Source organism: Curtobacterium sp. VKM Ac-1395, assembly GCF_015350975.1.
Classification (GTDB): Bacteria; Actinomycetota; Actinomycetes; order Actinomycetales; family Microbacteriaceae; genus Curtobacterium.
Genome location: NZ_JADKRX010000007.1, coordinates 1 through 57,129, shown reverse-complemented (window position 1 = coordinate 57,129; position 57,129 = coordinate 1). Strand labels below are relative to the sequence as shown.

The window sequence follows — 57,129 nt, the reverse complement described above, 5'->3', positions numbered from 1 at the left end:
CGCTCTCGTGGTGATCGTCGTCCTGCTCGCCATTGTCCTCGGCGTGTTCGCTCCAGTGAAGAACGGCGGAGCGGCTGCACCCACGGCAGCGAACAACGCACCGACCGCTGCACCTACTGGAGCGTGCGACGTCCCAACGACGGGTGCGGCCGCTTCCGCGGTGCCTTCCGATCTCCGGTGGCACGCCGGCCGTGGCGGCATCACATGGCCGGTATCGGGCGCGGTCGGTCCGACCAAGAAGGTCGACGGCTTCCCCACATGCTTCGCGCGCACCGAGTCCGGGGCTGCTCTCGCGGCAACCACGGCGTACCTGGGGCAGTACGACACGGGTCACAGCGTGAAGGAGCTCTTGAACTTCTACATCGAGGACGGGCCCGGCAAGGCGGATGCTGTCGACAGCACGGTGAAGGCGCAGACGGCGCCTGAGGACCTGCGGTCGCAGGGCAACAGCGTCGCCGGGTACTCGGTGGAGTCGTTCGCGAAGAACCGCGCGGTGGTGGACGTCGTCTTGACACAGCCGTCGAGCTCGACGGGGTACTTCGCGGTCCCGCTGACGATGACCTGGACCCACGACGACTGGAAGATGACCGTTCTCGATAACGGCGCGCTCTACTCCGGCAACCCACTCACCCCCTCCGAAGGGGACTTCACCGCCTGGGGAGGCTCAGATGGCTAACGGCGTCGGTGACACGGTCTGTCACCTCGTAATCGGGTGCGATGCGGCCAAGAGCGCGGTCGGAGACGCCGTGGGGGCCGCGGCCTCCAGTGGCTTCAAGCAGGCTGCGGACACGATGTTCTCGGCCTACGACGACATCATGAAGCAGTTCCTGACGAGCTGGACCGGCTCCGGGTTCCTGGTGTCGCTCGACAACAAGGCGACTCAGTGGTTCCAGGACACGTCCCTGCCGATCACGATCGCGCTGCTCACCCTCGGCCTCATCGTCGCCGGTGCCCGGGTGATGTACTCGCGGCGCGGGGAGCCATTCCAGGAGGTCATGGGCGCACTCGGTCGCGCAGTCGCGGTCATCACACTTGGAACCGCGGCGATCCAGATTTTCGTGTGGGGCGGTGACGCCTACGCGCAGTGGATCCTCAAGGCATCCGGGATCAGCGCGACCGGCGGGTACACGGCCGCAGGCTTCGCCGCAGCTTCCCCCGGGCTGGCGCTGATCTTCGGCCTACTCGGCGTGATCGCCGTCGGCCTGCAGTGGGTCATCATGTTCGTCCGACAGGCGTTGATGCTGCTACTCAACGCGTTCTGGCAGATCTCGGCCTCCTACGCCCTCCTCAAGCGGGGTGAGCAGGCGTTCGAGAAGATCACCGCCTGGATCATCGCGTTCATCATCTACACGCCGCTTGCGGCGTCGATCTACGCGTTCGCGTGGCGGCTCAAGGACGGGCAGGACGGCGTCGGCGGTGTCCTCTACGGGCTGATGCTCATCGTCCTCGCCGTTGTGGCGCTGCCGGCGATCATGCGACTCCTCATCCCCGCATCCGGGACCCTCGGGGGCGCGATCGGCGGGGCGATGGCGCTGGGTGTCGGCGCTGCAGCGCTGCAGGCCGGTGTCGCGGTCGGCGCGGCGGTCGCCACCGGTGGGGCCTCTGCCGGCGCGGGAGCTGGCGCAGGCACCGCGGCGACGACATCGACGACGAGCACCAGCGTTGCCGAGGGCGGCGAAATGGCCTCCGCGGGTGGACAGGCCGGCGGTTTCGGATCGGACAGCACACCGACCGCCGGTGGCAGTAACGGCGACGCGTCCAGCTCCGGCAGCTCGGGCAGCGATGGCGCCGCAGGCATGGTCGGCGGGGAATCAGCGTCGGGTGCTGGCGGCAGTGACGGGTCGAGCGACGGCGGTAGCGGTAGCGGTAGCGGGACGCCTGCCGCGGGCGGGGCATCGGATTCCGGCTCTGGACCGGCGTCGGGCAGCCGCGCGGGATGGGCTGCGGCCGGAGCTGCGGCGGACAGCTCTGAGGGTGCAGCGAACACAGCGGAAGGAATGATCGGTGAGTGACGCAACAGCAGGAAAGCGGGTCCGGTTCGGCAACTGGTTGCCGACCACGAAGGGCACCCTCGGCGGGCTGACGCTCATCGGTTGGGCGATGCTCCTGACCGGCGTGATGGTCATGGTCGTCTGCCTCGTCGTCGGCTGGTGGCTCGCGGGCATCCTCGCCGTCCTCGCCGGCGTCGTCGGCAACGCCCTGTTCATCGTCCGGTGGGGCGACCCGACAGCCGGTCGCACGGTCGCGGCCCGCGTCTGGGACCGGTCCGTGGACCGCAAGCGCCAGCGCGCGGGAACGAATCACTACCGCACCGGGCTCTTCACCGAGCTGCCGGACGACGCGCTGACGGCGCTACCCGGGATGCTCTCCGACCTCGAGGAGATCACGGGCGTTGACGGTGAGGGTGAGGAGTACGTGCTCCTGCACCACCGGAAGGACTCCCGGAACCCGCTGCTTGCCGCGACGTTCACCTGCCACCCCGACGGCACCGCACTGCTGCCGCAGGACCGCATCAACGCGCAGGTGTCCGAGTTCGGCGGGTGGATCGCGTCCCTGTCACGGGACACCGCGATCGAGGGCGCCGTGATCGTGGTCGACTCCGCCCAGGAATCCGTCGACCCCCTGATCGCAAAGATTGACGGCGAAGTCTCGCCGCATGCCCCCGCGGCCGCGCAGCGTCAGCTCCGCGAGGGCGCACGGGCCCTGCCGCCGGCCTACGCCGACGTCGAGGTGTTCACCTCCGTGGTGTGGAGCGTCCACGAGCTCGCCGAGAACGTCAACGAGGCCGCAGCTGACATCGCAGCGAAACTGCCGAACCACCGGGCGCTCCTCGCGGGCGCCGGCGCCGGGAGTCCCGCGGTGGCCACCAGCCAGGACCTCGCCCGTGCCGTACGCGTCGCGTACCAGCCGGAGCGATCGCGCGAGTTCGGCTCCGACGACCTCGCGGGGCTGCCGTTCCGGATGAAGGTCACCCAGGCGGGCCCCGACGAGTTCCACGACGACCAGCGGCGGATCTGCTACCACGACGGGGTCGCGTCGATGACGGCGATGATGGTCGCCCCTCCGCAGATGCACATCACCGAGGACTTCCTCGAGGTGCTGTTCCGGCCCAACGGGAAGTTCCTCCGCAAGCGCACCGCCGTGTTCTACCGGCCGCTCAGCCCGGGGGCTGCGATCAAGGCAGCGAAGAAGCTCGGTGCGAACGCCCGCCGCAACTCCACCACCGCCACCGGCCAGGACGACGAGATGGCGAAGTACCGGCGGCAGCTCGCGAAGAAGACGGAGCTGGACCTGATGACCGGTGCGTCGATGACGGCGTTCGCGATCGAGGTCAGCGTCACGTTCGAGCCGTCCAAGCGCGGCATCCGGAACGCGACCACGGAACTGAAGAACATCCTCGACGGCACCGGCATCGCGTACCGGTTCGTGGAGACCGACGCCGCCGCCGGCTTCCACTCCACACTCCCGCTCGGTGTCCTGCCGTGGGCGTACGCGACAGCGATCCAGGGCGTCACGGATCGGACCGACTGATGCGGCTGCAGGACGTCGGCACCGTGGAGACCGTCGTGCCGAAGCGCGACGACCTCGCGGACGCTCGGAAGGGCAAGCTCGCCGACCGGCTCCACGAGCTCGAGGCCGCCACGAGCCAGGGCTTCGTCCTGGTCCACACCGTCGTCCTCGAGGGCGAGCAGTACGCCACCTTCGTCGACACCCTCATCCAAGACAGGAGCGCTCTCTGATGGCGCAAAGCATGACGAAGCGGCTCACCCGGACCCCGTCGGGGTTCTTCGCCCCGAACGGCGGCGGGTGGGAGCAGATGCCGCAGCCGCCGCGGTGGTACGCCACCAGCGTGCAGGTGTGCGGGATCTACCCGTTCGGCGCCGGCACCGGGCGTCCCATCGACGGCTCCCCGCTCGGCGAGGACATGATGACCCACACCGCCGTGTGCACCGACCACGACGCCCTCTACCGGGCTAACATCATCTCCTCGCCCTCGGCGTTCCTGTTCGGCCTGAACGGCAACGGGAAGTCCAGCACCGCGCAGACGCTCATCGGCGGGCAGGTCGGCCGCGGGCTCACGCCGGCGATCTTCGACCCGATCAAGGGCGAGCACGTCCCGTGGATCGAGGAGCTCGGTGGGACCGTGTTCTCGATCGGCCCGCAGGCCCGCCACCAACTGAATCTGCTCTCGCCCGGTCCCCTCGGCTACGCCGCCCGCCGCATCGGCGGGAAGGTCGGCGCCGAGCTGCTGCAGCTCGCACGGGCGAAGTCGATCGACCTGGTGAAGCTGTGCGTGAAGATCAGCCGCGGCAGCCGCGAACCACTCAGCGATATCGAGGAAACCGCCGTCGAGGCGATCGTCGACACGATCCTGAACCGCGTCGGCCCGAACGAGACCGCGGTTACCGCGGACCTGGTGCGCGCGTTCGCGGAAGTGTCTCCCCTCATGCTCGAGCGGACCGGCCTGTCCACGCCGGAGGCGTTTCACACGCGATTTGCCCGGCTCGGGGAGTCGCTGCGATCGCTGATGACCGGGCAGATGGGGCAGATGCTTTCCGGCACGAACTCGATCGAGTTCGAACCGGGCAACCCGGGCGGGTTCTGCTTCGACACGTCCTCGATTGGGCAGGGGAACACGAAGCTGCTCTCCGCGGCGATGCTGTCGACCTGGTCGCTCGGCATGGACGCGATCGACGCGCACTGGGAGCTCGCGCAGTACGAACTCGCGAAGGAAGCCGAGGCGTACGCCAACGGCGACCGCTACCAAGCGCAGGTCACGTGGGGCGGCTACACGTCCCTGATGGATGAGTTCTGGTACCCGATCCGCGCCTGCGAGGGCATGGTCGACCTCGTCGACGGCCTGTCCCGCACCAACCGCAGCGTGGGAGCTGCGGAGTTGAAGGTGTCGCACTCCCCGAAGGACCTGCTGTCGCTGCCGAACGCGGACGACCGGGAGAAGGCCAAGGGGTTCATCGAACGCTCCGGGCTGCTGATGCTGATGGCGCTCAGCCGGGACGACCTCAACGAGCTCAGCAAGGTCCGGTCGCTGACGCCGAAGGAGATCGACCTCGTCGCGAAGTTCAACTCGTCCAAGACGTGGCGGTCTCCGCGGCGGCAGAAGGGCACCAAGGGTGCCCCTCCCGGCGCGGGGAAGGTGCTGCTGAAGATCTCCGAGCGCGTCGGGATCCCCGTGCAGATGCTCCGCACCCAGACGCAGATGGCCCTCCACGACACCGACGAGCGCTACCAGTGACGACGAACCCTGAGACGACAAGCCGAGAGACAGGACGAACGATCATGCCGAACAGCACTGTGCACGTCGATTACGACCTGGTCGCGAACGGCGACCACATCACCATCGGGGACGCCACGTTCACCGGCGACAGCGCCTACCCCGACGCCATCGGGTGGCTCACCGCTCGCGCGGCGAGCACCGGCGCGGCCGTCGTGGTCCGCAGCTACGACGCCGGCACGGGCGCCGACACGCTGTTCAGCATCGACGGGGCCGGCACCATTGAGGCCGTCACTGGTGCCGTCTCCGACAATGCCGCCGGATCCCCGTGGGAAGCACAGCCCGCAGCGCCGGCAATCCCGCCAGCCCCTCGAGGTGAGTACGCCGACGTAGCGCGTGAACTCCGTGGGGAGCCGGTCAGCCTCGCCCCCGCCGGCGCTCCTGCCCTCGACCCGCTCCGCGCCGCGCCGGCAGCGCCGACCTCACCGGCAGCGTCGGAGGCCGACGCTGGTCCGTCGACGCGTCGCGAGGCTCGGCAGTCGTTCCTCACCCGCGAAGAGGTCGAGGAACCCGCCACGCAGGGCCTCCGCGGGATCCTCGCCCGGATGGGTCTGCGGGTCTCACCGTCGGCCGCGGAGCGCGCAGAACGCGACTGGACGCGGCTGGTGAGCCAGCACTGGCCCGGCCCGCGGACGATCGCGATCGTCAACGGGAAAGGCGGCGTCGGGAAGACGATGACGACCATCAGCCTGTCGAGCGTGTTCGCTCGCCACGGCGGCGCCGGCGTCCTCGCGTGGGACAATAACCAGACCCGCGGGACCCTCGGCTGGTCCACCGAGCAGGGCCCGCACGATGCGAGCATCCTGGACCTGCTTCCGCAGGTTTCACGGCTCCTCGGCACCGGCGCGCAGTCCGCGGACCTCGCGCACTACGTGCACCACCAGACCCGAGACCGGTACGACGTCCTCCGCTCCAAGCCCGAGGTCCTCGCCACCGAGCAGCGCTTCGACGCGACGACCGTGGACTCCATCCACAACGTCGCCGCGAAGTTCTACCGGCTCGTGTTCATCGACTCCGGCAACGACGAGACGGACCCGATGTGGCTCCGCGCGATCGAGCGGGCGGACCAGATCGTCGTCCCGACGATCGGGGAAGCGAAAGCGGCCGAGTCCGCAGCGCTCCTGCTTGAAGGGCTCCACGCCCGCGGCGGTCACTTCGCTGACCTCGCGGACAAGGCCGTCGTCGTGGTCAGCAAGCACAAGCACGACCTGCCCGACGCGGAGCTGACGAAGATGGCGTCCGGGTTCTCCGGCCTCGCCCGCGACGTCGTCACGATCCCGTACGACAAGGGGCTCGGCGCAGACGTCATCAACTACGGCGGCCTCCGACCGGAGACGCAGCGCGCCTGGCTCGCCGCCGGCGCTGCCGTCGCGAAGGGGCTCTGACCTGCCCATGACGAAGAAGAACCTCGCGATCGCGATTGCACTGCTGGGCGTCATTGCGATCGCGCTCATTCTTCTCGCGGTCAGGGCACACCTTCCGCACCGCGGCGAGGACGCCAGCTCGACGTCGTCACCCATTCCCTCGGCTTCCGCAGCGCCGACCTCGGGAGACGTCGCTCACGCGGTCGCTGAGCGGTTCTGCGAGCCCGATGCGACGAAGAACACCTGGCAGCGGTCACTCACCCCGTACCTGACCCCCGATGCGTGGCAGCTCTACTCGGCGGTGCGGCCGGCGAACGTCCCGTGCGCCGACGTCCACGACGACGGGAAGCCCGTAGGGGACCAGCAGACGTCGACGGACCGGGCGTACCAGTTCACCGCCTCCACGGGCGGTCCCGTGACGGTGACGCTGCACCGCGACACCAAGCGGGACCCGTGGCTGGCGTCCTACATCAACGCCGGACAGGAGTAGCTCATGGGCGGCAAGGGGAGCATGATCGCGATCGTCGCGCTCGCGCCGATCCTCGGCGTGGTCCTGGTCGTCGTGGTGCTGTTCACGATCATCACCGGCGCCGGCGACGACGACGCCGCGGCCGCGACCTGCGGGGCGACGGGCACCGTGTCCGGTACCGCCGTAGCGGTGCAGGAGGGGAACCTCCCCGCGAAGATCGGCCCCTACTCCGGTGACCAGGTGAAGAACGCCGCGGCGATCATCTCGATCGCCAAGCAGCGCGGGCTCACCCAGCACGCCCAGCAGACCGCGCTCATGGCCGCGATGACCGAGTCCACGCTCAACAACCTCTCTGGCGGGGACCGCGACTCCGCCGGCCTGTTCCAGATGCGCCCCTCCCAGGGGTGGGGAACACACGCGCAGATCACCGACATCAGCTACGCGACAACTGAGTTCTACGAACGCCTGGTGAAGGTGCCCGGCTGGGACACCATGAGCCCGGGCGAAGCAGCTCAGGCCGTCGAGGGATCGGCGTTCCCCGACGCGTACGCGACGAAGTCGGCGTACGCGGTCGAGATGATGAACGCCCTGTCCGCGGTGACGGTGTCGACGGTGTCGCAGACCACCGAGGGCGCTACCTGCACCGCAGGAGCGGCCTCAGGTGCCGCCGCTGGCGGCACGAACAACGCTCTGGTCGGTGGCGAGCAGCCCGCGACGGGGCCGCACGCGGCGCAGATCAACCAGGTCATCGGGTTCGCGAAGCAGCAGCTTGGCGAGAACTACGTCCTCGGCGGCGCCGGCCCAAACGTCTGGGACTGCTCCGGACTGACCAAGGTCGCCTACGCGCAGATCGGTATCCACATCGACGCCGGCCACTCCGCGACCACGCAGTGGCGCAACGGCGTCGCCCGCAGGCAGATGCACCCCCTGTCGGAAGCGCAACCCGGGGACCTCATCTTCTGGGGCGGCAACGACGCCTGGCACGTCGGGATCAGCCTCGGCGGCGACATGATGATCGCCGCTCCCAAGCCCGGTGACGTCGTGAAGATCCAGAAGGTGTGGGGCACCCCCAACGGCCAGGTCTGGCGACCCGTCGACGGCCTCTGAGCGCCGGCCTCTGAGCGTCATCGACGCCGGTACACGAACGAAGCAAGGAGCACACCATGACAGCACTCACGCACCGCGTCGACGCGGCCACGGTGACACTCGAGGACCTCGCCGCGCTCGAGGGGACGACGCTCGTGTGGCGAGGGCGGACCGCGTCGGTCGGCGCGTTGTTCTCCCCGCTCGAGGGGGAGATGCCACCGGACCTGCTCGCGCTCACCGCTCCCGAGCACATGGTCGACCTGCTGGAGTACCAGCCCGACCACCGGTACCGACGCGTGGATGCACTCACCGATGATCTCGGCAGCGTTGCCGCGGTCCTCGATCGGCTGGCGGCCCTCGCGCCGGCCGAGCCGGTCGTGCGGTTCGGTGGCGGACTGGAGCTCGACGGGCCCGGGCTGCGGGATGTGCCGGCGGTAGCGCTCTGGACCGGACGGACGTGGTGAGCATGACCGGGATCGGCCGCACCATGACCGGCGTCGCGGACGCTCTGCACGACGTCGTCGACGCGTACAAGAAGGCCCGCCGGGAGCGCGACGAGATGATCGTCGCCGCCGTCCCGGTGCTCGGCCAGCACGGCGTCGCGGAAGCATCCGGGCTGTCCCGGCGCCGCGTCCGCCAGCTGCTTGCTGAGGCGGAAGCGGCTGACCGGAGAGGGGACCCCCGATGAGACGCCGCATGAAGCAGCACCTCCTCACCGCGGCGGTCCTCGTCGCGGCCGCCGGCCTCGGCGCGATCGCCGCTCCCTACGTTCATCCGAGCACGGCGACTGGTGACAGCCTGCCGGCGTCGACGGCCGCTCCGTCCACCTCGAGCACGACGTCCTCGGCCACGGCGTCGGATGCGCTGCAGGACCTCCACGCCCTGGCGGTGTCAGATGCCTACGTGCCCGGGTACGACCGGGCCGCGTTCGGGCAGGCATGGGCCGACGTCGACCACAACGGCTGCGACACCCGCAACGACGTGCTGCGCCGAGACCTCGCGGGCGTTGTTACCCGCGCCGGCACCCGCGGGTGCGTGGTGCTCTCCGGGACGCTGCACGACCCGTACACGGGCCGCACCATTGCTTTCCGCCGCGGGGAGACGTCGAGCTTGGCGGTACAGATCGACCACCGGTACCCGCTCGGGCTCGCCTGGCAGCACGGAGCGGCGGCGTGGACGCCCGCGCAACGAGAGCAGTTCGCCAACGACCCGGTGAACCTCGCCGCGGTCGGCGGGCCCGCGAACGAGCAGAAGTCCGACGCAGGTCCCGGGGAGTGGATGCCGGCGAACGCCGGCGACGCGTGCACCTACGCCACGACGTTCGTGGCCGTGGCCACGAAGTGGCGGCTGTCGCTCGGGACTGCCGACGAACACGCACTGGAGGCCACCCTCACCGGATGCGCTGAGCAGGGGAGCAACTGATGAAGACGACGACACCGGACCCGTTCCAGACGGCGCTCGAGCAGTTCCAATGGCCGTGGTGGGGTGTGCCGCTGATCGTCGCCGTGGTGGTGATCGTTCTCGCCGGCGGGGTACTGTTCCTGGTCCGCACGCGCGGCGGCAACCCGGTGGACCGGATGCAACGGCACCTGCGCGCCGGGAACAACCTGGCGCCGGTGCTATACCCACGCCGGCGGAAGGATGCCCAGCAGCTGCACCCGAACGCGGTCGACCTGCCGCCCGGGCAGAAGATCGGCACGCTCGTCGGGACGGGGTCCGCTTGGGTGTGGCAGGGGTGGCGGGACGTCGCGATCTACATCTTCGGGCCCGGACGAGGGAAGACCACCGGCTCCGTCGTCCGGCACGTGCTCGAGGCGCCCGGCCCGGCCGTGATGACCTCGAACAAGGTCGACGGCGTCAAGGAGGTCCTCGCCGGTCGGAAGCGCATGGGCGAGCAGTGGGTGTACGACCCGACGCAGGTGTACCGACGTGAGCCGCGGCCGGACTTCATCTACGACCCACTGTGGGACGTCGAGGATCTCACCACGGCGCAGGAGCTCGCGGCGATCTTTGAGGCGAGCACCAAGGACGCGGACAGCAAGAGCGACGCGCAGTTCGACTCGCAGGGCCGGGACCTGTTCGCCTACGCCCTCCTCGCCGCGAAGCTCGACGGGATGGGGCTCGGGCAGGTCTACAGCTGGATCACGAAGCAGGAGCACGCGGAGATCCGCGCGATCATGCAGAAGCACGGCCAGACTGGTCCGGCATCGGCGCTGGTCGGTCTGCAGGGGCAGCCGGACAAGACGCGGGGTAGCGTCTACGCCACCGCGCAGCGGATGGCGTCGGCGATCGCCAACGACACGCTGCTGGCGTGGGCGAGTGCGCCCGGGGTGCGGAAGTTCAACGCGGAAGCGTTCGTCCGCGGCACGGACACCGCCGTGCTGATCTCCCGGAACGGTCCCGGATCGGGCGGCGCGTTCGTCGCGGCGCTGGTGCGGTCGATTTCCCGTGCGGGGGAGCGGGCGGCGGCCGCGGACGGTGGCCGCATCACGACGCCCGTGGTGTTCGAGCTCGACGAGGTAGCGAACATCGTCCGGTGGCCTGAGCTGCCCGACGTGGTCTCGTTCTACGGCTCGATGGGCCTGATCCTCGGCATGTACTTCCAGTCGTGGGGGCAGATCGTCCGGGTGTTCGGCAACGAGGGTGCCGCCACGCTGTGGAGCGCATCGTCGATCCGTGTCTACGGCGGCGGGGAATCGACGCAGTCGCCGTTTCTCAAGCGGTTCTCCGAGAGCATCGGCAACTACGACGAGTGGACCACCAACACGTCCTCGGGCCGCAACGGGTCGACCCGATCGCGGGTGTCGAAGTCGAAGCCGATCCTTCCGCCCGACGTACTGGCGCACCTGCCGAAGTGGCGGGCGGTGTTCGACGGGAGCGACGTCGGGCCGGTGCTGATCCGCACCCGGCCGTGGTTCCTGGACAACGTGCTCAAGGCAATGATCGAGGGCCGAGAAGTCAAGAACGGGAAGATCGTCAAGGAGAAGAAGACGGCCGCGGAACGGCCGTCGACGACGGACAGAACCGGCCGTGTCGAGCCCGTTTGATCCTGAACACTGGCCCGCCGGCTACGGCCCCGGCAGCAGTGCAGCCGGCGGCGGAGGGGGAGGGGACGAGCCCCCGCCGTGCGACGACGAGGACGCACCGCCGCCCGTCGACGACGAGGGCGCGCCGTCGGCAGATCCCGGCACCGGTGAGGTCCTTCCGTCTGGACCGGGCGACCCCGCGGCCGCACCCCCACGGAAGCCAAAGCAGGATCCCCGCGAAGCGTTCCTGCAGTGGGTGAGCGAGCAAATCGGGCAGGTCGAGGCGTATCAGCAGCCCATCGCGCAGAAGCCGGCGTGGTGCCCGGAGTGGTGGAAGCACCCGGAGGTCGTACAACGGCTCTACGTCGCATGGAAGGCGTACCAGCAAGCGGCCGAGCGTATGTCCGAAGACAAGGGAGCGAAATCCGGGTGGTGGGTGCAGCACTGGGACCACCACGCCCGGATCCTCTTCGACAAGCAGCAGGGACCGTTCCGAGCATGCAACCAGGCAGGCCACCTCGCCGACAACGACTACACGCCGCTCCCGATCGTGGTGGAGCTACCGCCCAACGACGCGCGCATGATCTGATCCCAGATCATGCGCGTCCAGACCCTCGCCCAGATCCGTGGCGCGGGGAAGAGGGGACCCATTGCAACGCAATGGCATTACCCGAGCGACTGCTGCAATGGGGTATACCTCACCGCTACATAGCAGCGCACGTCGAGCGAGACAAAGATTCGAGAGGTTCGACGACTGATCGCAGGGCGAAACTTGCCGCAAACCGACACCGCCTTGGCAACCGTAGGAATTACCGCGGACGCTCCTCGGCATCCCGAGTTCACCCGTCCCCTGGGACCAATCAGCGACCTATGAGCTTGGTGACCGCAGCGAGGATCTGCGAGAACGTCGATACCGGGATGGCTTCGTCGTGGCGGTCATCGACAGCACGTGGTCCGAAGGCACGGTCCACGAATTCCAACCGAGCGGTGTCGGACTCGGACTTGTCGACGTTCGCCAGGAACGGTCCGAACGCCCGAAGCTCCAACTCCGTGCGCTTGCTATCTTGCCCAGACGACACGAACCGTGATCCGAGCCGGATCGCTACGGTGGCGGCGGATGCAGCCAATGCCCCGATGGCGGCGCGGACAGCGAACGTTGCCCACAGCGCCTCCCCGGCGCCCTCTTCCACAGGCCGGGTTAGCAGCAGGATCAGTGGTACCGCCGCTGTGCACAGCAGCACGAACCCCAGACCGTAGAGGCATAGTCCGACAACACGAGTGGTGAGCGCCTCCCGTGAGAAACTCTGTGCGAGGGTGTTCGCTGCCGCCGCTGCAGTAAGAGTCTCGTACTCCTTGTTTGTCTCCCGCAGTCGTTGGAGCGTGCCGTCGGCTTCTTGGAGTTTTTGCTCGATCGCCGCCTTGAATGGGGCGAAGTCCTCATCGAACCGCTCCCCTTGCGCTTGCTGCCACGCCGTATAGTTCTTCGTGTTTGTCGACTCAAGTTCGTTGATCCGTTTGGTGCCGTTGTCGACGACTGTGTCAACGCGCGTCTCGTACCCGTCAACGGTTTCGCCGACACTGCTCGCCGTGTTTTGCAACGATTCCAACGCCGTAGAGGCCACCGTGAACCGCTGCTCCGCCTCCTCGCCGAGCTCCTCCAGCCGTTCGCCGAGCGCAGTTCGTTTCTCGTGTAGGCGGGCGATGTCCACGTCCTGCTGTTCAACGAGGTCGTCGTAGAAGCTACGGAGCTGCGCCTGTTGCGCCGGAGGCAACGGAGGCGTCCACATCGCGTACAGCGGTTGCAGGGTGCCCTCGGCATAGATGACGGCTTGATCGGTGTAAGACGGACTGGCGGCGGTGGACCGGTTCTGCAAGTAGGACAGCGCGGAGGTCCACGGACTGTGCAAGTCGTCTAGAAGTGCCTGGTTGAACCGGCGGGCGTTGTGTGCGCCGAGCGGTTTCACCGCCTGCGAGAAAGCCAGCAACTCTCGAACCCGGCTTAGCTCGCTTCGTTCCGCATCGCTCACCGCGTCATGAAGAGAGCCGATCAGCGTTGATGCCGTCTGCAACGTGTCCCACAGCGGATGCGCCTGGAATTCCGATTTCAACACTGGGTCCTCCGATCAGCGAGCTTCTCTTCAATCTACGGGTCGGCACGCACATACTTGGCACCGCCGCCGGCTCCCTCGTGGCGATTCCGCTGCCCGCTGCTCGCCGCCAGCAGGATCTGTGACGTCAGTTGTAGTCATCGACGACAACGAGCTTCGCGCCGTCGCTGTCCTCCGGAAACTCGTTTGCATCACAAGCGAAATCCCAGGAGTCCGTAGTGTCCACGAGCGACGGAACCCTACGTGGGTCGTCGGCTTCACACGTCAGCTCTGTACCGTCGCTAAACGTGATCGTTGACACCGGACTGAACTTGATCCCGTTACTTTTGAGGATCGTGGACCCGAGGGTCAGTTCCGTGTCAACGGATGTCGTGTTCAACACGGCCGAGTCGACTGTGTAGAAGCCCGTGTCCGTGTTGTCCGTGATGTCGTTGATCGTTGCAGTGTTTGTGACCTCGAGCGGGTCAGCTTGTTCCTGGGCGCACCCGGCGAGAGTGACAGTGATGCCTGTCGCGACAGCCAGCGCAGCAGCACCTCGGCGTACCGGTATCCGAGAAATCATCATGGAATAAGACTGGCAGATGGCAGACCGACATGCTTTGTTAGAGCAGGTCGAGTTGCCGATAGAACTACCAACTGGTGTGGAACGCGACCGCTGGTTGTGATGTCAGATTATGCGTGGCCCATCAACGGACGGCCGAGAGTTGACATAGGAGACCGCTATCGGCGCGGACAGTGACGGCCGGTCACCCCGTGGGATGACCGGCCGTTGTTGCGCGTGGGGGAGTGGTGTCAGTGTGCGGCGTCGTACGCATCGCGGACTGCCTGGCTGATGCGGCCGCGCGAGGAGACGTCATGTCCGTTTGCGTTTGCCCACTCGCGGATCTTCCCGAGTTCTTCCGAGTTACCACGCCGTGGCGCACTCCCGATGCTGGCACGGCCGGAGCGGCTGCTGACCTTCCGGGCGGCGGCGATGTAGTCGGAGAACGCGTCGCGGAGCGCGTCGGCGTTGTTGTCTGTGAGGTCGATTTCGTAGTTGGTGCCGTCGAAGCCGAAGGTGACGGTGCGGCCGGCGCCGTCTTCGATGGTGTCGCCGGTGAGGTCATCGACGATGTGCGTGGTGACTTTCTGCGCCATGTTTGTGCTCCAATCGGGGACGGGCTCCTAGCCTGACAGAGATGGTCGGCCTTTCTTGCATCGAGACGGGAGAGTGCTACATCTCGGTGTCGCGAACGAACGCTGCGAAGCCGGGGATGGTGAACTCGAGCATTCCGCGGTCGGCGGGTTGGATGAGGCCCTTGTCGATCAGGCGCGCGCGCGGTGTCGAGAGCTGGTTGCTGCCGGTGTTGAGTGCCCCTGCGATCGATGAACGGGACGCGGGACCGTCGCCGAGATTCGCGATAGCGGCAAGCATGCGTCGTTCGGCTGGTGAGCAGGCAGACCACCGCGCGCGGAAGAGGGCTTCGAGGTCCGCTTGCATTGCGACGTGGCCGTGCTCGACGGCGTCGATGTCGATGATGCCGCCCGGGTCCGGCCGGCCGGCGGCCGTCCATGCGGCATCCGCGATGAGTTGCACGGAGTACGGGTACCCCTGTGCGATTTCCAGAGCTCGGTCGACGGCGGGCGGTGACCAGTGCACGCCGAGTGCTCGTGCGGGGCCGATGAGCGCGATCTCCTCTGCTTCCCGATGCAGTGGCCCGAGGGGCCGGTACGCGAGACGTTCGCTGAAGGTGACGATCCCCGCGATCGTCTCGGGCGCGTTTGGGAGCCCGGCGGCGAATACTGCTGCACGAACGTCGGAGCCTTCGCCTTGCAGGTGTTGCCAGGCGTAGACCAGCGTGCGAAGCCCTGCTGGGTCGGCGGATTGGATCTCGTCGATGAGGATGACCAGGGGGGATTCGTTGGCGGCTGCCGCGATTACGGCCTCAAGCGCGCGCGCCCCCGACAGCTCGAGTTCTTGGCGGTTGTTCGCTGGGTGGAAGGTACCGGTCGCGGTCGCGACACCTGGCACCCCAACAGAGAGCTGCAACGTCTCGATCCTGCTCCGAAGCGCCGCTCGTGCTTTGCCGCTGAACCCGTCGGTCGCGCGCCGGAGCTCGGCGGCGATCTGCGCCACCAGTCCCTGTTCTTCGCCTGCGGTCACCCACACCGTCACTGCGCCACGTGCTGCAGCATGACGCTGGTATTCCCGGAGGAGGGAGGTCTTCCCAAAGCCGCGGGCCGCGTGGTCGACCCGGATGCGGCCCACCAGGCGGCCGAGGTCAATCAGTGTGGACAGACGTTCGTCGACCTCAGCGATCTGCTGAGCACGCCCAGGCACAGTTCGGGCAATCTCCCCTGGGGTGTAGGGGCTTGGCTGCATCAGACCACCGATCGTTTGTTATGAAGCTGGGATTTCATAACAGAGTATCAACTGCCGTCGTGCTCACCTTGCGCACTGTCCCACAGCGTGTACTGCCCCCCGCGACGTCGCGGTTTACACGTGCTGCTCATGCGGCTCGCGCCGGTAGGAGTGTCTGCAGCGCGAGTATCCCATCGCGCGCTCGAGTTTTCGCGGAGCCGACGGTCACGCCGAGCCGTTCGGCAAGTTCGGGTCCAGTTAGTTCGTGGAGGTACCGCAGCACGACAGCGTCGCGTTGCTTCGTGCTGAGCCCGGCGAGGGCAGTCACGAGCAGTGGGCGCATGAGCATCGTGTCCACGGCATCCATGCCGGCATCGCCGTACTCCTGATCGCGGCTTCCGATGCGGAGGTCTCGGGCTCGTGAGGACTCACTCGATCGGATGCGGTCGATCGCTCGCCGGTGCGCGATGGTCCGCAACCAGGACTGCAGCGAGGCCTTGGCGGGGTCGAATCGTTCGGGGCGCTCCCAGAGCTCGATGAAAGCGTCATGTGTGACGTCTTCGGCAAGGTCGGCGTCGCGGATGATGCTCCGCGTGAAGCGCCGAAGTCCGGGTGCAAGCGCACGGTAGAGGCCGTCGAACGCTGTTGCGTCTCGTGCGACCAGCGCGGCCGCGATGCCAGTATCAGTGAACGCGGCCGTGGTCCGTGCAGTCACGCGGCTCACCTACCCTTCCGATCGATCGGTCGGTCGGTCGGTCGATCACGGTAGTTGTATCCGCAGTGCGGCGGAGACCCCCAAAACGGGAACAGCACCTCGCTGCTGCGAGATGCTGTTTCCGTTCCCCGGCTCAGAAGGCACCCAAGGGGCCTGCGATCAAGTGCTTACTTGATCTGCGCGGTGATGGTGGCGGTACCGACGAGGAGGCCGGCCTTGACGGCGTCGGTCTTGAAGGTGCTGTTGAGCAGCTTCGCGGCGTCGGCGGAGACGTGGACGGTGGTGCCGGTCAGGATCGCGTTGTCACCCTCGAGCTGGAGGGCCTTCAGCGAACCGCCGTGGAGGGAGAACAGGTACGCGTTCGGGGCAGCGACCTCACCGTTGACGAGGACGTCACCGTAGAGCTTGGACGAGCCGGGGTTCACGACGAAGTTCTCCAGCGTCACCGTGGTGTCGCCGGCCTTCAGGGTGAGGCCGGAGTCGTCGTGGTTGAGCAGGCCCTGCACGTAGGGACGGTAGTTGCCGTCCGGGCTCCAGTAGGTGACCGAGCCGGCGGTGATCGGGAACGACACGGCGCCGTCGGCGAGCTTCGCGGAACCCGAGACGCCGGGGGTGAGCTTGAGGGAGGTGAGGGCGTCGGTGAAGCCCTTGTCGAGGGCGACGGAGGTGTCGCCGCCGAGGACCTCGGGGACCGACGCGACGGGGGCGGGGATCTTGGAGGAGGACGAGGCGACCGTGTGGATCGTGGGGGTGGCCTGCGCGGCGGAGACGCCGAACCCGGCACCGGTGAGGATGATCGCGCCAGCGGCGGCGAGGGAGACCGTGGTCTTGGTGATCTTGCGCATGGTGTTCGTGTCCTTTGCTGTGTCGCGCTCGGCGCGGCTGCTGTGTGCGCGCCGAACACACCCTCGTTGAGGGTGGAGAACCAGCGATATCCGGCTGGTGAGCGCCCGGGTGTTTCCCGGCCTGTGCAACGTATTCGGCGGCCTCCGACGAATGGTTTGGAATCCCGTACTCCGTTGCACGATCGTGACATCTTACGTAGGAAATGTGCCCTGTTAGGGGGCCAGAGAGCGGTCGTTGCCTCGTAGATCGCTCGCGGGAGTTCGAGTCGGCTACAGGAGGGGCTGGTGCGTTGTCGTCACAGATCGCCTCAGATTGGGGTTCTAGTGACCCGCCAGACGCGCTTCCCGTCTCGGAGAAGAGCGAGGGTCAGCACGTGAGATGTGGTCGTCGGTGGTATCGCCGCGCGAGCTGAATGTGCCGTCCGCGTAACAGGGCCACCGTGACCGATGTGTCCGTCTGCCTTGGTACACCGGCATAGGAGAGGCGCCCCTCCGACCAAGGGTCGGAGGGGCGCCTCGTGGTGCGGTGCGACTCAGGCGATGCGTGAGCGGCGACGCGCCATGACGACGGTCAGGGCCGTGCCGGCCAGCATGAGCAGACCGGCGATGACCGCCGCGGGAGTGATGTCGGCGCCGGTGAAGGCGAGCTCCCCGGTCGGCGTGACGGTGCCCGTCCCCGTGGCGACCGGCGTGGTGCCGGAGCCGGTGCCGGTGCCGACCGGCGTGGTGCCGGCGGCGGGGGTCGCGGTGACGGTGAACTCCACCGGCTCGGACGGCGCGGAGACGACCGGGTCGCCGTTCGTGTCGAGGACCGGCTGACCGTCGGCTCCGAGCAGGAAGCTCGTCGCGACTGCGGTGTAGTCACCGGGAGCGGCGGCCAGCGTGACGGACCAGGTGCCGTCCGTCCCGACGACGATCGGGTCGGTCGGGTCGGCGGGCTGGGCGGCTGCGCGTGCGGTCGGGGTGACCTGGTCGGTGGGCACAGCGACGAGCAGAATGTTGCTGCCCGGAGTACCGGTCCCCTCGAAAGTGACCTGCGAGCCGACGACCTCGGCACCGTTCTCCGGCGAGGTGATGACCGGGGTGTCGAGCGCGATCGGCGTCGTCGGCGGGGTGGTCGCTGCGGGGAGCGAGAAGCGGACGGTGACGTCACCGGTGCCGACGCCGCCCGTGACCTGGGTCAGGCGGACGGATTGGGCCGTGGCGGCGTCCTCAGCGAAGGTGACGTCGACGCTCCAGGCGCCGTCGTCGCCGACGGTCGCCTGCACGAGCGGGAAGTCTCCGTCGAGCGACACCCGCGAGCCGGCGGTGCCGGTGCCCGAGAACGTCACGGTGCGGGTGGCGGCGGTGTCGCCGTCCTTCGGGGTGGTCACGACGAGCGTCTGCGTCGCGGGGAGGTTGACGTTCACCGTCTGGCTCCCGCGGCCGGCTCCGCCCTGGATCTGGTTGACCGTGATCGACTGCGCGCGGTCGACGTCAGCGGGGAACGTGACCTGACCGGTCCACGAGCCGTCGGCGCCGACGAGGATCCCGGTGGTCGGGGTGCCGGCGGAGGGCGCCAGGGCGATGTTCGCCGTGGGGATGCCGGTACCGGTCACGGTGACGGTGCGCGAGGTGACGTACTGGCCCGCGGTGGGGCTCGTCACGGTGAGCTGCGCCGCCGCGGCGGGCAGGGCGAAGGAGACCGACTTCGCGTCGCTGAACCCGCTGCCGCCGACGACCCCGTCGACGAACGCGGTCTGCGCCACGGCGGCGTCCGCCGCGTACACGTGGTCGACCGACCATGCGCCGCTGGCCGGGACGCTCGCGACGGTCTCCAGGACGGCGCCAGCCTGGTTGTCCTGGTGGATCACGATCTTCGAGCCGGCGACAGCCGTCCCGGAGAACTCCACGTCGCGGGTGGCGGTGGTCTGGCCGGACGTCGGCGACGTCACCACGAGGTTGCCGGGTGCGGCGCTGGCGGATGTTGCAGTGAGGAGCGCTCCTCCGAGCGCGAGCGAGAGCACAGCTGGCGCGACCAGCAGCTTCCGCCATGACGACTTCGTCACGGGTATCCGTTCGTCCTGGCGACGATGACGAGTTGGGTCAGCGCCGCAGATGAGATGCCGTCAGGGAAACGACGACACCTCGATCCTAAGCATCTCCTCAGAGTTGCGTAAAGACCAACCGCGACGCCGACCCCCTCGACGCGCCGATCGATGATCTGCCGTATTTGGCAGCACGAACCCACAGGACCGCTGGCAAAAGTGACGCCGGTTCTACGCGGAAGAACCACTGCCGTCGCAACGTCAACGTCAACGTCAACGTCAGAGACTGCAGCAAGTACCTCCCGGACGACGCGATTCGCCGGCTAGTGGAGAGCGCCGACGGTGAAGATCGTCTCGTCGCCGGCCGTACAGCCTCGCACGCCCTCCGCGGGGATGAACAGGCTCGTCTTCGATCCCGGTGGGTACACGCGGAACCCGTCGCCAGTGACGGGCCGACACGTGCCTGGGTCGAACGCGTCGGCTTGCACGTAGTGGAGCCGGGCGACTGCGGTGGTCCCCGGCTTGAGTGCGACGGTCGCGTGGGCGGTGCTGCGGTCGAACTCGGCCGGCTGCCCGATCTGGGTCCCGTTGTCCTCACCGACGAGGGACACTCCGGGCCAACCCTGGAGCGTGCAATCGGTGGTGCCGGTGTTGGTCAGGTGGAGCTCTTCCTCGACGTTCGACGCGCCAGCGGTCCGACCGGCGAAATTACCCTTGAGATGCTCGGTCGTGCAGCGGAGCGCGTCCTCATCGGGTGCGCGGCCGGCCGTGCCAGTACCCGTGTCAGCGCCGGCGGTATCTATCGGCGAGACGGTCGGCGGAACAGCAGGAGCCGTCGCTGAGCTTGTCGCGGTCACGGTGACGGTTCGTGCGGTGGTCGGAGTCGGCGTATTGGTGAAGCTACAGCCGGCAAGCACCACACCGAGCAGGACAACAGCAGAGGCCGTCGTCCAACGTGACTGTGTGTTCATCCGACCACTCAAGCGCAACGCCACCGATCCACGTCCAGATTCCTACCGCTTTGGAACTGGTACCGCAGCAACCCGTGTCATCGACTCGGCAACCGTCGACACGTGGGCGACCACAGACGCCGACCGTCTTCAGGGACGCGAGGATGAACTTCGGGTCCTGGGGTGCGATGATCACCGCGTGCTCGTGTGGTTGACGGACTGGCAGGTCGTGGAACCACACCTGCTTGTGGCGCCGGGGGATGCCGTCGCCTGGGAGCTGTGTCCGGCTGACATGGAGTGGACAACGCGTCTGTTCGGGGATCGTCCCCGTCGCCGGTGCCGCTCGCCTTTAACCCGTGCACGACACTTCGAGCTCATGGGCTCGGCCCAGTAGGACACCGACCGATCCAGCCGAAGGCGTCGGCCTCCAGCACTCCGGATGGCGCTCGTACTCGAGCATCTTCGCCGAAGGTCAAGCCGAGTACCTCTACGGCTACGTCGTCACGATCTCCACCGAGTTAGATGACAGTGCCACGTGACAGTTCCCAGCCGTCGCTCGTCATGTCTGGCGGTGTCGGCCGCGCACGATAGAACTGTCGTAGCGAGGGCACCCGTTCTCAGTTCGGGTCTGGAACGGGTGTCCCCGTGCTACGACGTCGTCGGGTCGACGTTGATTCTGACGAGCCCCGTCCACTGCGTGGACGGACGCGGCTAGGGTCCGCGCTGTAGCACTGCGCACGATACCTCTCGGTAGCAAAGGAGCACCTCGAGCTGGTCATTTGGCGCTCAGCCTGGACCTGGTGCTCCAGGCGGTGCATGTCCTACCCTCGCGGTGAGGCCGGTTCGAGCAAGCTCCTGACCTCGTCAGGGCGGTCCGATGCGGGCGTGCCCGGAGCGGACGGGGTCAACGATCAGACCCCGTCCGCTTCCCCGCACGTCGCCGAGTGGCGAATCCTCGGTTGGGCCTCAGGGGGCGGAGCAGAGCGATGTTGGGATGGGAACACGTTGGCTTCGGAAATCATCTCGAACAGGTCGGGCATGTGCCCTTCCGCGGATGCGGGGGACGCCTCCCCTCGGCGGAATCGACGTCGGAGCCCTGCCATCGTCTCGATCCGTGCTGGCGGAACCGATGGCTCGCGCTCGTACTGCGATGCGTTCATGCCGACCTCCTACCGCCAGCTTTGATTGTGGACGCCCTCGGTCAACTCGTCCGCTGAATAGCGCACAACGGCGGTCAGAGCGAACGTCGCTGCGTAGCGTTCTGGCACCCTGTCGACGACGGCATGGTCGGCGCGGAACGACAGGCGCGACAATTTTCCGCGCACCGTCGCGCCCCTCCGAGCGGTGCCTCTCCCACCGATCAGGACGGGGCGCGCTCCGCCCGGAGACCAACTGGCATTTTCGGGTCGCGTTCCGTTGTCCAGTACGTGCAACAGGTGTCGCCTTCCAGTGCGGGATCCCTACCGTGGTGTGGACCCGCAACCTTGAGAGGTCGAAGGCCATGAAGAACCTGATGTACGGCGGTACGCCCATTCTCGTCACGGACGACGTCGCCGACGCCGTTCTCCACTACGCCGCGATCCTCGCCCAGATCAAAGCGAGCGACGTCATCGCCGTTCCGACCGTCGACAGGACTGGATACGCCTCGGAGACGTCAGTGCTGCTAGGGGCAGGCATCCCACTCGCAGCCGAAGCGGCTCCCGACGACGAACTCGAGGACAACAACCCATCCTTTGTGGAGGAACTGACTGTGCGTATCCGCGAGGTTCAGGCGAACGTCGCCCTCTCCTGACCGGCTAGCGTGCCCCCGCGAGGTCGAACCACGCGAATCTCGCCGGGTCTGCCCCTACGATTTCACCGTGAGATGCGACAGCCGGTTCGATTGTTGGACCTGCATGCTCTCCGCCGATCATGAAGGGCCGCATCGGTGGTTTGGCGATGGCGCAGAAGCTCCGTGGAACGCGCGCTGCGCGGGCAAGACCCTCCGCGCGTTCACGCGGCGCTCGACTTAAATACTCGTGTCGGTGCTCTGCAACTGAGCAACGAGCAGGTCTACGTGGTAGGGGATCACAGCTCGCGCCTGGCGCGGACTCGATCGGTAGGGGTTGCGGAACCGAAGAGATTGATGTTGCGGTAGCAGGAGGACCTGGGTGGTGCTGCATCGATGTGACAGTCTGTGTCGCGTTCCAACCGATGGATGGTGGCTGACCCGAGGTCACCGTAGAAGGGTGGTGCGTGGTGCCGGAGGCTGCTGCGCGTTCTGCGCTCGAGGATGCAGAGGATGCGCTGTTGGCGTCGCGTGCTGCAGAGGGAGATGTGCGGGCATTTGCGGTGTTGATGCGTCGGTACAGCCGCGTGGTACGTGCATACGTCCGCCGTGTCCTGAGCTCTTCTGCCGATGTTGACGACGTCACCCAAGACGTGTTCGTCACCGCATGGCAGCAGTTGCCGCGGTTGTCTGATCCGGCTGTGGTGCGCGGCTGGTTGCTGCGAATCACAACTCGGAAGGCAATCGACCGGGTGCGGGCGCTCCGAAGCCATGTCGACATCGATGACCACGACCAGGAAGCACCCGAATGGGAGCGGCCTGACCGGCTCCATGAGGCAGCGAGTCGGGAGCAGGCGATGTCGGTAGCGTTGCAGGCGCTTCCCAAGGACCAGCGGCGGTGCTGGATTCTGAAAGAGTTCGCGGATTACAGTTACCAGGACATCGCCGCTGAACTGGATGTACCGGTGTCGACGGTCCGGGGTTTGCTGTCTCGGGCCCGGAAGAACATGATTCGAGCGATGGAGGGCTGGCGATGACAACCCCCAACAACCCGACTACCCCCGAGCGGCCGGTTTTTGTATCGGGTGCTCCGTTGGTTCCTGCTGGGGCGGACGCGCCGGTGCTGGACGTAGCGACTGCGGTCGAGGTATTGGCGTTGGAGCCGGACGACCTCGACGGCTATAGCATCGACGACCTCTCGGACTACCTCGAGGCGGGGCAACGTCCGCGGAACCCGAAGATCGACGAATCGGCAGCCTGCCAGATGGCGATGTCCGCGTTGGTCCGGCTCCGCATAACCGCGGCGGGTTTGCTCGAAGCGGACGCTGCGGAAGAGCCGGAACCCGATGACACGTGGATGCGGTCGGTGCTGGACAACATCAGTTTGGAGTCTCACGCTGGCCGGTTGATCCCGTTCGACCACGACGATGGCGCCGCTCATCTGCAAATCACTGAGGGAGTGGTCCGCGCACTGGTCCGTGATGCGGGTGACCGTGTTCCCGGGGTGCTCGTCGGACGCGTACGACTTGACGGCGACGTGGAGATCCTCGAGACGGCGGTCACGGTGCAGATGGACGTGACCGTGTTCTGGGGGACCCACATCCCGGACCGGGTGAGCGCCCTGCGCGTCGCTGTCGCTTCCGCCCTCGCAACAAACACTGACCTGCTCATTGCCGCGATCGACGTCACCGTCAGCGACGTGCTCCCGCCTCGACCGGGGGAGCGATCGACGTGAGCGTGAGCGACTCGACGAACACGGATGACGTGATGAACCCGAATGCGCGAACCCACGCCGTGGACATGGGGGAGGATGCGTTCTCCATGTCGATCGTGACCATGATCCGTGCCACGCCAGGCGTTGTGCAGCTGTATCCGCCAGCCGGACACATTCCGCTGCTCTCCGGTGCCGTCGCGGCGCTTCGGGACGCCGCTGGCGGAACTCCGGACCTTGTAGCCGTTGATGCCACCGACGGTCGTATCACCGCCGTACGCGCGTCGATCGGGATCGACACGACTGTGACCCCCACCCTGGTGCTGCAGCAACTCTGCACCTCGATCCGTCACCTCCTCGCCGACCACCTCAGCGGCACCACTGACCCACTGGATGGCACAGCCGACCAGCCGCTGATCACGCTCACGATCGCCCGGGTCAGCGGCTGAGAAAGCTTCGGAGGGAAGTTTTTCGTGCCGGTGTGACGAACAGGTCTCCTCGTCCGTCTCTTGAGTGAACGGCTCTCAACAGAGAGCCGACTACGACCCCAGGAGACACCATGTCGAACCTCACCCCCACGCCGGCAACCGCTGCCCCGAAGACCGCCAGCCCGGCGCAGTCGGTGGAGACCGGGAAGACCGAGATCAACGACGCCGTCGTGTCCAAGGTCGCCGGCATCGCCGCCCGCGAGGTCCGCGGCGTGCACGCCCTCGGCGGCAGCGCCGGCCGTGCCATCGGGGCGCTCCGCGACCGAGTCGGCCAGACGAACCACGCCCAGGGCATCTCCGTCGAGGTCGGCGAAACCCAGGTCGCCGTCGACGTGACCCTCACCGCCGAGTACCCGGTGTCGCTGCAGGACGTCGCGGACGACGTCCGTTCCGCCGTGTCGAAGGCCATCGAGGACATCGTGGGCATGGAGGTCGCCGAGATCAACGTGACCATCGCCGACGTCTACATCCCGTCCGACGACGACGACGACTCCGACGACAGCCGCGTCAAGTGACCCCGACCACCATCGGCATGGCCGTCGCCGCGACGCTCGTGCTGACCTGGATCGCATTCGGGTTTGGCGCGTTCCTCCTGGTGCTGGTCGTCATGGTCATCGGTGCCCTCATCGGCCGGATCATCGAGGGCAAGCTCGACGCCAAGGGACTGCTCGACATGGTCCGCGGCAAGGGCTCATCCTCGTGACCCTCACCGCACCGGCGCAACCGGCTAGTTCCAGCACCGGGGCGGCTTCGGCCGCCCCGGGCCGGACCCGCATCGCCCCTCGCGCCCTCAACCGGGTCGTCACCGCCGTCACCGCGGACGCCCTGCACGTACCCGCGGGGAAGATCAGCACCGATCTCACGGACGATGCTGGTCATCTGTCGCTGCTGGTCAGTACTCCAATCGGGGTTCCATCGCTGATCCGGATCATGGATGAGCCGACGGCGCTCACCCAGTCGGGCGGATCTGTCCTTGACCGGGCTCGCTTGGCGCAGGAACAGATCCGCACCCGAGTGCAGCAGCTCACCGGATCCACGGTGACCAGGGTAATCGTGAAGATCACCGGTGTGCACATCAGAGAGAACAGGCGCGTTCGATGAGCACCACCAGCATCTACCGACGCATCGCCCGCCGTGAGACGCACTCGCCCCGCTCGGCCCTCGCGATCACCCTCGCGGTGATCCTGATCCTCGTGTCAGTGTGGCTCGGAACGGAGATCGTGCTGTCGATGATCGGACAGCCCGCGCTGCTCGTTGCACCGACCGACGCGGAACAGTCCATCGTGTCTGCGGCGACATTGCCGTACGGGATTCTCCTCGCCGCTGGGATCGTCCTGGCGATCGTGGGATTGGTCTTGGTCATCGCGTCCTTGACCGCTGGCCGCCGCGCACGCCACGTCATCGAAACCGATCGCGCGGTGACGGTCGTGGACAACAACGTCATCGCAGCAGCGCTCGCCCGGCATGCCGCGTACGCCGGCGGCACCGACCCCGACAACACGCACGTCTCGGTGTTCCACAACCGAGCGGTCGTGGACGTCACGCCGTCTTCGGGAACGACATCGGACACCGCTCCCATCAAGGACGCTGTCGATCAGCAACTCGACGCTTACGGGATGCGGCCCAAGCTCCGATCGAAGATCACTGTCAAGAAGACCGGGAAGGTCGGCGCATGAACACCACCAACCGTGGGCTGAACCGCGCCATCATCTTCATCATCGGGCTGTTGCTGCTCATCATCGGCGCAGCGACGATCGTCCTCGCCGTCGTCCCATCGGTGACATCGGCGTGGAAGAGCAACGCGCCGACCGTGTCAAAGAACGTCGACGGGGCCTTCGCTGCGGCACCGCTGTTGACGACCGGCGCCAGTTGGCTGGCCGTCGCAGCGCTCGCCCTGCTGCTGCTCCTGGTCATCCTGCTCCTGGTGTTCATCATCCGTCAGGGCAACGGCCACACCAGTGAGCTGTTCTCCGACCAGACAACCGAACATGGTTCCACGATCGTGAAGTCCACGGTCGCGAAGGACGCCCTCGAGCAGGCCCTCGCGGACCGGGACGACATCGTCGCAGCGAACGTCAGTACGTACGACGTCAACGGTACGAACGTGCTGAAAGTGTCTGCGACGGCCCGCCGCGGCGTGTCCCCGAAGGACGTCGCAAACACCATCGAAAGCGCATTGACGGCACTGGATCTGCTGCTGGGATTCCAAGTTCCCGCCCTCGTGCAGGTCTCCGGCGGCCTCCGCGCGCGCGCCGCGAAGACCACCCGCCTGCAGTAGCAGGGCAATCACACTCCCGGCGGAGTAGCTTCCGCCGTGACACACGGTGACCACGCAGCTACCGATGGACACTGGAAATACGGCCTGTTATCACCGGGCCGCTCGCACCATGTCAGCACGCCATAGATCTTCCGTGATCGACCGGATCCGGCCCGCCTAGTCCCCGCGGCCGGTCCTTCTCCTTCGCAGCCCGACGCTTCGGCTGTGTTGCGCAGCACCCACGCGTTCGACGTACGCCGCTACGTGCATCTCGCTTCCCGACGACCAACGCTGGCCGTCCCTTACCCGACAGGACATCCACATGATCACCACGAACGACCTCGACACGCTGCTTTCCCACGGCGGCAACGTCATCGGCCAGGACGGCACCAAGATCGGCAAGATCGGCCAGATCTACCTCAACGACGCCACCGGCGATCCCGAGTGGGTCACCGCTCGCACCGGCCTGTTCGGCGGCGGCGAGTCCTTCGTCCCCCTCGAGCACGCCACAGCCAACGGCGACGACGTCACGGTTCCGTACACCAAGGACCAGGTCAAGAACGCTCCGCACAGCAACGACACCGACGGGTCGCTCGAGATCGACCAGGAAGCCGACCTGTACCGCCACTACGGCATGACCGACCCGTACGCGGACCAGGACACTAGGCAGCAGAACCAGTCACAGCAGGTCTACGACCAGGACACTGACCGCGCTCAGGAACTTCCCGGTTCCGTCGAAGGCGCAGATGTTGAGACCACCGGTTACGACGCTGAGACGTCGCGCTCCAACCTCGACAGCACCGATCGGGACGAGTCCGGTGACGTCGGCCACGACACCTCCGGCGCCAACACCGACGACGCGATGACCCGCTCCGAAGAGCGACTGCACGTCGGGACACGGCAGCAGGAATCTGGCCGGGCCCGCCTCCGGAAGTACATCGTCACCGAGCAGCAGACGCAGAACGTCGCCGTCAGCCACGACGAGGTCCACGTCACCCGTGAGCCCATCACCGAGGCGAACGTCGGCGACGCAATGTCCGGCGGTGAGCTCACCGAGGAAGAGCACGAGGTCACGCTGATGGCGGATCAAGTGGTCACCGACAAGGAGACCGTCCCGGTTGAGCGGATCCGACTCGACACCGAGACCGTCACCGAGCAGCAGGAGGTCACCGAAGAGGTCCGCAAGGAGCAGATCGAGTTCGACGGCGTCGACGGCTCCGCCGGTACCACGGCCGGTCGGCGTAGCGACATCGACGCGGAGGGCACCCGATGAGCGCCGATCTCGGACCCGACGCCGGGTCCCGCCCGGCGCCGCGACCTGGTGACACCGGCGCGAGCGTCGCACGCTCGAGCCGTGAGCAGCAAAAGGACGAGTTCGGCGGCATGCACTTCGGCGTCGCGTTCTTCGGCTGGCTCACCGCAACCGGCTTGACCGTGCTCCTCCTCGCGATCTTGTCCGGCATCGGAGCCGCCATCCTCAGCAGCAACGGGGATGCACAGAACGCCGCCAACGACGCCGCGAACAACCCGGCGACGTCTGGCATCGTCGGAACGATCATCCTGCTCGTGATCCTGCTGATCAGCTACTACGCCGGCGGCTACGTCGCCGGTCGGATGGCACGATTCTCCGGCATCAAGCAGGGCGTCGCCGTTTGGCTGTGGGCGATCATCGTCACCGTGATCCTCGCGATCATCGGCGCGATCGCCGGCGCGAAGTTCGACGCGCTCTCCAAGCTCGGAACACTCCCAACGGACGCAGTCGACGGCAGCAACATCGCCGCGAGCATCGTCGGGATCCTCGCGGTCGCGGTCGTGACCCTCGTCGGCGCCATCCTCGGCGGTCTCGCCGGAATGCGGTACCACCGCAAGGTCGACCGGTTCCACGACGCCGCGAACCTCGCCCGCAACTGAACCAACCCGAACCCGTGTCGGTGCCACCCCGGACGAACAGTCCTTCGTGGCACCGACACGATCGGCCCCAGTGAAAGGCGCCACCCGCCGATGAACACCCCCGACACCCCATTCGAGACTGCGCCACCCAAGCTCCGAACTAGGTGAAGTGCAACCCGTCGTCATGGGCCGCACCTTGAAGCTACATCAGCTCGTGATCCTCATCGCCCTCACTATCGGTACCGTCACCGCCGGGATCATCGGTGCGATCCTCACCGTGCCGCCGACCGCTGTCGCGTGGAGCATCGTCACAGTCTGGCGCGGCCCGGATCGGACCGCCGAGTTCGCACGACAGAAACGCCCCGAGCGGATGGCCGACTGAAGACCCTCAGACAAGCTGCCTGGTAGCCAGTCAGCTATCGAGACGGGGGCTGTCCGGGACCAGCTCGACGCCCGGACGCTCGTCCCAGGGAGGCGTCGCGGTGGCCGTCGGCAGGGGTTCGGTGTTTGCTTCTCTGGCGGGCGTCCTTGCGGGGCAAATGAGTTCTGGTTCGCGGCGGGTGCGAAACACCCATGCTTTGAAGAGCAGGAATCGGACGAGTGTTGCCACCAGGTTGGCGCCGGTGAGGACGGCGATTTCCGCTTCGTGCGGCGATCCGGGGGCTGTCGCGTGGAGCATGACCAGGGAACCGGAAGTGATGGCCCAAGCGATACCGAAGACGACCAGGCCTTGTATCTGGTGTTGTCCGGCGCCCGTTCGGCCGCGAACGCCGAATGTGAATCGGCGGTTCAGTGCGGTGTTGCCGACCGCGGTCAGCAGGAGTGCGAGGAAGTCGGCGGTCTGTGCGCCGAGTGCGGGGCGGAGGACGGCGTAGAGCAACGCGAACGCGATCGTGGAGAGGATACCAATCACTCCGAACCGGAGCATCTGCCCGAGGATCCCGACGGGTGGAGTGGTGAACGGTTGCCGGCCGATCGCTGCGTAGATGGGCGTGATCGGGATGCGCCCGGTCGCGAGGCCGCGGGAGACCCGCCACATGCCCTTGAGGTCCTCGGTTGCGGTGGAGGTGATGTCGACGGAGGAGTTGACGTCGTCGACCCAGTCGACGGGAACCTCGTGCACGCGCAGGCCGGCGTGTTCGGCGAGGACGAGCATCTCGGTGTCAAAGAACCAGGCGTTGTCCTCGCAGAGCGGCAGGATGTGCTCTGCGGCCTCTTGGGTGATGGCTTTGAAGCCGCACTGCGCGTCTGAGAACGACACTCCCATCGTGGTGCGGAGGAGCAGGTTGTAGGAGCGGGAGATGAACTCACGCTTCCCGCCTCGGACAACGCGGGAGGAACCAGCGAGGCGGGTGCCGATCGCGACGTCAGAGTGGCCTGAAAGCAGCGGCGCGACGAGGGGCTCGAGGGCGGCGAGGTCCGTTGACAGGTCCTCATCGACGTAGACGAGGACCCGCGCCGGCGACGTACCCCATACCGCTTTGAGTGCACGCCCACGGCCCTTCTCCGGGAGGTGCACGGCGTGGACTTCGGGGAGCATCGCGGCGAGGTCATCAGCGATGCGGGCGGAGTCATCCGTCGAGGCGTTGTCCGCGATCGTGATCCGCCAGCTGTGCGAGAACGTCGCATGGCAGAACGCATGGAGTCGTCGGACGTGTGCCGCGAGGGTATTCTGCTCGTTGTAGCAGGGGACCACGATGTCGATGTCGAGTGCGGGGTTCGTCTCCGTCATGCTGCTCATGCTCGGCAGCGGGGTTACGGGGATTGCAGCAGCCGGCTGTGCTCGATCTAAGAACGCATCGGGCTGTCACCGACCTGCGGGGAGGGTGACGGTGAACGCGGTGCGGGCGGGGTCCGAAACGACGCGGATAGTGCCGCCGTGCGCCTCAATGACGGCTCGCACAATCGCAAGACCAAGCCCACTGGTGCCGTACTCGCGGGACCGGGAAGCTTCGCCGCGGGTGAACCGGTCGAACAGTGTCGGCAGTGTCTCGGCGGGGATCGCCGGGCCGTCGTTCGTGACGACGAACCGCACGTCGTCGCGCACGCGTTGTAGTGAGACGACTATCGCGGTGTCGGCCGGGGTGTGGATGCGGGCGTTGGTGAGGAGGTTCGTCACGACCCGCCGGAGCTCCGCGTCATCCCCGGTGACGGTGATGGGTTCCGGATCCACCTGAAGCGTCCACCGATGATCCCGCGCGGTCGCCCGGGCGTCCATCGTCACCTCGACAACGATCGCGGTGAGGTCGACGGGACCGTGCACAGCAGGTGCAGTGTCAGCGATCGCCGCGGCGTCGAGACGCGCGAGCAGAAGGAGCTCCTCGACGAGGTTCCCCATCCGAATCGCTTCGGTGCCGATGCGTGTGACGTTGCGCTGCACGTCGTCCGGGTTCTGGGTTCGAGTGGTGAGCTCCGCATAGGCGCGGACTGTGGCGATCGGCGTACGGAGCTCGTGCGAGGCGTCCGCAACGAAGGTCCGCATCCCGGCTTCGGCGTCACGGCGCACGGTGAGCGCACGGGCGACGTGTCCGAGGAGCTGGTTCAGTGCGGTACCGACTTGACCGACCTCACGGTTCGCACGGAGATCTGCCGCGGCGACGCGGGCCTGGATGTCGGGGTCACCTCGTTCGAGGTCGAGGGTGGTCACTCCGGAGGCGACCGCTGCGACGTGTTCCAGAGGGCGCAGGGAGCGGCGCACCAGCATCGCTCCTGCCCACACCGCAATCAGCAGACCAGCGAGCGTGACGCTGCCGATGACCACCAGGAGCCGGATGATCGAGGCGTGGAGGTCTCCGAGTGGGAGTGCGGTGATGATGACGTCGTCGTCAGCAGTGGCGGCTTGAGCACGATAGGAGCCGAGAGACCCCAGCGACACCGTGACCGGTGCCGTAGTGGCTTGCACGTGGCGGAGCGTGCGCTCCTGCGCCGTCGTGAGGCTGTGCTGCTCGCCCTGGGCGTCGGTGTAGCCGGCGAGGACCGTCGTGCCGTCGTTGAAGATCGCGATGACGGTGTTCGCGGCCTGTCCCGGCGCGCCGATGAAGGCGTTGTTCGGGTCGGGCTGCGAGGCGGGCCCCTCCGCTGGTGAGCCGGGCGTCGGTGCTGCCGTCGGTGTTCCGCTGGGTGGGCTGCCCGGTGTTTCGCCTTGCGGGCGGCCGTTGCTGCGTTGGGTTGCGGTTGCGAGCTCGGAGTCGAGTCGACCCACGAGGTAACTGTTGTACGCGACCACGGTGACCGCACCGACGGCAATGTTCGTCGCGACAAGCAGCAGTGCTACGGCCGCGACGATTCGCCACCGCAACGATGGAACCCTCCGATTCTCACCACGCGGCCTCGACGCCTTCACCTGTCGACTCACACTGCTGGCCGAAGGGCGTAGCCGGCGCCGCGAACAGTCTGCAGCATCGGTTCGCGGCCAACGTCGATCTTCTTCCGCAGGTACGACACGTACATGTCCACCAGGTTCGATGATGAGCCGAAGTCCATGCCCCACACATGAGTGAGCAGGTGTTCGCGTGAGAGGACACGGTTGGCGTTGCGGACGAAGTACCGCAGCAGCTCGTACTCCGTCGGCGTCAGGTCGATCACGTCACCGCCGCGGCTGACCGCACGAGTGTCCTCGTCGAGGCGAAGGTCCCCGACGACCGTCGCGGTGCGGGCCGTGGACACCACCCTGGATGTGCGTGCAAGGATCCGGGCGCGCGCAAGGAGCTCGGACACGCCGAACGGTTTCGTGAGGTAGTCGTCGCCGCCGCGGGTGAGGCCAGCGAGTCGGTCTTCCGAGGAGTCTCGGGCGGTGAGGAACAGCACGCGGACGTCCTCGCGGGACGTCCGGAGCCGCTCGAGGACTTCGAATCCGTCGATGTCGGGCAGCATCACGTCGAGTACGACGACGTCGGGTTGGAACTTTCGTGCTGCGAACAGGACGTCGCGGCCGCGGTGCACGGCCTCGACGGCCCACCCGTCCGTCTCGAACGCGAGACGGACGGCGTCGGCGAGAGCGTGTTCGTCATCGACGACGAGAGCACGGACGGGCGAGCCGTCGGTACGCTGCAGCGGTTGGTCAGCCATCGTTCAGACCCTACCGACCGTGCCCTCGTCACTGATCACTTGGCGCTGCTCAGGTCATAGACCGTCTGGCCACCGACCGTGGTGCTGGTGAAGTTCGCGGCGACCCACTTCTTGATCTCGCTCGAGGTCGAGGAGCCGCCGCCCATGCCGCCGCCGTTGCTGGACGCGATGTAGTAGCCGATCTCGCCGCGCTTTACGTAGGCCTCGAACTGGGCGAGGGTGGGTGCTGGGTCACTGGACCAGCCGCCGATCGCCATCACCGGGGTGTTCGTGTCAAGCTCCAACTGCGCTGCGGACTGGGATCCGTCCACCGCTGCGGCCCATGTCGTGTCCGTGGCCCTCAGCAGCTTCTCCAGCGCCGACGACGTCGACGCGCCCCCACCGCCCATCCCTCCGCCGGAGGGAGCACCATCGTCGGCGGTCGCGTCGGTCGAGGAGTCGGACGTGCCGCTCTGGGAGCCGCTGGCCGAGCCTCCCGGCGGGGTACCCACCTCACCGGAAGGCTTTTGCCCGGACGGCATCTCACCGGAAGTGCCGCTCGGCGGGGTGCCGCCGGGGCCCTGCTGCGCGCTGTCGCTGTCGCTGTCGCTGTCGCTAGTGCTGCTCGATCCGCCTGGGCCGGTGGAGCCGCCGGGCGTTCCGCCCATCCCTCCGCCCATGCCGCCGCTGGAGGACCCGGACGGGCCGACCGACGGGATGGAGCCGGAGTGCGCCACCGTCGTGGTTGCGAATGCGTATGCGGTGGTGCCGGTGAGCCCGAAGAGTGTGCCGGCGAGGACGCCGACGGTGACGAGCTTCCGGAGGGTGGGAACGCTGCCGATGACGATCGCGGCGGCGGAGAGAAGCCCCCCGAAGAGGATCACCCAGCGCAGCCAGGGCAGCCAGGATGCGTTCTCGTTGAGCAGGCACCACCCCCAGAACGACGTGATGCCGATCATCGCGGCGAGACCGAGCCTGCCGGTGACTCGCTCGCGGGCGCTCCAGAGCACCGCGCCACCGGTACCAACCAGGCCCGCGATCGCGGGTACGAGGGCCACCGTGTAGTACGGGTGGATCGTCCCGGACATGAACGAGAACACCAGGCCCGTAACGATCAGCCAACCGCCCCAGAGCGCCAATCCCGCGCGAGGGAGATCGCCCAGGTGCTGCCGCCCGATGACGATCACGCCGAGGATGAGCGCGAGGAGTGCGGCGGGTAGGAGCCAGGAGATCTCCAACCCCATTTCGGAGGAGAACAGTCGGTTCAGGCCGGTCGATCCGCCGAAGGACGAGCCTGCGGTGCCGCCGGTCATTCCCCCGCCTCCGCCTCCCCCGCCGTTGCCGGAGCCGCCGAAGATCCGGCCGAGCCCGTTGTAGCCGAACACCAGGTCGAGGACGGTGTTGTTCGTCGAACCGCCGATGTAGGGGCGAGCGGACGCGGGCCAGAGCCACACAGCGACGATCCACCAGCCGGCCGCGACGACGAGCGAGACCGCTGCGATGAGCAGGCCGACGATGCGCTTACCCCATGAGGTATGCGCGGCAACGAGGTAGACCAAGCCGAACGCCGGCAGGACGAGGAGCCCCTGCAGCATCTTCGTCAGGAACGCGAACCCGAGGGCAACGCCGGCAAGGGCGACCCACCGCCAGCTGCCGCGGGGCAGAGCACGAACGGTGCAGTACGCGCCAGCCGTCATCAGGAGCACCAGCAGCGCGTCCGGGTTGTCGAACCGGAACATCAGCGCAGCGGCTGGTGTGGCGGCGACGACGAAACCCGCAAGCAGCGCGCCGACGTTCGCAGTCGTGGTGCCGACGCGGCTCAGAGTGCGACGGACGGTTCCCCAGACGAGCGCGACCGACGCAACGGCCATGAGCGCCTGCGGAAGCAGCAGGCTGAACGAGGAGAACCCGAATAGCCGCGCCGAGAGCACCATCACCCAGAGCGAGGCCGGGGGCTTGTCGACGGTGATGAAATTCGATGAGTCGAGGGAGCCAAAGAAGAACGCCTCCCACGACTTCGTGCCGGCCTGCACGGCGGCTGCGTAGAAGGAGTTCGCGTACCCGGAGGAACTGAGGTCCCAGAGGTACACGACGGCGGTGACGACGAGGAGCAGCCAAAACGCCGGGCGAAGCCAGCGGGCGTCGGTCTGCTCGCCGAGGAAGAGCCGGGGGACGGCTCGGCGACGTGTCTGCGCTCCCGTGTGCGCTCTGTCGCGACGGTCGGTCACGGGAATCGGGTACGTGGTCATGGCAGAGACGCTCCCAAGCGCGCCCCCGACAAACCCCAGCGACGCCTATGCGGAATCTAAGACCCTCCAGTGCGTCACTTGGCACGGCCGGCGACACGGGGCCCTTAGATCCTGCAGAGGATCCGGCAATGCTCTGTGGACTGAAGCTCTGCATCGTGACGGGATGGCTCATACAACGACCGCCGGACGATCGCGCTCACCGCGCTCTGGACGAATCCCGTCAACTCGCAACATCCTCCGTTCCCTGGTGCGGGGCAGCGCAGATGCGGCTCGCTGGGAGCGCCCGGCGTTCCTCGGACTGCTGGTGGCGACCGCCGCCCTGTACCTGGTGAACCTCAGCGTCAGCGGATGGGCGAACTCCTTCTACTCGGCGGCTGTCCAAGCCGGCAGCCAGAGTTGGGAGGCATTCTTCTACGGCTCATCCGACGCTGCCAACGCGATCACCGTCGACAAGCCTCCAGCCTTCCTCTGGGTGATCGGCGTCTTCGTTCGCATCTTCGGGTTGAGTTCCTGGTCGATCCTCGTCCCCGAGGCACTCATGGGAGTAGCGACCGTGGTGATCCTGTACCGGATCGTCCGCCGCCGCTTCTCCGCCGGAGCCGCCCTCCTCGCCGGTGGTGCACTCGCGACCACCCCGGTCGCCGCGCTGATGTTCCGGTACAACAACCCCGACGCGCTCCTCGTGCTGTTGACGGTCGGCGCGATCGCCCTGACCCTCCGCGGGATCGAGACCGGCACGATGCGCTGGATCGTCTGGGCCGGGGTCCTGATCGGGTTCGGGTTCCTCACCAAGCAGCTGCAGGCGTTCCTCGTGCTCCCCCCGCTGGTCGGTGTGTACCTCTGGGCATCGCCACGTCCGGTCGTCCGTCGGATCGGGCACCTGTTCGCCGCCGCCGGCGCACTCGTGGTCTCGGCCGGGTGGTGGGTCGCGATCGTCGAACTCGTCCCCGCGTCAGCCCGTCCGTACATCGGCGGATCACAGACCAACGACTTCCTCGAGCTGACCTTCGGCTACAACGGTTTCGGGCGAGTCACCGGCGACGAGGCCGGCAGCGTCGTTCCCGGCAACAGCACCACCGGAGCCGGCTCGTGGGGTTCCACCGGCCTGACACGGTTGTTCGGTTCCGAGTTCGCGACCCAGATCACCTGGCTGCTCCCCACCGCCCTGATCCTGCTCGTCGTCGCGCTCGTCGCCGTCGGCGTCCGCCGGCGCACCGACCCCCGCGCAGCGACGGTCCTGGTCCTCGGACTGTCGCTGCTGACCACCGGCCTGGTCTTCAGCTTCATGGGCGGCATCTTCCACCCGTACTACACAGTCGCCCTTGCCCCCTACATCGCGGGGCTCGTCGGCATTGGAGCCAGCCTGCTGTGGCGGCGTCGAGCGCAGCTGCCATGGCGGATCGTCGCCGCTGCCACCATCGTCCTCACCGGTGGATGGTCGTTCCACCTGCTCCCGATGGCGTCGACGTGGCAGCCCTGGATCCGCTGGACCATGCTTGCGACGACAGTCCTCGCCGCGGCTCTCGTGCTGCTGCCGCGGCGAAACCGCCCCTTGAGTGTCGTGACCGTCAGCGCCGTCCTCGTCACCGCGTTGCTCGGCCCGACCGCCTTCTCCGTGCAGACCGTCACCGTCAGCCACACCGGCGCGCTGCCCTCCGCTGGCCCGTCCGTCAGCTCCGGCGGGCAGGGCGGACCCGGTGGGCAAGGTGCTCCGGGTGGGCAGGGCGGCCCTGGCGGGCAAGGCGGCTTCGGCGGCGGGCAGGCCGGCACGGGTGGCGGTGCGCCGGCGGGGCAGAACGGGCCCGGCGGTTCCGCTCCGGGAGCGCCGAACGCCTCCGGCGGCGGACAGTCTTCGACGGGTGAGAGCGCATCGACCGGTGGCGGGCCCGGTAACGGCGGCATGGGCGGCGGGAGCATCCTCGGCGGATCGACGACCGTGTCGGCGGCGCTGCAGGCGGCACTGTCGAAGGACGCGGACCAGTACACCTGGGTCGCGGCCACGGTCGGCTCGAACAGCGCCGCAACGTACCAACTCGCCACCGGGGAACCGGTGATGGCGATCGGTGGTTACAACGGCACCGACCCGTCCCCGACCCTGGTTCAGTTCCAGCAGGACGTCGCCGACGGGAAAATCCACTTCTTCATACCCGGCACCTCGAGCAGCTCGGACACCGCCGCCGCGAAGATCACCGCGTGGGTGACGTCGCACTACGCCACCACCACCATCGGCGGCACCGCCGTCTACGACCTCCGTGCGTCATCCTGACGGACACGGGGGAGCAGGGAGGTGCTGCGCGGCTGCAGTGTCGGCGTGCGATGCCGAGCGCGAAGGGGACGAACCTGTGGCCTCGAGGAGACCTGGCACCGGATGTGCCGCTTCGGTACGGAAACCGCACGGTCGGGTTCACCCACGAGCCAGGGGGTGGCAGACGACTCCCGATGGTGGGAGCAAGACGGGCCGCTCTCCGCACTGCGAGGATCGTCACCTCTGTGATGCCTGGAGCTTGCCGTTGCGGCCTGGATGACCGGGCTTCTGTCAGCCTGCGATGCTGGCGCCGGCGGGTCGGGGGATGTTCGTCCAGAGATCGACTTCGTCGTCCGCGTCGAGCCCGAGCGCGGCTGCTGTTTCGTCGGGTGTGGACGCGACGATGGTGACGGCGGTGTCGGAGTCGGGTTGCCCGGTCCGGATGACCACACGGGCTGAGTCGAGCGCTTCGAGACGGCGAGCTGCGTCGTCGAGGAGGGTGTCCAGGGCGTCCGACGGGACGCCGTCGAGTCCACCGTCATCAAGCACTTGCACGTATGCTCCGCGCCGTCGAAGTCCCGACACCACCCGACGGACAGCAGGGTTCAGCAGCCTCCGGCCACGGATCTCATCTCGGAGCGCTTGCTCGAGGATGCGGCACTCCGCGCGAGATCCGGAGTCGAGAATGCCCTGCTGGTGGACGATGTGGCGGAGCATCGGGGCGGCGGTGTTGTTCGCTCGCTGTAGCCGTTGTCGCCGTCCGAGGTGGAACGCGTCGAGGTCTGCTTGCCGGCTGGTCAGTTCGCGTTGCCTGGCGGCCGACACGTCCGCTGCTGCGCTGACACGGCGGACGGCGCGATGCATCATGAGCCCGGCGATGACGAGGACGATCTCCGCTGCGAGGCCCAGACGTATCGCTCCGGTGGGTCCGGCCCAGAGTGTGATCTGAGCGACCTGGAAGACGACGGCGACGATCGGGGGTGCGTGGTGTCCACTCATCCAGACCATGACGGCGCCGGCGAGGACACCGCAGGTGTACCAGTAGATCGACACGCAGTCGACGGCGGTGGGATCGAGCCCGATCGTGGCAGTGCAGCACAGGAGCACGCCCCCTGCTGCGATGGCCCACGCGGTTCGTTCGTGCATGGTCCCTGTCCTCGCACCACGCAGGAGCGCGGGGAGGATGAGCAGTCCGATGACGGCAGCGATGACGGGGCCGACGGCGCGGGAGAACAGCACGGTCTCCGAGACTGCAGTCAGGATGGCCACACTGATGAGGGCGGCGAGGACGCGGTACAGCTGTTGGCGGGGGATCAGTCCGATCCGGAGGACCGGGGTCCGTCGCGTCATCGGCTGCTCGGGGCCGGTTGGGTGCCACTCGAGGACGACGGTGGTGCCCCGACCCGGAGCTGACCGGATCTCAGCGGAAGCACCGGCCATGCGGACACGCTCGAGGATGGAGACGCGGACGCCGAGTCGTTCCTGGTCGACGGTGTCTATGTCGAAACCCGCACCGTCGTCGGTGATGACGATGCGGATGCCGCCGCGGTCCAGACGGACAGCCACGGCACTACGACGGGCGGAGGGCCCCCCGTGTTCGATGCTGTTGGTCAACGCCTGCAACGTCGCCGAGACGAGTGCGTTCGCGGTCTCGACCGGGAGCTCGGTGTCGGCGGCAGGAGTCAGATCGATGTCGGCGTTTCGACGCAAGCGGGCGAAGTCCTGCTCGACAGCAGCCAGCACGGCCCCGAGGGGCACCGACGAGGGTTGCATCACGGGATGCTGGTCAGCGTCGGAGATGACGTCGAGCGCGGACTGCGCCATGCTGGTCGCTCGTCCCGGAGCTTCGTGCCCTGCGGCGGCGAGGAGGGCTGCGAGCACGGAATCGTGCAGGAGCGCATCCGTCTGGACGCGTTCCGCTTCGATCGCCGTCTGTCGTCGCTGGTCCTCGAACAGGAGTTGCGCCGTGAGTTCCGACTGGTCCGCGCGATCTGCCCTGGTCCGCAGGACTCGAACGCCCGCGATGAGACCGGCAGCGAGGAGTCCGAGCCCGACGGCGTCGATGATGCTGTGACTGACGGGGATCCTGCCTGCGTACACAGCGGCGAGAGCGGCATCGAGGCCTGCACAGACCGCACCTGCCCGGATCGGGCTCGATGCCGCGACGGCCACGGCGCCGAAAGCGACGAGGCACAGTGACAGCAGCCACGGAGTCGATCCGGCGGGCAGTGGATCCCGGAGTTGGAACGGTTCCAGACCGAGGAGAGCGACGTACGCAACGACCGAGGTCCAGAGCCACCCTCGGGCTGGATCCTGCCGTCCCACGGTTGCCGACGGAACTGCGGCCACCAACACTGCGGCGGAGCACAAGGATGCCACGCCGTGGGGCCAGACCACCGGCACGTGGTCGGACGGGAATCCCGGCAACGCCAGCAGGACCAGCAGCAGAGCGACGACCGCGAGGGTGGTGATCATGCCCCGCTCGACGCCCGTCTTCATGCAGATCGCACCAGCGGGACGCTTCGGAGAGTGCGAGGGTGGCATCAGCGGCCCTCGTGACCGACGGTTCGCCTTCTCGCCGCTCGAACCACGCTCATGTTCTGACGGTACGTCTCACCTGACGTCCGACACGAGACCCCGAAGTGGGCACGGACACCAGGACGCCTCGCCACGACGCCCTCCGTTCGACACAACGGCCTAGGCCTGACGAGTTCGACGTCGACGCGCAGAGGCCTGACCGAGATGTGGCGAGCAGGCGGAGCCGCACCCAGACCGGATCATGGAGACGTCTCGCCCGCGGATGGCACCCGAGAGCAGGCGGGGCCGCCAGGCTCGTTACTCGATCTGGGCGGTGATCGTCGCGGTCCCGACGGGGAGGCCTGCCTTGACGGCGTCGATCTTGAAGGTGCTGTTGAGTAGCTTCGCGGCGTCGGCGGAGACGTGGACGGTGGTGCCGGTCAGGATCGCGTTGTCACCCTCGAGCTGGACGGCTACGAAACCATGACTGAGAGCAACGCCACACCCGCGGCTTCAGCACGCGAGTGCTGACTAGTGAATGATCACGAGCTTGCCTTGGACACGGTTAGTTTCACCAAGTCGATGGGCGGCAGCGAGTTCAGCGAGCGGGAAGGTTTGCTGCACCTCGACGGTGAGGGCTCCAAGGTCAACCAGACCGGTGAGGGCAAGAAGGCCGGCGTAGTCCGGTTCGACAAGAATCTCGGGTGTGACCTCGATCCCCTGTTGACCGGCTGCTTCGAGGAGCCCATCGGTGCCGCCGGGTGCCACCCGGACGAGCGTACCGCCGGGCTTGAGGACGTTGATCGAGCGACGAGCAATGTCGTTTTGGGGGAATCCGCCCACTAGGTCCACGACCACGTCGAGGTTCTGGACTTCGTCCTCGAACAACTGGGTGTGGTGGTCAATGAGTTCGTCGGCTCCCAGGGAGCGCAGCCACTCGTGTCTTGCTGCGCTTGCGGTGCCGATGACGTACGCACCGAAGTGCTTCGCGATTTGGACGGCAAGGTGGCCCACTCCGCCGCCGGCCGCGTGGATGAGCACGCGCTGCCCCGGCTCGATGGTGATCATGTCAGTGAGAGCCTGCCAAGCAGTCAGCCCTGCGAGCGGGAGTGCGGCAGCTTCCACGTGGTTCATCGACGCAGGCTTCCGGACGAAGTGCCGCGACGGTGCACAGACGAAGTCGCTATCCGCGCCAGCGGGACGTGGGAAAAGCGGCAAGCCGAGTACTTCATCGCCTGGGGTGAAGAGATGCACACCTGGGCCTACTTGCTCGACAACGCCGGACACGTCCCAGCCCAGCACGTGGAAACCATCCCCTTGCGCGGCGGCGGCTGGCGTTGGCGCACCCGCCCGAGTGCGCCAGTCGACGGGGTTCAGTCCAGATGCGGTAACTCGCACGAGGATTTCGGTGGGAAGAGGTGTAGGTCGGGGGACAGTTCCAGGGCGGAGAACGTCCGGGCCACCTGGTGAGTCGTAGCCCATTGCGTTCATCAGTGGGGTATCGGCGACAGGCCGCATTTCGTTCGCGTCTTTCTGGTGGGGATCGGTAGTGGGTGCGTCTTCGTGACTTGAGTCACATACGTTTCGGATCGAACTCAGAAGGTGGGCCTGGCTGCCAACTGCAGTGCTCCGGCGAGCTCAGCACGGCACCCGTGTTGAGCTGCAACGATGCTGAGTCCCTGCGCGGTGGCGGGTTGCGCGAACTGGTCGAGTCCGAGTTTGATGCCAGTGAGGAGCGCCTGGTTTGCAGTTCCGAGTTTCCCGCCGACGACGAGCAGGCTTGGGTTGATCAGGTTGCACAATGTGGAGAGGGCTTGTCCGACTGTTCGGCCTGCGTCGCTGAAGATGCGTTCGGTGACCTCGTCGTCGAACGGTAGGTCGTCGATGTCGGGGATCTCAACGCCTTCGTGGCTGTGGGCGAGTTGCGCGAGAACGCTGTCGACGGAGATGACGGCTTCGAGGCAGCCGCGGCTACCGCAGCGGCAAAGTTCGTTGTTGTTCTCGAGTCGGTTGTGCCCGATCTCGCCGGCGAGTCCGGCCGAGCCTTTGTAGACCCGGCCGTCGAGAATCATCGCCGCGCCGATACCGTCGGAGAGCTTGACGTAGAGGACGTCGTCGTGCCCGGAGGCAGCACCGACTCGGTACTCGCCGATGGCGCCGAGGACGGCGTCGTTCTCGACGATGACGGATTGACCGAGTCGCTGCTCGAGCTCGGCGGCTGGGTCCAGTCCGACCCAGCCGGACAAGATTGTCGGTGATCGGACCACCCCTCGTTGCGAGTCGATGGGTCCGGGCACGCCCGCGACGATGGCGTCGAGCGTTTCGACGCCGTTCTTCTGGCACAGCGTCATCAGGATCGAGCAGGCGGTGTCCATCGCACCTTGCGCGTTCAGGTCGACGTTCTGCAGGGTGTTCTCGCTGGCGATCTCGTTCCCGAGAGCATCCGCCAGCGCCACGTAGATGTGTTTGTGCCCGAAATCGATGCCGGCGATCCATCCAGCTGCTGGCGCGGGGAAGAGCCGCACCGCAGGGCGGCCGCTGCCGGAACCTCTGCCCTGGCCATCGGACTGCTTCTCGATGACCCGACCTTCACGCAGCAACCGCTGGACGAGGTAAGCGACGCCGCTCCGCGACATGGACGAAGCGGCTGCGAGCTCCGACCGGGACACTCCTTCGGGAGCTAGGCGGATTCGGTCGTAGACATCCTCCAGCGCGCGGTCGCGCGGGGACACGGTTTTGACGGCAGCCACACGATGATCCTAGCGATGCCGCATCGGACTGACTGTTTTTAAGTGGTCGCAGTCAAAAACATTGCTTGAGTCGGCGCTGTTTTTCGCGTTGACGAGCAGAAAGAGTGCGGTTACGTTGAGCTAGCTCCACCGCCTATGAGTCGCCTTCGAAGACGAATCGCGCCGGCGGTGGGCAGTGACGACCTCGCATCGAAGCTGACGCAAGGTCGACACGATCTCATCCTGAAGTGTTGTCAGAGAGGACAACCGTGTATCACTCAATGAACCAGGGTCGAGGTGGCAAGCGGGTATCGAGGACCGCTTTGGCCGCATGCGCGGGAGGTGTCGGCCTCGCCATCGTGCTGGGCACGACGACCGGCCCGTCCGCGATCGCCGCCACGCCAGCCGACCTACCCGCGAGCAGCTTCGGTGTCTCGCCGGCAACGGCTCAGGACGCCCCCTACACCAAGACCGTCTCCTATCTCCTGTCCCAGATGACGCCAGCGGAAGAGGTTGCCGTCATCGCCCAAGGCACTGACCCGGACAACCACGGAGAAGCCGGATACCTCGCCGGTGTTCCCCGTCTCGGGGTCCCCGCCGTCCGGCATGCTGACGCACTCGGCATCAACGTCTTCGCAGACGGTACGGCCTTCCCGACGCGACTCGGCCTGGCATCATCGTTCGACCGTGACGCTTACAACCTGCTCGGTGAAGAAGTAGGCAAACAGGGCAAAGCGCTTGGCGTTGATCTCGTCTATGGTCCTCAGGTCGACATGGCCCGATACCCGTCATGGTCCAGGAACCTGACGACCAACGGCGAGGACGCCTACGTATCGTCCCAGTTCTCTGCGGCCGAGATCAACGGCATCCAGAGCACCGGGCTGCTGTCCCAGGTGAAGCACGTCTCCTTCTACAACGGACAGAACCAGGCGACGCCGTCGCTCATCAGCTCGCAGGCCGCGCACGAGGTCTACCTCGCACCGGCGCAGTCCGCGATCGAAGAAGGCGGCGTCAGCTCGTTGATGTGCTCCTATGCGATCTTCCAGATCGTCGGCGAGCAGAACGCTCCGCAGTACGCCTGCTCGAACTCGAACCTCTTGAACAACATCGTCAAGAATCAGTTCAACCTCAAGGGCTTCATCACCTCCGACTACAACGCCAGCAAGGCGACGTCGGACATCCTCGCCGGCATGGACAACGAGTTCGCAACGACCAACCTCTCCGCGCCGAAGCTCGTCCCGCTCATCGACTTGACCTCATCGTCGTTCGATCCGGCATACGCAAGCGCCACTGCCAACGCGGTCGCCCGCATGCTCTACGAATACGAACGGTTCGGCCTGCTCGACAACAGCAAGATCCCCGATTCGGTGGAATCGGACGTCGAGCAGCACGGTGACGTCTCCTCGACGTACAACGGCACCACCGTAGACAAGGCCAGCGGTGACAAGGTGGCGCTCGCACTCGCTGAGGAGAGCGGCGTACTTCTGAAGAACGAGGACGACGCGCTTCCGCTGTCGACGAGCAAGTCCGTCGCAGTCGTCGGCCCCGCCTCGACCCTGCTCCCGGCAAGCCCCGGCGGTGAACGCTCCCGCGGCTTCGGCGACCAGGTGAACTACACGCCACTGAAGGCCATCAAGGCGCAGGTCGGCTCCGAGAACGTCACGTCCGCACCCGGCGTCGACTGGATCGGTGACACCGTCCCCACCGCGAACCTGCAGACGACCAACGATGGCTCAGCCGTGCCGGGTCTGACCCGCACGAACACCGATGGCTCCACCACGGTCGACACCACCATCGACGGCAAGCAGACCACCCTCGCCAAGGGTGGCCAGTACACCTGGAGCGGCTACCTCAACGTGACCACTGCCGACACGTACCGGCTGCTGCTGCAGCGTCCCTACGGAGTCGACACGGGTAACGCATCGGCATACAACGGTGGCGTACAACAGGAACCCGGACGCAACGGCCCGCCCGAGCCACTCAGCCTGAGCGTCGATGGCGCAGCCCAGACGATCGTGAACCCCGGCGGCAACATCCTGCAGAACGCCTTCCCCGACGGTCAGCGCGCCTCTAACGGGCAGTACCTAGGCAAGCAAAACCTCGGCGTAAGCCTCGACCTGTCGGTCGGACTGCACAAGGTCAGCTTCACCTACAAGCCCACCGCGACCACGGCGACCACTCCAACCATCCGGTTTGCGTGGGCGCCGCTGGCGCAGAACACTGCCAAGGCCGTCCAGGCTGCGAAGACGAGTGACGAAACGGTGATCTTCGTCGACGACTCCACCCCGGGAACCACTGAGGGTGCCGGCCCGAACTCGTCCACCACCGCGTCACTGCGCAACCTCAACGCGACCCAGGTGAACCTCATCAACGCCGTCAGCGCCGCGGCACACGCCGCCGGCAACAAAGCCGTCGTCGTGCTGAACTCCGGCACCGCCGTCGCGATGCCCTGGGTAGACAACGTCGATGCGGTGCTCGAGATGTGGTACCCGGGTGAAAAGGGAGGGCAAGCAACCTCCAACTTGCTGTACGGCGTGGTGAACCCGTCAGGCAAGCTTCCGATGACGTTCCCGAAGGACGACGACTCCACCCCGTTCTCCGGCAACCTCGAGCGCACCACGGGTACGCAGACCGGATCGGAGACCAGACCGTCGATCAAGTGGACCGACGGCGTCAACGTTGGTTACCGCTGGTACACCGACCCTGAGGCCAACCCGAATGGCTACAAGCCGCGGTTCCCCTTCGGGTACGGACTCTCATACACGTCGTTCAAGTACTCCGATCTGAGCGTCAAGAACGCGAAGGACGGCGGACTCGACGTCACCTTCTCCGTCACAAACACCGGCGAGAAGGACGGCGCGGACGCACCCCAGGTGTACCTCGGCGCTTCTCCCGACCTGGCAACGCCGACGTTCGACGCGAACGGCATCGTGACCGCTGGCTTCCAACAGTCCACGCAGAAGCTGGTGCAGTTCGATCGCGTCGAGCTCGCCGCTGGCAAGTCAGCGACGAAGACGCTGCATGTGGACCTGCAGCAGGTTTCCGCCTGGGACACCGTTGGACAAAAGTGGGTCATCGGTTCGGGTAAGCGGACTATCAGCCTCGGCGCGTCGTCCGAGAACCTGGTCGCCTCGGTCACCCGCGAAGTCCCCGCAACCGTCGTCGCTCCGTCTGTCACGACGAACCCAGTCGCGAAGAAGACGGTGAACGAAGGCGCAACGGTGACGCTCTCCGCAGCCGCCACCGGGTCGCCGGCACCGACTGTTCAGTGGCAGGTCAGCACGGACAAGGGCACGACATGGAACGACGTCGTCGGTGCCACCTCCGCGACCTACACGTTCAAGTCGAAGCTCTCCGACAACAGTTCGCAGTACCGCGCCGTCTTCACCAACGACCTCGGTTCCGTCCCAACGACGGCCACGGTCCTCACGGTGAAGGGTGTGGCGCTGACGGCGCCGGGTCATGTCAAGGCGACCCCCTGCGTGCGAGTCGGATCGACGACGACCTTCGTGAAGTCCAAGGTCACCCTGTCCTGGTCAGCGTCGACACCGGCAACATCGGTGAAGGCCTACCAGGTTCGAGACGGCGGAAAGGTCGTCAAGACCGTCGCGTCGTCCGTGCTGTCGACGCCGCTCACGCTCGCAGCAGGGAAGCACTCCATCTCAGTTGTCGCTGTCGCGACAAGCGCGTCCGTCCCAGGTGGCAATAAAGCCTCGGCAGCCCTCGCCGTGACCGTCGACAAGACGGCACCCGTCGCTTCCGCGACGCGTCCCGCACATCCGGAACGTGCATCATCATGGGCGCACGTGAGCGGCACCGTAAAGGACACCGGCTCCGGCGTCGCCGGGGTGACGGTGAAGGTCACGGAGAAACGCGGCTCGAGCTACTACTACTTCACGGGCAGCAAGTTCGTGAAGGCGAAGAGTTCAACTTCGGCACTGGCGAACGCCACAGCGGTGGCCACGTCCGTGAAGTCCGGCAAGTGGTCGGTCGCAGTTCCAGGCGTGCGCGCCGGGACGCTGGCAGTTCACCTGTCTGCGATCGACAAGCTCGGCAACACCGGCTCGTCAAAGGGGGTGACCGTAACAGTCAAGTAGCACCACACACCAAGGGAAGGGGGGGGAGAGGGGCGGTCCTAGTGACCGCCCCTCTTCTTGTGCGCTCCGACATATGAGCAGCAGCACTGCCGTAGATATCTCGCGTCTCGGGAGGTCCTAATCAGTGAATCGAAGCCTTAGAGCGAAGCGTCCGTTGACCGGTGCGCATTAGACCTTTGCGAGACCTCTATACAAACTTGTCTAACGCGCAGAGGTCGAGTTAGCGCCGCTCCTTCCACCCGCTCGCTCAGGCTGCGCTCGGCCCTGTGAGGTCGGCTGTGTGCACGACGATGCCGAGGGCGGGGAACACCGACCGGAACCGGGCGGCGTGGGCGTCGGGGTTCGGGTCGTTGGTGGCGTCCTCGACGAGGACGACGGCGTAGCCCAGGTCGTACGCGGCCCGAGCCGTTGACTCGACGCCGAAGGTCGTCGCCTGGCCGACCACGACCACCTCGGTGACGCCGTCGGCGCGGAGCCGCTCGTCGAGGCCGGTGCCGGCGAAGGCGCTCCACCCGCCGCGGGTGAGGTTGCCGTCGTCGTCGGCCCGTTCGAGCAGCAGGGAGCCGTAGGCGACCGGGGCCGGGCGGGGGCCGCCGCCGTACTGGGTCGCGCCTGCCGGGGTCGTGGCGGGGTCGTGGCGGATGAACACCACCTTGCCGCCGCCGCCACGGGTGGCGCGGGCTAGGGTCTCGACGTTGGCCACGACGGTCTCGACGGGGTGGGTGCGTTGGTACGGCGCGGTCCCGGCCTGCAGGTCGACGACGAGCAGGGCGGTGTGTTCGGTGCGGGTGCGGATCACCGGTCCAGTGTGCTCGATCGCCGGGCGCGGCGCATACTGCGTCTGCGGTATCTCGGTCGGTCCGCCCGGAGTAGTCCGGCACTGCTGAGCCCGGCGAGGCTCGGAGCATGGCCAGTACCGGAGTCCCTCGGACCGATACCCACGCATCCGTCCTCGTCGTCGGCGCCTCGGCTGCCGGCGTCGCGACGGCCGAGGCGCTCCGCCGCCACGGGCATGTCGGCCGGCTGACACTGCTCGACGGCGAAACCGAGGACCCGTACGACCGGCCACCGCTGTCGAAGCAGTACCTGGCCGGGCAGATGGGCGCCGACGCCCTGGTGCTCCGCTCGACCGAGCAGCTCGCGGGCCTCGACGCCGAGTTCGTGCTCGGGGACCGTGCGGTCGCCCTCGACGTCGCGACCCGGACCGTGACCACGACGAGCGGCACCACCCGGGCCGCCGACCACGTCGTCATCGCCACCGGTGTCACCCCGCGTGCGATCCCGGGGGCTGGGCTCGACGGCGTGCACGTCCTCCGCACCCGGGCCGACGCGGACCGGCTCCGAGCGGGACTGCAGACGCTGCAGGGGCCGCTGCTGGTCCTCGGGAACGGCGTGCTCGGCAGCGAAGTGGCACAGACCGCCGCGTCCCTCGGCGTGGACGTCACGCTCGCGGGCAGTATCCGTGCGCCGATGTCCGGGCAGCTCGGCGGGTTTGGCTCGCAGTTCCTCGCGGCACAGCACGAGGCGGCCGGCATCCGGTTGCTCGGCGGGGTCCGCGCCACGCGGGTGCGCGGCCGGAACGGTCGCGCGGACACGGTGGAGTTCGTCGACGGCCCGAGCCGTCCGGCCGACGCCGTCCTCGTCGCCGTGGGGTCCCGCCCGACGACCGGGTGGCTCGAGGTGTCCGGCCTGGAGGTCACGGACGGCGTCGACTGCGACGCGTTCGGAGCCGCTGCACCCGGCGTCTGGGCCGTGGGCGACGTCGCCCGCTTCCACCACGCCGGCGCGGGGTGCCCGATGCGGCTCGAGAACCGCACGAACGCGACCGAGATGGCGCAGGTCGTCGCCGGAAACGTCCTCGGGCGCCGCGTGCCGTACACGCCGGTGCCGTACTTTTGGACGGACCAGCACGGCACCCGCGTGCAGGTCTTCGGGCAGATGACCCCGACCGACCGGGTCACCGTCGTCGACGGGCACCCCGAGGACGGCCGGTTCGTCGCCGTGGCCGAACGCGCCGGCGAGGCGGTCGGGGTGCTCGGGTGGGGCATGCCGAAGCAGGCGCGGATCGCCAGCATGCGCCTGCGTCCCCGGTACGCGCCGGTAGCGGCACCTGCCGCGTCTACGGTGTTTGCCGCCGAGAGCCCGGCACCGGTCGGCTGACCGGTGCCGTCCGCTCCGGTCGCCTGACCGGGGCCGTCACACAAACACAGAGGAGCAGACCATGACCGACCCACCGATCACCGCCGACCGACCGGACACGTTCCCGATGGACCGGCGGACCGCCGGGTGTCCCTTCGACCCGCCGCCGGCGGCCCGCGTGCTGCAGGAGGACGGCCCCATCCACCGCGTGACGCTGGCCGACGGCCGCGAGCCGTGGCTCGTCACCCGCTACGACGAGGGCAAGCAGGTGCTGTCGAGCCTGTCCGTCAGCGCAGACGCGGCCAACCCGGGGTACCCCTCCGCCAGCGCCTCGGGAGGTGGCGGCGGGCTGTCCTTCATCCTGATGGACGACCCGGACCACGCCCGGCTGCGGCGGATGGTGACCGCGCCGTTCGCGATCAAACGCATCGAGGCGCTCCGCCCCGTGGTGCAGCGGATCACGGACGACCTGATCGACCAGCTGCTCGCCGGTCCGAACCCGGTCGACCTGGTCGAGGCGTTCGCGCTCCCGCTGCCGTCCCTGGTGATCTGCGCCCTGCTCGGCGTGCCGTACGAGGACCACGACCGGTTCCAGGCGCACTCGAAGACCATCATCCGCCGCACCACGACCGACGACGAACGGCAGCAGGCGTTCCGCGAGCTCGGTGCGTACCTGACGTCGCTGCTCCACCGCAAGACGGCGGAACCCGGCGACGACCTGCTCACGGACATCGCCGCCGGGGTCACCGCCGGCGACATGACCGAGGGCGAGGCCGTGCAGATGGGGATCCTGCTGCTCATCGCCGGGCACGAGACGACCGCGAACATGATCGCCCTCGGCACGCTCGCCCTGCTCGAGCACCCGGTCGAGCGCGACCGCCTGCTCGACGACCCCGAACCGGCGCTGGTCGCCTCGGCGGTGGAGGAACTCCTGCGCTACCTCACCATCACGCACGACGGACGTAAGCGTGTGGCGACCGAGGACCTCGACGTCGCCGGCACCAGGGTCCGCGCCGGTGACGGGGTGATCGTCGCGACGGACCTGGCGAACCGGGACCCGGACGTCTACCCGGAGCCGGACCGGCTCGACCTGACCCGCAACCCGCGGAACCACGTGGCGTTCGGGTTCGGCGTGCACCAGTGCCTGGGCCAGCCGCTCGCCCGGGTCGAACTGCAGGTCGTGTACCCGACGCTGTTCCGTCGGATCCCCACCCTCGCTCGCGCGATCCCGCTCGACGAGGTCCCGTTCAAGCACGACGGCGCCGTCTACGGGGTGTACGAGCTCCCTGTCACGTGGTGCCCCGTCGACCGCCACACCACCACGAGCGCGAGCTTGACCACCGGAGGGAACGAGTCATGAAGGTCATCCTCGAACAGGACAAGTGCGTCGCCAGCGGCCAGTGCGTCATGGCCGCGATGGACGTGTTCGACCAACGGGACGAGGACGGCATCGCCGTCCTGCTGACCGACGAGGTCGCCGACGACCAGGTCGAAGCGGTGCGCCATGCCGCGGCGGTCTGCCCGGCCCTGGCGATCCATCTGGTGGCATGACCCGGCGGCTCCCGGCACACACGACGGCCCGGTGGGGGATCCCACCGGGCCGTCGTGTGTGCGCTGTGAGCGGGGCTCCGCCGCCGTCACGACCCGGCGGCCGGGTGCGTGCACGCGTCGATCGCGGCGTACTCCCGGCTGAGTGCGGCCTGGTTCCGCTCGGTGCGCCACGACCGGATGCCGGGCGCAGCGGCCACGGCGGCGATCCACACGCCGGCACCGACGAGGACCGGCACGAGCGTCGGATCTCCGCTGAGGGCGAGCAGACCGCCGAGCGCGACCGCCAGCACGGCTACCGCGGAACCGGCGATGGCGACGACACCGGCGAGCCGTGCGGGCTGCTGCTCGAGGGCGGCGATCCGGGCCAGCGCGCGCTCGGCACGACGCTCGAGGATCGGTCGTGCCGGGTCTGGCCGGGTGCGCAGACGCTGGAGCAGCAGGGACGTCGTGCCGAGCCGTCCGCCCTGCACGGTCACCGTCCAGCCGAACTGCTCCAGGGTGTGCCGGTGGAGCGGCACGAACGCGGTCGGTGCGTACAGCACCCGGGTCTCGAGGTGGCGGGGGACCGGCGCGTTCAGGACAGCGCCGGCTCGGTCGATGGTGTTCGTCATCGGGCTCGGGCCGCGCTCAGGCGGTCCGGCGGCGACTGGCTGCCTCGCACGCGCCGTAGACGACGTCGAACTGGCGGTCGACGGCCGGACGGATCCGCTTGGTGCGCGCCGCGCGGACGAGCTGGAAGGCTACCGGAGCGATCGCCCAGTTGACTAGGCCGCCGGCTCCGACGAGGAAGACCGTGACCGGGTCGAGCCCGCCGAGTAGGTCGGGGACGGCCACGGTGTCCTGCATGGCGAACACCGAAGCGGCCAGCAGGACGCTGCCGATCGCACCGAGGGCATACGCGACCACCGACGCCGCGGTCGTGCGGGAGCGTTCGAGTGTGTCGATCGTGGCCAGGGCGATCACGGCGTTCTGCTGGAGTTCGTTCAGTTCGACGGAGCGGACGGCACGGTCGCGGCGGAGGCCGAGGATGCGCCGGCGGGTCGGTCCGCCCGTCCGGTCCGAGCCGTCGGGCGTCCAGCCGAAGTTGCGGTAGGTGTCCGCGTACAGGGCGTTCTTGCCCCGTGGGACCTCGACCGTGCAGTAGTCGTAGGACGTGGGGGCGGTGTTCGTCGTGGCCAGTGTCATGGCGGTTCCTCCGGTCGGTGCCGGATCGTTCCGGCCTGGTGTCGATCGTCCCGGGGACGGGCCGCGGGCAGATCCGCGATCGGTGGTACCCCCGACTACTGCGTTCGCAGTAGCCGGGCCGCTGACGCGCACGACAGGATGAGTGCATGCGGCGACTGCGGGCGATCTGGGATTCGTGGCGTCCGGACGACCGCTGGGTGTTCCGCGGCACGGCTGCCGTCGTCCTGCTCGCGTGCGCGATCGAGACGGGCCGGGTGGTGACGTCGGGCGCAGGCCCCGGACCGGCAGTCGCGGTCGCGGCCACCGTACTCGCCGCCGTCATGGCGCCCTGGACCCCGTGGGCGGCACTCGCGCTGGCAGCGGTCGCACCCGTCCTCGGCGGGCTGTCCGGCTGGCAACCGATCGTGGCGTGGAGCTGCGCCGTCCTGCTGCTGTTCGCGGTCTCGTCACGCGAGGGCCATCCGGTCCGCGGAGCGGGCATCGTCGCACCCGGGGTCGTAATCGGAACACTTCTCGCACCCGGGGCCGGCGGAGCAGTACCCACCGCGCTCGGCGCCCTCATCTCCGTCGTTGCCGGCGTCGCGATCGGCTCGGGGCTCCGCGTGCAGCACCAGTACCGCGCTTCATTGGAGCAACGCGCAGCCGACGCGATCGCGACCCGCGAACTCGAGGCCGAACGCCGCGTGGCCGAGGAACGCGTCCGGATCGCGCGGGACCTGCACGACGTCATCGGGCACGAGATCGCGGTGGTCAGCATGCAGCTCGGGGTCGCCGAGGTCACCCTGCCCGCCGGGGCCGACGAGGCCCGGCGTGCGCTGGACGCCGCCCGGGACGGCGTGCGGAACGTCCTGACGGAGACGCAGCACGTCCTGACGGTGCTCCGCTCGGCGTCGAGCAGCGGCGCCGACCTCGACGACCCGACGGCTCCGGCCCCCGGCATCGAGCAGCTCCGCGGACTCATCGCGTCGTACGAACGGATCGGCCTCGACGTCGATGCCCGACTGGACGAAATCGGCCCGGTCTCCGTGCCGATCGGTGTGACGGTCTACCGCGTGTTGCAGGAGTCGCTCACCAACGCCCACCGGCACGGCGAGGGCCGGACGACCGTCACCCTCGCCCGCGCCGGTGACGACCTGGTGCTCGAGGTCCGCAACCCCCGCCGGCGGGCCCCGGCGGACGACCTCGGCACGGGCAGGACCGGTGGGCTCGGTCTGGTCGGCATGCGCGAACGCGTCGCCGCCGCCGGAGGGACCGTCCAGGCCGCGGCGGACGGCGTGCTGTTCGTCGTCCGCGTCCACCTGCCCACCGCGAACGGAGCACGATGACCACACGAGTGATCCTGGTCGACGACCAGGACATGATCCGACTGGGGCTCCGTGCGATCCTCGACCGCCAGGACGGCATCGAGGTCGTCGGCGAGGCCGGGGACGGGCTCGCCGCGGTGCAGACGGCGTTGTCGGTCCCGGCGGACGTCATCATTATGGACATCAGGATGCCGGGCATCGACGGGGTGGAGGCGACCCGACGGATCCGCGCGGAACGCACCGCTCAGCGGGTGCGCATCGTCATGCTGACGACCTTCGACCAGGACGAACTCGTCTTCGCGGCGCTGCGTGCCGGGGCGAACGGGTTCCTCAGCAAGGCCGCGGGACCCGCAGAACTCGTCGCGGCGATCGAGGAGGTGGCAGCGGGCGGAGGGGCGCTGTCCGCGGCGGCCGCAGCGGCGCTCATCGGACAAGTCGCCCGCACGCCGGCGTCCTCCGTCGACCCGGAGATGACCCGGCGCTTCGAGGCCCTCACCGCTCGCGAGCGCGACGTCGTGGTGATGGTCAGCCGAGGTCAGGGCATCGACGCCATCAGCGCCGAGCTATTCCTCTCACCGCTTACGGTCAAGACCCACGTGAACCGGGCCATGGCGAAGGTCGATGCCCGCGACCGGGCCCAGCTCGTGGCGTTCGCGTTCCAGGCCGGCCTGGTCGACTGAGGTCGGCACCGGCCGAGGCGCCGGCGCATCCGGGAACCGTCGCAGTGCCATCGCGAGCCCGATCACCGCAGCCACGCCGCCGAGGAACATCCCGCTCGCACCCGCGGACGCAGCAGTGTCCTCTGCGCTGCCCGCGAACGAGAGCAGTGCCGACTGGGTCAGCACGAGCAGGACCACCGCGGCGGCGATGTTCACGAGCTTCGTCGCCTCGACGAGCGGTTCCCCGTCCTTGCGCGCGGTCACCGCACCCCAGACCCCGATGCCCAGCTCCGCGAACGTCGCCGCCGCGATGACGATCGCCACCCACTGGTCGTAGTGCACGGGGTGCGCCCGCCCGACGAGCATCGGCGCGCTGCACCCGACGAACACGACCGACATCGCGGTCATCGCACCCCCGATCCGCCGGTGGCCGGCCTGCCGGAACCGCATCCGATCGCCGTTCGCCGCATCGAACTCGAACGACAGCCGGTGCCGACGGACGGCCCAGACCTTCGCGGCCGCGACCCCGAGCGTGAAGACCACGGTCGCGGCGAGGAACAACGAGGGGGCCGCGCAGAACAGGACGACCTTCCACCCCGCCATCACGAGGCTGCTCGGCACCGACAGCACGGCGAGCACGAGCCCGCGCCGCGGCCGGTCCCGCCACACCGTGACGGCGTACTGCACGGTGACCTTTCTGGTCACCGGCATCAGTCGAACGTGACGACAACCTTGTCGGCCGCCCCGGGGGTCGCCGCAACCCGGAGGGCCTCGAGCACGTCGCTCGCCGGGAAGACGTCGCTGACGATCTGCGCGTACGCCTCGGGGTTCGCGATGATGTGCTTGGTGACGTCAAAGATCTCGGTCGGGTACCCCATGGCGGTCACGATCGTCGGCTCGACGGCCAGCAGGTCACCGAAGTCGACCTCCACGGGCCGCTTGTGCACGGCCACGATGCCGATCGTCGCGCGGTGCTTCGCCAGGCGCAACGCCGTCTGCACGGTGGCGGGGACCCCGGCGGCGTCGAGCCAGACGTCGGTGCCGGACTTGCCGCCGTGCCCGACGCCGTCGCGCGCTCCGCCGTGCAGGGCGATCAACCGCTCGTCGAGCGGCTCGTCCGCCGAGTTCACGACGGCATCGGCTCCGACGAGCAGGGCCTTCTCGAGTCGCGAGGGGATCACGTCGACGACGACCACGTGCCCGACGCCGAGCGCCTTGTAGCTGATCACAGCGCCCAGCCCGATCGGGCCGGCACCGAACACGACGATTGTGTCGCCCGGCTGTGGCGCAGTCCGATTCACGGCGTGCAGGGAGACCGCCATCGGTTCGTTGAGCGCGGCCACCTGCCAGGGCAGGTCCTTTGGGACGATCGCGACGCTGGTGCCGAGCACGGCTTGCTCGACGAGCAGGAACTCGGACAGCCCGCCGGTGGGGCCGCCGTTACCGATGATCCCGCGTGGGTCGCCCATCGGGTTCACCACCACGTGGTCGCCGACGGCGATGCCCTCGACCGCGTCGCCGACGACGGCCACCTCGCCGGCGACCTCGTGTCCGAGGGGCGTGTGCCCCTCGCGCGGCGGGATGCCGCCGCGTGCAGCGTAGAAGGCGTCGGAACCGCAGACCCCGCACGCCTTGACGGCGATCAGGACGTCGGCGGGGCCGACCTCGGGGACGGGCTCGTCGCGGATCTCGACGGATCCTGGGCTGGTGACGACGACGGTGCGCATGGTTCTCCTCTGGTCGGAGCACGGGTGGCTCGGGACGCAACCATTTGACCGCGACGGCGACCCGCCGGCGTACTGCGATCGTGGTACCACGACGTGGTCGGACGGACGGCGCGCGATCTCTGATGAATTCGAACTAGGAAGAGACCTGGAGCACTTTCCTGCCTACCGCATGATTCAACGAATGTCACTGCGATCGAAAGGCTGGCGACAACCTTGGTCGCCATGAACGCAACCCCTACCGCAGTAATCAAATCTCGCGCGAGGATGAGTGCAGAAATCCCGTCCGGGCCTCGTTCGCTCGACCATGACCGTCCCGGTCTCGGTCCCGAATGTGTGGATAGTTGCGCAAGCGGGTGTCAACCTGATATTGAACAAGGCGACCGTCATCGCACTGTGGCGACGTGCTCACTGTTTGGGAGAAGCCGTGCAAGCGGCTCGCTGCTCCGAAAAACTCGATAGACGGCATAGCCGATCGCCACACCCAGGACGTTCGCGATGACGTCGTTCACGTCGGCCAGGCGTCCACCAGAGAGCAAGCGCACATCCGCGTACTGCAACACCTCGATGCTCACGCTGACGACGAGGCCAACGAGAAGCACTGCGCGAAGGGTCCGCCGCTTCGTCAGTGCCGGAACGAGGAACCCGAGCGGCGCGGTGAGCAGGACGTTCTCGGCGAAACCTATGGGATCGATTGTGACAATCGGCTCCCAGTTGATCGAGTTCCACCAGGTGGAGGAACCCGTGAGCTCGTCGATCTTCACCTGGAACGGGAAGAACGTAAGCGCGACCAGGGCCGTGAGGTAGGCGATCACGAGCACACGCCACATCGCGAGACCCAGCGGTGCACCACGCCGCCATGACACCATTACGGTGACCAATGTTACGACTGCAGCCACTGGGAGAAGCGACAACGTTGGGAGGATGAAAAAGACGTCAGGCACGGGTGCGGTCCTTCGAGAAGTTGAGAGCAGGAAAACCGGGCCCTTCAAACATTATGAACCGCGACCACATTCGACATCCTCGCCAAGGACCACTCACATCGGTCCCGAGGATGAAGCTCGTTCGTCCAGACACACCCTCCTCGCGCAGTACCGCCCGCGGCGCGGAGTGGGGACCCGGCGACGATGTGTCAGTGGGCGAGGCAAGTTGAAGGGCCGACCGCAGCAGGGCCTCCGCCATCGGAATGGCGCCTGGGCAGGACTCCCCGGCTAGTGCTGCCATGAGATGATCGTCTGGTCAGGCAGCGCAGCTCAGGCACCCCACTGTCCGTCACCGCTCCAAGGATCTTCATGCCCGCAGCATCGTCACCGTTCCCGGGCGCTCTGTGATCTCCCACACCGGAATCTTCCTTTCGGAGACGCTCGGTACCGGGATCATGATCTTCCTCGGTCTCAGTACATCGATGCAGGGATGGTTCCGGCGCCAGGGTGCGGCCGCAGGTGCTGCCGGCTGGGCTCTCGCGGTCTTCACCGGCGCGAGCGTCGCCGATGCCAGCGGTGCACATCTGAATCCAGCGATTACGCTCGCGCAAGCTCTGGCGGGGCGGGTGGATTGGGTCGATGTGCCCGCCTACCTGGCCGGCGAGGGCACGGGCACACTCGTTGGCGCGGTCCTGGCCGCGTTTGTTTTCCATCACGACGTCCTCGGGGAGCGGAACAACGATCACCTCGTCGGGCTGTTCGCGACCTTGCCCCTCCGGCCAGGTCACGTCCGAAACGTCACGACAGAAGCGCTCGCTTCCGGAGTCCTGGTGGCGTTTGTGCTCTGCTCACCGTCCGCATCCGTCCATGACGGGGTGTATCACTTCGGCAACGAGGGCCTCGGGTACGCCGCTGTCGCCATGGTCATCTTCGTCCTCACCATCGGTGCGGGCGGTCCAACGTCTGCGGCTATGAACCCTTTTCGGGACCTCGGACCCCGCGTTGTCTACACGATCATTTACCGCGGCAGTGGGATGCCGTCAGCCCGCTGGGACTACGCCTGGGTTCCCATCGCTGGACCCCTGATCGGGTCCGGCCTCGGCGTCATGGCGAGCCTCCTGCTCTCAGCAGATGGGTGAGGTTCGAACCGTCCTGACACGGCGGGTCCACGCCCCTCTTCAACTCAAAATTGGCCAAAGCATCGGACGCTCGAGCACGGCGGCGGTCAGGCGCTGGCCGTCACTACCTCTGGCCCGACTGTTGTCCTGGGCGATAAGACGGGCTTTCCGTCTCAAGGGCATCAGGCATCAGGCATCAGTCGGACGAGCTGCGCTTCCACTTGCGGGAGCGATGTCAGCGACCGTGTCTGTCCAGGGCGTCGCGGTTTGCAAGTCCAGCCGCGCCTGGTCGAGGCGTACCTCT

The 57,129-nt window shown here is 67.6% G+C and carries 55 protein-coding genes and 1 pseudogene (1 of these 56 only partly in view); 34 read left to right on the top strand and 22 right to left on the bottom strand.

The genetic code is table 11. From position 1 onward, the window contains the following. From ITJ68_RS16575 to ITJ68_RS19225, 13 genes are all read left to right on the top strand, one after another. Positions 1-676, top strand: the 3' portion of a protein-coding gene (locus ITJ68_RS16575) for a hypothetical protein (protein WP_194662892.1). 95 nt of this gene lie to the left of the window's left edge; only the last 676 of its 771 coding nucleotides appear in the window; its start codon lies off the left edge, out of view; it ends in the stop codon at positions 674-676. Further along, complete coding sequence (locus ITJ68_RS16570) at positions 669-2,012, top strand: hypothetical protein (RefSeq protein WP_194662890.1); 1,344 nt, start codon at positions 669-671, stop codon at positions 2,010-2,012. Before ITJ68_RS16575 ends, ITJ68_RS16570 begins: the two co-directional genes overlap by 8 nt. After that, positions 2,005-3,531, top strand: a complete 1,527-nt coding sequence (locus tag ITJ68_RS16565; RefSeq protein WP_194662888.1) for an SCO6880 family protein — start codon at positions 2,005-2,007, stop codon at positions 3,529-3,531. The genes ITJ68_RS16570 and ITJ68_RS16565 overlap by 8 nt, the downstream gene beginning before the upstream one ends. Next, entirely contained in the window at positions 3,531-3,740 is a 210-nt protein-coding gene (locus ITJ68_RS16560) for a hypothetical protein (RefSeq protein ID WP_194662886.1), read from the top strand. Before ITJ68_RS16565 ends, ITJ68_RS16560 begins: the two co-directional genes overlap by 1 nt. After that, a complete protein-coding gene (locus ITJ68_RS16555; protein WP_194662884.1) occupies positions 3,740-5,254 on the top strand; it encodes an ATP-binding protein in 1,515 nt (504 codons plus the stop codon). Before ITJ68_RS16560 ends, ITJ68_RS16555 begins: the two co-directional genes overlap by 1 nt. 44 nt (positions 5,255-5,298) lie before the next feature. Then, the gene (locus ITJ68_RS16550) at positions 5,299-6,678 is read left to right on the top strand and encodes a ParA family protein (RefSeq protein ID WP_228505923.1); all 1,380 of its coding nucleotides are present in this window, start codon (positions 5,299-5,301) and stop codon (positions 6,676-6,678) included. A gap of 7 nt (positions 6,679-6,685) precedes the next feature. Next, positions 6,686-7,147, top strand: a complete 462-nt coding sequence (locus tag ITJ68_RS16545; protein ID WP_194662883.1) for a hypothetical protein — start codon at positions 6,686-6,688, stop codon at positions 7,145-7,147. A 3-nt stretch (positions 7,148-7,150) separates the two neighbouring features. Continuing rightward, a complete protein-coding gene (locus ITJ68_RS16540) occupies positions 7,151-8,233 on the top strand; it encodes a C40 family peptidase (protein ID WP_194662882.1) in 1,083 nt (360 codons plus the stop codon). A 56-nt stretch (positions 8,234-8,289) separates the two neighbouring features. Beyond that, positions 8,290-8,676 carry a hypothetical protein gene (locus tag ITJ68_RS16535; RefSeq protein WP_194662881.1) on the top strand — a complete coding sequence of 129 codons (387 nt, stop codon included), beginning with the start codon at positions 8,290-8,292 and terminating at the stop codon, positions 8,674-8,676. A gap of 2 nt (positions 8,677-8,678) precedes the next feature. Then, on the top strand, positions 8,679-8,900 hold the full coding sequence (locus ITJ68_RS16530) for a hypothetical protein (protein ID WP_194662880.1): 222 nt from the start codon (positions 8,679-8,681) through the stop codon (positions 8,898-8,900). Between the two features lie 8 nt (positions 8,901-8,908). After that, positions 8,909-9,634, top strand: a complete 726-nt coding sequence (locus ITJ68_RS16525) for an HNH endonuclease family protein (protein ID WP_228505921.1) — start codon at positions 8,909-8,911, stop codon at positions 9,632-9,634. Then, positions 9,634-11,259, top strand: coding sequence for a type IV secretory system conjugative DNA transfer family protein (locus tag ITJ68_RS16520; RefSeq protein ID WP_194662878.1), 1,626 nt, complete (start codon positions 9,634-9,636; stop codon positions 11,257-11,259). The genes ITJ68_RS16525 and ITJ68_RS16520 overlap by 1 nt, the downstream gene beginning before the upstream one ends. Before the next feature lie 235 nt (positions 11,260-11,494). Further along, positions 11,495-11,827, top strand: a complete 333-nt coding sequence (locus tag ITJ68_RS19225) for a DUF4913 domain-containing protein (protein WP_268095426.1) — start codon at positions 11,495-11,497, stop codon at positions 11,825-11,827. Between the two features lie 271 nt (positions 11,828-12,098). On the opposite strand, the gene ITJ68_RS16510 is transcribed toward ITJ68_RS19225, so the two are convergent. From ITJ68_RS16510 to ITJ68_RS16475, 8 genes are all read right to left on the bottom strand, one after another. Then, positions 12,099-13,346, bottom strand: coding sequence for a hypothetical protein (locus ITJ68_RS16510; RefSeq protein WP_194662875.1), 1,248 nt, complete (start codon positions 13,344-13,346; stop codon positions 12,099-12,101). A 127-nt stretch (positions 13,347-13,473) separates the two neighbouring features. Continuing rightward, the gene (locus ITJ68_RS16505) at positions 13,474-13,911 is read right to left on the bottom strand and encodes a hypothetical protein (RefSeq protein ID WP_194662873.1); all 438 of its coding nucleotides are present in this window, start codon (positions 13,909-13,911) and stop codon (positions 13,474-13,476) included. A 227-nt stretch (positions 13,912-14,138) separates the two neighbouring features. After that, positions 14,139-14,483: a histone-like nucleoid-structuring protein Lsr2 gene (locus ITJ68_RS16500; RefSeq protein ID WP_194662871.1), complete on the bottom strand. Its 345-nt coding sequence runs from the start codon at positions 14,481-14,483 to the stop codon at positions 14,139-14,141. A gap of 76 nt (positions 14,484-14,559) precedes the next feature. Beyond that, positions 14,560-15,708 carry an ATP-binding protein gene (locus ITJ68_RS16495; protein ID WP_194662869.1) on the bottom strand — a complete coding sequence of 383 codons (1,149 nt, stop codon included), beginning with the start codon at positions 15,706-15,708 and terminating at the stop codon, positions 14,560-14,562. Positions 15,709-15,835: 127 nt separating this feature from the next. After that, the gene (locus ITJ68_RS16490; RefSeq protein WP_194662867.1) at positions 15,836-16,402 is read right to left on the bottom strand and encodes an RNA polymerase sigma factor; all 567 of its coding nucleotides are present in this window, start codon (positions 16,400-16,402) and stop codon (positions 15,836-15,838) included. 167 nt (positions 16,403-16,569) lie between these two features. Further along, positions 16,570-17,247, bottom strand: coding sequence for a hypothetical protein (locus ITJ68_RS16485; protein ID WP_194662865.1), 678 nt, complete (start codon positions 17,245-17,247; stop codon positions 16,570-16,572). A 533-nt stretch (positions 17,248-17,780) separates the two neighbouring features. Then, positions 17,781-19,295 (bottom strand): hypothetical protein, encoded by a 1,515-nt coding sequence (locus tag ITJ68_RS16480; protein ID WP_194662863.1) that lies wholly within the window; start codon positions 19,293-19,295, stop codon positions 17,781-17,783. Positions 19,296-19,597: 302 nt separating this feature from the next. Further along, a complete protein-coding gene (locus ITJ68_RS16475) occupies positions 19,598-20,245 on the bottom strand; it encodes a DUF4232 domain-containing protein (RefSeq protein WP_194662861.1) in 648 nt (215 codons plus the stop codon). Positions 20,246-21,725: 1,480 nt separating this feature from the next. On the opposite strand from ITJ68_RS16475, the gene ITJ68_RS16470 reads away from it, so the two are divergent. The 12 genes from ITJ68_RS16470 to ITJ68_RS16415 all read left to right on the top strand — a co-directional run bounded on the left by ITJ68_RS16470 (position 21,726) and on the right by ITJ68_RS16415 (position 28,720). After that, on the top strand, positions 21,726-22,016 hold the full coding sequence (locus ITJ68_RS16470; protein WP_194662859.1) for a hypothetical protein: 291 nt from the start codon (positions 21,726-21,728) through the stop codon (positions 22,014-22,016). Positions 22,017-22,459: 443 nt separating this feature from the next. After that, positions 22,460-23,029, top strand: a complete 570-nt coding sequence (locus ITJ68_RS16465) for an RNA polymerase sigma factor (protein WP_323743357.1) — start codon at positions 22,460-22,462, stop codon at positions 23,027-23,029. Further along, positions 23,026-23,727, top strand: a complete 702-nt coding sequence (locus tag ITJ68_RS16460) for an Asp23/Gls24 family envelope stress response protein (RefSeq protein ID WP_194662858.1) — start codon at positions 23,026-23,028, stop codon at positions 23,725-23,727. The genes ITJ68_RS16465 and ITJ68_RS16460 overlap by 4 nt, the downstream gene beginning before the upstream one ends. Positions 23,728-23,729: 2 nt before the next feature. Next, positions 23,730-24,152 carry a hypothetical protein gene (locus tag ITJ68_RS16455; protein ID WP_194662856.1) on the top strand — a complete coding sequence of 141 codons (423 nt, stop codon included), beginning with the start codon at positions 23,730-23,732 and terminating at the stop codon, positions 24,150-24,152. Positions 24,153-24,262: 110 nt separating this feature from the next. Continuing rightward, the gene (locus tag ITJ68_RS16450; protein ID WP_194662854.1) at positions 24,263-24,706 is read left to right on the top strand and encodes an Asp23/Gls24 family envelope stress response protein; all 444 of its coding nucleotides are present in this window, start codon (positions 24,263-24,265) and stop codon (positions 24,704-24,706) included. Beyond that, positions 24,703-24,894, top strand: coding sequence for a hypothetical protein (locus tag ITJ68_RS16445; RefSeq protein ID WP_194662852.1), 192 nt, complete (start codon positions 24,703-24,705; stop codon positions 24,892-24,894). Before ITJ68_RS16450 ends, ITJ68_RS16445 begins: the two co-directional genes overlap by 4 nt. Further along, the gene (locus ITJ68_RS16440; RefSeq protein WP_194662851.1) at positions 24,891-25,292 is read left to right on the top strand and encodes a hypothetical protein; all 402 of its coding nucleotides are present in this window, start codon (positions 24,891-24,893) and stop codon (positions 25,290-25,292) included. Before ITJ68_RS16445 ends, ITJ68_RS16440 begins: the two co-directional genes overlap by 4 nt. Beyond that, complete coding sequence (locus tag ITJ68_RS16435) at positions 25,289-25,867, top strand: DUF6286 domain-containing protein (RefSeq protein ID WP_194662850.1); 579 nt, start codon at positions 25,289-25,291, stop codon at positions 25,865-25,867. Before ITJ68_RS16440 ends, ITJ68_RS16435 begins: the two co-directional genes overlap by 4 nt. Beyond that, complete coding sequence (locus ITJ68_RS16430; protein ID WP_194662848.1) at positions 25,864-26,469, top strand: hypothetical protein; 606 nt, start codon at positions 25,864-25,866, stop codon at positions 26,467-26,469. The genes ITJ68_RS16435 and ITJ68_RS16430 overlap by 4 nt, the downstream gene beginning before the upstream one ends. A 301-nt stretch (positions 26,470-26,770) precedes the next feature. Then, positions 26,771-27,721, top strand: a complete 951-nt coding sequence (locus ITJ68_RS16425; protein WP_194662846.1) for a PRC and DUF2382 domain-containing protein — start codon at positions 26,771-26,773, stop codon at positions 27,719-27,721. Then, on the top strand, positions 27,718-28,359 hold the full coding sequence (locus tag ITJ68_RS16420) for a hypothetical protein (RefSeq protein ID WP_194662844.1): 642 nt from the start codon (positions 27,718-27,720) through the stop codon (positions 28,357-28,359). Before ITJ68_RS16425 ends, ITJ68_RS16420 begins: the two co-directional genes overlap by 4 nt. Positions 28,360-28,507: 148 nt before the next feature. Beyond that, on the top strand, positions 28,508-28,720 hold the full coding sequence (locus tag ITJ68_RS16415; protein ID WP_323743356.1) for an AI-2E family transporter: 213 nt from the start codon (positions 28,508-28,510) through the stop codon (positions 28,718-28,720). 30 nt (positions 28,721-28,750) lie between these two features. On the opposite strand, the gene ITJ68_RS16410 is transcribed toward ITJ68_RS16415, so the two are convergent. The 4 genes from ITJ68_RS16410 to ITJ68_RS16395 all read right to left on the bottom strand — a co-directional run bounded on the left by ITJ68_RS16410 (position 28,751) and on the right by ITJ68_RS16395 (position 34,418). After that, positions 28,751-30,079 (bottom strand): bifunctional glycosyltransferase family 2/GtrA family protein, encoded by a 1,329-nt coding sequence (locus ITJ68_RS16410; RefSeq protein WP_194662841.1) that lies wholly within the window; start codon positions 30,077-30,079, stop codon positions 28,751-28,753. A 66-nt stretch (positions 30,080-30,145) separates the two neighbouring features. Further along, a complete protein-coding gene (locus ITJ68_RS19665) occupies positions 30,146-31,681 on the bottom strand; it encodes a sensor histidine kinase (RefSeq protein WP_194662839.1) in 1,536 nt (511 codons plus the stop codon). An 8-nt stretch (positions 31,682-31,689) separates the two neighbouring features. Further along, on the bottom strand, positions 31,690-32,406 hold the full coding sequence (locus ITJ68_RS16400) for a response regulator transcription factor (protein WP_323743354.1): 717 nt from the start codon (positions 32,404-32,406) through the stop codon (positions 31,690-31,692). Between the two features lie 35 nt (positions 32,407-32,441). After that, on the bottom strand, positions 32,442-34,418 hold the full coding sequence (locus ITJ68_RS16395) for a glycosyltransferase family 39 protein (protein WP_323743353.1): 1,977 nt from the start codon (positions 34,416-34,418) through the stop codon (positions 32,442-32,444). Positions 34,419-34,881: 463 nt separating this feature from the next. Between ITJ68_RS16395 and ITJ68_RS19395 the strand changes: the two genes are divergently transcribed. Then, positions 34,882-36,900 carry an ArnT family glycosyltransferase gene (locus ITJ68_RS19395; protein WP_323743352.1) on the top strand — a complete coding sequence of 673 codons (2,019 nt, stop codon included), beginning with the start codon at positions 34,882-34,884 and terminating at the stop codon, positions 36,898-36,900. A gap of 270 nt (positions 36,901-37,170) precedes the next feature. On the opposite strand, the gene ITJ68_RS16385 is transcribed toward ITJ68_RS19395, so the two are convergent. Next, the gene (locus ITJ68_RS16385) at positions 37,171-38,493 is read right to left on the bottom strand and encodes an ATP-binding protein (protein ID WP_323743351.1); all 1,323 of its coding nucleotides are present in this window, start codon (positions 38,491-38,493) and stop codon (positions 37,171-37,173) included. Here ITJ68_RS16385 and ITJ68_RS16380 point away from each other — a divergent pair. After that, on the top strand, positions 38,473-39,078 hold the full coding sequence (locus tag ITJ68_RS16380) for a hypothetical protein (RefSeq protein ID WP_194662831.1): 606 nt from the start codon (positions 38,473-38,475) through the stop codon (positions 39,076-39,078). The genes ITJ68_RS16385 and ITJ68_RS16380 overlap by 21 nt on opposite strands. 849 nt (positions 39,079-39,927) lie before the next feature. On the opposite strand, the gene ITJ68_RS19205 is transcribed toward ITJ68_RS16380, so the two are convergent. The 3 genes and pseudogenes from ITJ68_RS19205 to ITJ68_RS16370 all read right to left on the bottom strand — a co-directional run bounded on the left by ITJ68_RS19205 (position 39,928) and on the right by ITJ68_RS16370 (position 42,146). After that, positions 39,928-40,464, bottom strand: coding sequence for an NADP-dependent oxidoreductase (locus ITJ68_RS19205; protein ID WP_228505943.1), 537 nt, complete (start codon positions 40,462-40,464; stop codon positions 39,928-39,930). Between the two features lie 165 nt (positions 40,465-40,629). Beyond that, positions 40,630-40,878: pseudogene (locus ITJ68_RS19200) on the bottom strand (alcohol dehydrogenase catalytic domain-containing protein); the annotation flags it as partial. 113 nt (positions 40,879-40,991) lie between these two features. Then, positions 40,992-42,146 carry an ROK family protein gene (locus tag ITJ68_RS16370; protein WP_268095458.1) on the bottom strand — a complete coding sequence of 385 codons (1,155 nt, stop codon included), beginning with the start codon at positions 42,144-42,146 and terminating at the stop codon, positions 40,992-40,994. A gap of 260 nt (positions 42,147-42,406) precedes the next feature. Between ITJ68_RS16370 and ITJ68_RS16365 the strand changes: the two genes are divergently transcribed. Further along, on the top strand, positions 42,407-46,222 hold the full coding sequence (locus ITJ68_RS16365) for a glycoside hydrolase family 3 C-terminal domain-containing protein (protein ID WP_194662828.1): 3,816 nt from the start codon (positions 42,407-42,409) through the stop codon (positions 46,220-46,222). Positions 46,223-46,469: 247 nt separating this feature from the next. Here the strand turns inward: ITJ68_RS16365 and ITJ68_RS16360 are convergent, their stop codons facing one another. Continuing rightward, positions 46,470-47,021, bottom strand: coding sequence for a cysteine hydrolase (locus ITJ68_RS16360; protein ID WP_268095460.1), 552 nt, complete (start codon positions 47,019-47,021; stop codon positions 46,470-46,472). Between the two features lie 107 nt (positions 47,022-47,128). Here ITJ68_RS16360 and ITJ68_RS16355 point away from each other — a divergent pair, with 107 nt between their 5' ends. The 3 genes from ITJ68_RS16355 (at position 47,129) to ITJ68_RS16345 (ending at position 49,912) form a co-directional block, all read left to right on the top strand. After that, positions 47,129-48,382, top strand: coding sequence for an NAD(P)/FAD-dependent oxidoreductase (locus ITJ68_RS16355; RefSeq protein ID WP_194662824.1), 1,254 nt, complete (start codon positions 47,129-47,131; stop codon positions 48,380-48,382). Positions 48,383-48,443: 61 nt separating this feature from the next. Next, on the top strand, positions 48,444-49,721 hold the full coding sequence (locus ITJ68_RS16350; RefSeq protein WP_194662822.1) for a cytochrome P450: 1,278 nt from the start codon (positions 48,444-48,446) through the stop codon (positions 49,719-49,721). Then, a complete protein-coding gene (locus ITJ68_RS16345) occupies positions 49,718-49,912 on the top strand; it encodes a ferredoxin (RefSeq protein ID WP_194662820.1) in 195 nt (64 codons plus the stop codon). Before ITJ68_RS16350 ends, ITJ68_RS16345 begins: the two co-directional genes overlap by 4 nt. 86 nt (positions 49,913-49,998) lie before the next feature. On the opposite strand, the gene ITJ68_RS16340 is transcribed toward ITJ68_RS16345, so the two are convergent. Continuing rightward, a complete protein-coding gene (locus tag ITJ68_RS16340) occupies positions 49,999-50,523 on the bottom strand; it encodes a hypothetical protein (protein ID WP_194662818.1) in 525 nt (174 codons plus the stop codon). A 16-nt stretch (positions 50,524-50,539) separates the two neighbouring features. Further along, on the bottom strand, positions 50,540-51,097 hold the full coding sequence (locus ITJ68_RS16335) for a hypothetical protein (RefSeq protein WP_194662816.1): 558 nt from the start codon (positions 51,095-51,097) through the stop codon (positions 50,540-50,542). 146 nt (positions 51,098-51,243) lie between these two features. Here ITJ68_RS16335 and ITJ68_RS16330 point away from each other — a divergent pair, with 146 nt between their 5' ends. Further along, entirely contained in the window at positions 51,244-52,422 is a 1,179-nt protein-coding gene (locus ITJ68_RS16330; RefSeq protein WP_194662814.1) for a sensor histidine kinase, read from the top strand. Then, a complete protein-coding gene (locus ITJ68_RS16325) occupies positions 52,419-53,081 on the top strand; it encodes a response regulator transcription factor (protein WP_194662812.1) in 663 nt (220 codons plus the stop codon). Before ITJ68_RS16330 ends, ITJ68_RS16325 begins: the two co-directional genes overlap by 4 nt. Here the strand turns inward: ITJ68_RS16325 and ITJ68_RS16320 are convergent. The 3 genes from ITJ68_RS16320 to ITJ68_RS16310 form a co-directional block, all read right to left on the bottom strand. Continuing rightward, positions 52,974-53,765, bottom strand: coding sequence for a hypothetical protein (locus tag ITJ68_RS16320; protein WP_194662810.1), 792 nt, complete (start codon positions 53,763-53,765; stop codon positions 52,974-52,976). The two genes, ITJ68_RS16325 and ITJ68_RS16320, sit on opposite strands and share 108 nt — an antisense overlap. A gap of 5 nt (positions 53,766-53,770) precedes the next feature. After that, positions 53,771-54,787, bottom strand: coding sequence for a zinc-dependent alcohol dehydrogenase (locus ITJ68_RS16315; protein WP_194662808.1), 1,017 nt, complete (start codon positions 54,785-54,787; stop codon positions 53,771-53,773). Positions 54,788-55,170: 383 nt separating this feature from the next. After that, entirely contained in the window at positions 55,171-55,728 is a 558-nt protein-coding gene (locus ITJ68_RS16310; RefSeq protein ID WP_194662806.1) for a VanZ family protein, read from the bottom strand. Between the two features lie 383 nt (positions 55,729-56,111). Here ITJ68_RS16310 and ITJ68_RS16305 point away from each other — a divergent pair, with 383 nt between their 5' ends. Further along, positions 56,112-56,846 carry an MIP/aquaporin family protein gene (locus ITJ68_RS16305; RefSeq protein ID WP_194662805.1) on the top strand — a complete coding sequence of 245 codons (735 nt, stop codon included), beginning with the start codon at positions 56,112-56,114 and terminating at the stop codon, positions 56,844-56,846. The last annotated feature ends 283 nt before the right edge of the window (positions 56,847-57,129 follow it).

What these genes read in the sequence shown, in the direction of transcription:
- ITJ68_RS16505 (WP_194662873.1), bottom strand. Translation starts at nt 13,911, where the DNA reads ATGATGATTTCTCGGATACCGGTACGCCGAGGTGCTGCTGCGCTGGCT.
- ITJ68_RS16470 (WP_194662859.1), top strand. Translation starts at nt 21,726, where the DNA reads ATGAAGAACCTGATGTACGGCGGTACGCCCATTCTCGTCACGGACGAC.
- ITJ68_RS16420 (WP_194662844.1), top strand. Translation starts at nt 27,718, where the DNA reads ATGAGCGCCGATCTCGGACCCGACGCCGGGTCCCGCCCGGCGCCGCGA.
- ITJ68_RS16335 (WP_194662816.1), bottom strand. Translation starts at nt 51,097, where the DNA reads ATGACACTGGCCACGACGAACACCGCCCCCACGTCCTACGACTACTGC.
- ITJ68_RS16340 (WP_194662818.1), bottom strand. Translation starts at nt 50,523, where the DNA reads ATGACGAACACCATCGACCGAGCCGGCGCTGTCCTGAACGCGCCGGTC.
- ITJ68_RS16460 (WP_194662858.1), top strand. Translation starts at nt 23,026, where the DNA reads ATGACAACCCCCAACAACCCGACTACCCCCGAGCGGCCGGTTTTTGTA.
- ITJ68_RS16525 (WP_228505921.1), top strand. Translation starts at nt 8,909, where the DNA reads ATGAAGCAGCACCTCCTCACCGCGGCGGTCCTCGTCGCGGCCGCCGGC.
- ITJ68_RS16500 (WP_194662871.1), bottom strand. Translation starts at nt 14,483, where the DNA reads ATGGCGCAGAAAGTCACCACGCACATCGTCGATGACCTCACCGGCGAC.
- ITJ68_RS16350 (WP_194662822.1), top strand. Translation starts at nt 48,444, where the DNA reads ATGACCGACCCACCGATCACCGCCGACCGACCGGACACGTTCCCGATG.
- ITJ68_RS16570 (WP_194662890.1), top strand. Translation starts at nt 669, where the DNA reads ATGGCTAACGGCGTCGGTGACACGGTCTGTCACCTCGTAATCGGGTGC.
- ITJ68_RS16430 (WP_194662848.1), top strand. Translation starts at nt 25,864, where the DNA reads ATGAACACCACCAACCGTGGGCTGAACCGCGCCATCATCTTCATCATC.
- ITJ68_RS16425 (WP_194662846.1), top strand. Translation starts at nt 26,771, where the DNA reads ATGATCACCACGAACGACCTCGACACGCTGCTTTCCCACGGCGGCAAC.
- ITJ68_RS16355 (WP_194662824.1), top strand. Translation starts at nt 47,129, where the DNA reads ATGGCCAGTACCGGAGTCCCTCGGACCGATACCCACGCATCCGTCCTC.
- ITJ68_RS16520 (WP_194662878.1), top strand. Translation starts at nt 9,634, where the DNA reads ATGAAGACGACGACACCGGACCCGTTCCAGACGGCGCTCGAGCAGTTC.
- ITJ68_RS16495 (WP_194662869.1), bottom strand. Translation starts at nt 15,708, where the DNA reads ATGCAGCCAAGCCCCTACACCCCAGGGGAGATTGCCCGAACTGTGCCT.
- ITJ68_RS16560 (WP_194662886.1), top strand. Translation starts at nt 3,531, where the DNA reads ATGCGGCTGCAGGACGTCGGCACCGTGGAGACCGTCGTGCCGAAGCGC.
- ITJ68_RS16530 (WP_194662880.1), top strand. Translation starts at nt 8,679, where the DNA reads ATGACCGGGATCGGCCGCACCATGACCGGCGTCGCGGACGCTCTGCAC.
- ITJ68_RS16330 (WP_194662814.1), top strand. Translation starts at nt 51,244, where the DNA reads ATGCGGCGACTGCGGGCGATCTGGGATTCGTGGCGTCCGGACGACCGC.
- ITJ68_RS16535 (WP_194662881.1), top strand. Translation starts at nt 8,290, where the DNA reads ATGACAGCACTCACGCACCGCGTCGACGCGGCCACGGTGACACTCGAG.
- ITJ68_RS16325 (WP_194662812.1), top strand. Translation starts at nt 52,419, where the DNA reads ATGACCACACGAGTGATCCTGGTCGACGACCAGGACATGATCCGACTG.
- ITJ68_RS19205 (WP_228505943.1), bottom strand. Translation starts at nt 40,464, where the DNA reads ATGATCACCATCGAGCCGGGGCAGCGCGTGCTCATCCACGCGGCCGGC.
- ITJ68_RS16400 (WP_323743354.1), bottom strand. Translation starts at nt 32,406, where the DNA reads ATGGCTGACCAACCGCTGCAGCGTACCGACGGCTCGCCCGTCCGTGCT.
- ITJ68_RS16315 (WP_194662808.1), bottom strand. Translation starts at nt 54,787, where the DNA reads ATGCGCACCGTCGTCGTCACCAGCCCAGGATCCGTCGAGATCCGCGAC.
- ITJ68_RS16475 (WP_194662861.1), bottom strand. Translation starts at nt 20,245, where the DNA reads ATGAACACACAGTCACGTTGGACGACGGCCTCTGCTGTTGTCCTGCTC.
- ITJ68_RS16365 (WP_194662828.1), top strand. Translation starts at nt 42,407, where the DNA reads ATGAACCAGGGTCGAGGTGGCAAGCGGGTATCGAGGACCGCTTTGGCC.
- ITJ68_RS16545 (WP_194662883.1), top strand. Translation starts at nt 6,686, where the DNA reads ATGACGAAGAAGAACCTCGCGATCGCGATTGCACTGCTGGGCGTCATT.
- ITJ68_RS16540 (WP_194662882.1), top strand. Translation starts at nt 7,151, where the DNA reads ATGGGCGGCAAGGGGAGCATGATCGCGATCGTCGCGCTCGCGCCGATC.
- ITJ68_RS16550 (WP_228505923.1), top strand. Translation starts at nt 5,299, where the DNA reads ATGCCGAACAGCACTGTGCACGTCGATTACGACCTGGTCGCGAACGGC.
- ITJ68_RS16435 (WP_194662850.1), top strand. Translation starts at nt 25,289, where the DNA reads ATGAGCACCACCAGCATCTACCGACGCATCGCCCGCCGTGAGACGCAC.
- ITJ68_RS16345 (WP_194662820.1), top strand. Translation starts at nt 49,718, where the DNA reads ATGAAGGTCATCCTCGAACAGGACAAGTGCGTCGCCAGCGGCCAGTGC.
- ITJ68_RS16450 (WP_194662854.1), top strand. Translation starts at nt 24,263, where the DNA reads ATGTCGAACCTCACCCCCACGCCGGCAACCGCTGCCCCGAAGACCGCC.
- ITJ68_RS16555 (WP_194662884.1), top strand. Translation starts at nt 3,740, where the DNA reads ATGGCGCAAAGCATGACGAAGCGGCTCACCCGGACCCCGTCGGGGTTC.
- ITJ68_RS16485 (WP_194662865.1), bottom strand. Translation starts at nt 17,247, where the DNA reads ATGCGCAAGATCACCAAGACCACGGTCTCCCTCGCCGCCGCTGGCGCG.
- ITJ68_RS16410 (WP_194662841.1), bottom strand. Translation starts at nt 30,079, where the DNA reads ATGAGCAGCATGACGGAGACGAACCCCGCACTCGACATCGACATCGTG.